General features: G+C 54.1%; 48 protein-coding genes and 7 pseudogenes (1 of these 55 running past the window's edge). 36 read left to right on the top strand and 19 right to left on the bottom strand.

All coding sequences use genetic code 11. From position 1 onward, the window contains the following. Positions 1–706, bottom strand: partial view of an IclR family transcriptional regulator gene (locus tag AACY52_RS20385; protein ID WP_339417709.1) — the 5' portion only. Its footprint begins 74 nt before the window's first position; 706 of the gene's 780 nt are visible here — the first part of the coding sequence; it begins with the start codon at positions 704–706; its stop codon lies beyond the left edge, outside the window. Positions 707–826: 120 nt separating this feature from the next. Here AACY52_RS20385 and hmgA point away from each other — a divergent pair, with 120 nt between their 5' ends. The 4 genes from hmgA to AACY52_RS20365 are packed head-to-tail and all read left to right on the top strand — an operon-like array spanning position 827 to position 5,477. Then, positions 827–2,110 carry a homogentisate 1,2-dioxygenase gene (gene hmgA, locus AACY52_RS20380; protein WP_339417711.1) on the top strand — a complete coding sequence of 428 codons (1,284 nt, stop codon included), beginning with the start codon at positions 827–829 and terminating at the stop codon, positions 2,108–2,110. A gap of 3 nt (positions 2,111–2,113) precedes the next feature. Beyond that, positions 2,114–3,400: a fumarylacetoacetase gene (gene fahA, locus AACY52_RS20375; RefSeq protein ID WP_339436088.1), complete on the top strand. Its 1,287-nt coding sequence runs from the start codon at positions 2,114–2,116 to the stop codon at positions 3,398–3,400. A gap of 12 nt (positions 3,401–3,412) precedes the next feature. Next, positions 3,413–4,054: a maleylacetoacetate isomerase gene (gene maiA / locus AACY52_RS20370; RefSeq protein ID WP_339417715.1), complete on the top strand. Its 642-nt coding sequence runs from the start codon at positions 3,413–3,415 to the stop codon at positions 4,052–4,054. Between the two features lie 55 nt (positions 4,055–4,109). After that, positions 4,110–5,477, top strand: coding sequence for an aromatic acid/H+ symport family MFS transporter (locus AACY52_RS20365; RefSeq protein ID WP_339417716.1), 1,368 nt, complete (start codon positions 4,110–4,112; stop codon positions 5,475–5,477). On the opposite strand, the gene AACY52_RS20360 is transcribed toward AACY52_RS20365, so the two are convergent. After that, positions 5,474–6,277 carry a transglutaminase family protein gene (locus AACY52_RS20360; protein WP_339417717.1) on the bottom strand — a complete coding sequence of 268 codons (804 nt, stop codon included), beginning with the start codon at positions 6,275–6,277 and terminating at the stop codon, positions 5,474–5,476. The two genes, AACY52_RS20365 and AACY52_RS20360, sit on opposite strands and share 4 nt — an antisense overlap. Positions 6,278–6,464: 187 nt before the next feature. Here AACY52_RS20360 and AACY52_RS20355 point away from each other — a divergent pair, with 187 nt between their 5' ends. Further along, a complete protein-coding gene (locus AACY52_RS20355; protein WP_339427131.1) occupies positions 6,465–7,484 on the top strand; it encodes a Glu/Leu/Phe/Val dehydrogenase dimerization domain-containing protein in 1,020 nt (339 codons plus the stop codon). Between the two features lie 54 nt (positions 7,485–7,538). Here the strand turns inward: AACY52_RS20355 and AACY52_RS20350 are convergent, their stop codons facing one another. After that, positions 7,539–7,748, bottom strand: a complete 210-nt coding sequence (locus AACY52_RS20350) for a YebG family protein (RefSeq protein WP_015371240.1) — start codon at positions 7,746–7,748, stop codon at positions 7,539–7,541. A gap of 224 nt (positions 7,749–7,972) precedes the next feature. On the opposite strand from AACY52_RS20350, the gene AACY52_RS20345 reads away from it, so the two are divergent. Genes AACY52_RS20345 through AACY52_RS20325 form a run of 5 tightly spaced genes read left to right on the top strand, consistent with a single transcriptional unit; the run spans position 7,973 to position 13,536 of the window. Continuing rightward, positions 7,973–8,197 carry a hypothetical protein gene (locus AACY52_RS20345; RefSeq protein ID WP_236529011.1) on the top strand — a complete coding sequence of 75 codons (225 nt, stop codon included), beginning with the start codon at positions 7,973–7,975 and terminating at the stop codon, positions 8,195–8,197. Continuing rightward, entirely contained in the window at positions 8,190–9,446 is a 1,257-nt protein-coding gene (locus AACY52_RS20340; RefSeq protein WP_236529012.1) for a site-specific integrase, read from the top strand. Before AACY52_RS20345 ends, AACY52_RS20340 begins: the two co-directional genes overlap by 8 nt. Beyond that, positions 9,436–10,908 (top strand): site-specific integrase, encoded by a 1,473-nt coding sequence (locus AACY52_RS20335; RefSeq protein WP_339560731.1) that lies wholly within the window; start codon positions 9,436–9,438, stop codon positions 10,906–10,908. Before AACY52_RS20340 ends, AACY52_RS20335 begins: the two co-directional genes overlap by 11 nt. Positions 10,909–10,914: 6 nt before the next feature. Next, positions 10,915–13,071 carry a hypothetical protein gene (locus tag AACY52_RS20330; RefSeq protein ID WP_236529014.1) on the top strand — a complete coding sequence of 719 codons (2,157 nt, stop codon included), beginning with the start codon at positions 10,915–10,917 and terminating at the stop codon, positions 13,069–13,071. A gap of 9 nt (positions 13,072–13,080) precedes the next feature. After that, a complete protein-coding gene (locus AACY52_RS20325; RefSeq protein WP_236529015.1) occupies positions 13,081–13,536 on the top strand; it encodes a hypothetical protein in 456 nt (151 codons plus the stop codon). Positions 13,537–14,032: 496 nt separating this feature from the next. Here AACY52_RS20325 and AACY52_RS20320 read toward each other — a convergent pair. Continuing rightward, positions 14,033–14,177: pseudogene (locus tag AACY52_RS20320) on the bottom strand (transcriptional regulator); the annotation flags it as partial. Positions 14,178–14,627: 450 nt separating this feature from the next. On the opposite strand from AACY52_RS20320, the gene AACY52_RS20315 reads away from it, so the two are divergent. From AACY52_RS20315 to AACY52_RS20240, 16 genes and pseudogenes are all read left to right on the top strand, one after another. Next, positions 14,628–15,626: an ATP-grasp domain-containing protein gene (locus tag AACY52_RS20315; protein WP_339560730.1), complete on the top strand. Its 999-nt coding sequence runs from the start codon at positions 14,628–14,630 to the stop codon at positions 15,624–15,626. A gap of 78 nt (positions 15,627–15,704) precedes the next feature. Next, positions 15,705–16,844 carry a trypsin-like peptidase domain-containing protein gene (locus AACY52_RS20310; protein WP_236529018.1) on the top strand — a complete coding sequence of 380 codons (1,140 nt, stop codon included), beginning with the start codon at positions 15,705–15,707 and terminating at the stop codon, positions 16,842–16,844. Positions 16,845–16,916: 72 nt separating this feature from the next. Further along, complete coding sequence (locus AACY52_RS20305) at positions 16,917–18,044, top strand: phosphoribosyltransferase domain-containing protein (RefSeq protein ID WP_236529019.1); 1,128 nt, start codon at positions 16,917–16,919, stop codon at positions 18,042–18,044. Continuing rightward, positions 18,034–18,792, top strand: coding sequence for a hypothetical protein (locus AACY52_RS20300; RefSeq protein ID WP_057710733.1), 759 nt, complete (start codon positions 18,034–18,036; stop codon positions 18,790–18,792). The genes AACY52_RS20305 and AACY52_RS20300 overlap by 11 nt, the downstream gene beginning before the upstream one ends. Continuing rightward, on the top strand, positions 18,785–19,879 hold the full coding sequence (locus AACY52_RS20295; protein ID WP_236529021.1) for a cysteine protease StiP domain-containing protein: 1,095 nt from the start codon (positions 18,785–18,787) through the stop codon (positions 19,877–19,879). Before AACY52_RS20300 ends, AACY52_RS20295 begins: the two co-directional genes overlap by 8 nt. Continuing rightward, positions 19,879–20,829 carry an HpcH/HpaI aldolase/citrate lyase family protein gene (locus AACY52_RS20290; protein ID WP_339560729.1) on the top strand — a complete coding sequence of 317 codons (951 nt, stop codon included), beginning with the start codon at positions 19,879–19,881 and terminating at the stop codon, positions 20,827–20,829. The genes AACY52_RS20295 and AACY52_RS20290 overlap by 1 nt, the downstream gene beginning before the upstream one ends. Further along, positions 20,826–21,480, top strand: a pseudogene (locus AACY52_RS20285) (HAD-IB family phosphatase). The gene AACY52_RS20290 and the pseudogene AACY52_RS20285 overlap by 4 nt, the downstream one beginning before the upstream one ends. A 101-nt stretch (positions 21,481–21,581) precedes the next feature. Further along, positions 21,582–22,169 (top strand): TerD family protein, encoded by a 588-nt coding sequence (locus AACY52_RS20280; protein WP_046071042.1) that lies wholly within the window; start codon positions 21,582–21,584, stop codon positions 22,167–22,169. Next, a complete protein-coding gene (locus AACY52_RS20275) occupies positions 22,169–23,350 on the top strand; it encodes a TerD family protein (protein ID WP_169865922.1) in 1,182 nt (393 codons plus the stop codon). The genes AACY52_RS20280 and AACY52_RS20275 overlap by 1 nt, the downstream gene beginning before the upstream one ends. A gap of 45 nt (positions 23,351–23,395) precedes the next feature. Then, on the top strand, positions 23,396–23,845 hold the full coding sequence (locus tag AACY52_RS20270) for a tellurite resistance TerB family protein (RefSeq protein WP_069553158.1): 450 nt from the start codon (positions 23,396–23,398) through the stop codon (positions 23,843–23,845). Positions 23,846–23,889: 44 nt separating this feature from the next. After that, on the top strand, positions 23,890–24,894 hold the full coding sequence (locus AACY52_RS20265) for a TerC/Alx family metal homeostasis membrane protein (protein WP_122562042.1): 1,005 nt from the start codon (positions 23,890–23,892) through the stop codon (positions 24,892–24,894). Between the two features lie 24 nt (positions 24,895–24,918). Beyond that, positions 24,919–25,494: a TerD family protein gene (locus AACY52_RS20260; protein ID WP_046071045.1), complete on the top strand. Its 576-nt coding sequence runs from the start codon at positions 24,919–24,921 to the stop codon at positions 25,492–25,494. Between the two features lie 81 nt (positions 25,495–25,575). Then, a complete protein-coding gene (locus AACY52_RS20255) occupies positions 25,576–26,154 on the top strand; it encodes a TerD family protein (RefSeq protein ID WP_046071046.1) in 579 nt (192 codons plus the stop codon). A gap of 164 nt (positions 26,155–26,318) precedes the next feature. Beyond that, on the top strand, positions 26,319–27,320 hold the full coding sequence (locus AACY52_RS20250; protein ID WP_339560728.1) for a hypothetical protein: 1,002 nt from the start codon (positions 26,319–26,321) through the stop codon (positions 27,318–27,320). A 100-nt stretch (positions 27,321–27,420) separates the two neighbouring features. Continuing rightward, on the top strand, positions 27,421–28,377 hold the full coding sequence (locus AACY52_RS20245) for a lysozyme inhibitor LprI family protein (protein ID WP_236529054.1): 957 nt from the start codon (positions 27,421–27,423) through the stop codon (positions 28,375–28,377). A gap of 136 nt (positions 28,378–28,513) precedes the next feature. Then, a complete protein-coding gene (locus AACY52_RS20240) occupies positions 28,514–29,707 on the top strand; it encodes a DUF4236 domain-containing protein (protein ID WP_268948144.1) in 1,194 nt (397 codons plus the stop codon). Positions 29,708–29,759: 52 nt separating this feature from the next. On the opposite strand, the gene AACY52_RS20235 is transcribed toward AACY52_RS20240, so the two are convergent. Together AACY52_RS20235 and AACY52_RS20230 are read right to left on the bottom strand one after the other, a co-directional pair. Then, positions 29,760–31,004 carry a VWA domain-containing protein gene (locus tag AACY52_RS20235; protein WP_339560727.1) on the bottom strand — a complete coding sequence of 415 codons (1,245 nt, stop codon included), beginning with the start codon at positions 31,002–31,004 and terminating at the stop codon, positions 29,760–29,762. Positions 31,005–31,333: 329 nt separating this feature from the next. Beyond that, positions 31,334–32,587, bottom strand: coding sequence for a TerD family protein (locus AACY52_RS20230; protein ID WP_339560726.1), 1,254 nt, complete (start codon positions 32,585–32,587; stop codon positions 31,334–31,336). 418 nt (positions 32,588–33,005) lie between these two features. Between AACY52_RS20230 and AACY52_RS20225 the strand changes: the two genes are divergently transcribed. From AACY52_RS20225 to AACY52_RS20200, 6 genes are all read left to right on the top strand, one after another. Beyond that, positions 33,006–34,265 carry a hypothetical protein gene (locus AACY52_RS20225; RefSeq protein ID WP_236529056.1) on the top strand — a complete coding sequence of 420 codons (1,260 nt, stop codon included), beginning with the start codon at positions 33,006–33,008 and terminating at the stop codon, positions 34,263–34,265. A gap of 22 nt (positions 34,266–34,287) precedes the next feature. Continuing rightward, positions 34,288–35,145, top strand: coding sequence for an SH3 domain-containing protein (locus AACY52_RS20220; RefSeq protein WP_046071053.1), 858 nt, complete (start codon positions 34,288–34,290; stop codon positions 35,143–35,145). Between the two features lie 9 nt (positions 35,146–35,154). Beyond that, complete coding sequence (locus AACY52_RS20215) at positions 35,155–37,119, top strand: hypothetical protein (protein WP_236529057.1); 1,965 nt, start codon at positions 35,155–35,157, stop codon at positions 37,117–37,119. Next, positions 37,116–38,327: a hypothetical protein gene (locus tag AACY52_RS20210; RefSeq protein WP_236529059.1), complete on the top strand. Its 1,212-nt coding sequence runs from the start codon at positions 37,116–37,118 to the stop codon at positions 38,325–38,327. Before AACY52_RS20215 ends, AACY52_RS20210 begins: the two co-directional genes overlap by 4 nt. A gap of 83 nt (positions 38,328–38,410) precedes the next feature. After that, complete coding sequence (locus AACY52_RS20205; RefSeq protein WP_236529060.1) at positions 38,411–38,887, top strand: hypothetical protein; 477 nt, start codon at positions 38,411–38,413, stop codon at positions 38,885–38,887. Between the two features lie 84 nt (positions 38,888–38,971). Then, on the top strand, positions 38,972–39,397 hold the full coding sequence (locus AACY52_RS20200; RefSeq protein WP_236529061.1) for a hypothetical protein: 426 nt from the start codon (positions 38,972–38,974) through the stop codon (positions 39,395–39,397). 128 nt (positions 39,398–39,525) lie between these two features. Here the strand turns inward: AACY52_RS20200 and AACY52_RS20195 are convergent, their stop codons facing one another. The 3 genes and pseudogenes from AACY52_RS20195 to AACY52_RS20185 form a co-directional block, all read right to left on the bottom strand. Continuing rightward, positions 39,526–40,068: a DUF1523 family protein gene (locus AACY52_RS20195; RefSeq protein ID WP_236529062.1), complete on the bottom strand. Its 543-nt coding sequence runs from the start codon at positions 40,066–40,068 to the stop codon at positions 39,526–39,528. 199 nt (positions 40,069–40,267) lie between these two features. Continuing rightward, positions 40,268–41,437, bottom strand: a complete 1,170-nt coding sequence (locus AACY52_RS20190) for a hypothetical protein (RefSeq protein WP_236529063.1) — start codon at positions 41,435–41,437, stop codon at positions 40,268–40,270. A gap of 170 nt (positions 41,438–41,607) precedes the next feature. Beyond that, positions 41,608–41,977, bottom strand: a pseudogene (locus tag AACY52_RS20185) (histone-like nucleoid-structuring protein, MvaT/MvaU family). 999 nt (positions 41,978–42,976) lie between these two features. Between AACY52_RS20185 and AACY52_RS20180 the strand changes: the two are divergent. Then, positions 42,977–43,159 (top strand): hypothetical protein, encoded by a 183-nt coding sequence (locus AACY52_RS20180; RefSeq protein WP_046071061.1) that lies wholly within the window; start codon positions 42,977–42,979, stop codon positions 43,157–43,159. Between the two features lie 247 nt (positions 43,160–43,406). Here AACY52_RS20180 and AACY52_RS20175 read toward each other — a convergent pair. From AACY52_RS20175 to istA, 4 genes and pseudogenes are all read right to left on the bottom strand, one after another. Further along, positions 43,407–43,826: pseudogene (locus AACY52_RS20175) on the bottom strand (transposase); the annotation flags it as partial. Positions 43,827–43,859: 33 nt separating this feature from the next. After that, positions 43,860–45,383: an SEC-C metal-binding domain-containing protein gene (locus tag AACY52_RS20170; RefSeq protein WP_236529064.1), complete on the bottom strand. Its 1,524-nt coding sequence runs from the start codon at positions 45,381–45,383 to the stop codon at positions 43,860–43,862. Positions 45,384–45,673: 290 nt separating this feature from the next. Beyond that, positions 45,674–46,477 carry an IS21-like element ISPsy20 family helper ATPase IstB gene (gene istB, locus AACY52_RS20165; protein ID WP_236529065.1) on the bottom strand — a complete coding sequence of 268 codons (804 nt, stop codon included), beginning with the start codon at positions 46,475–46,477 and terminating at the stop codon, positions 45,674–45,676. After that, positions 46,470–47,974 (bottom strand): annotated as a pseudogene (gene istA / locus AACY52_RS20160) (IS21 family transposase). The gene istB and the pseudogene istA overlap by 8 nt, the downstream one beginning before the upstream one ends. A 118-nt stretch (positions 47,975–48,092) precedes the next feature. Between istA and AACY52_RS20155 the strand changes: the two are divergent. Together AACY52_RS20155 and AACY52_RS32290 are read left to right on the top strand one after the other, a co-directional pair. After that, positions 48,093–48,257, top strand: a pseudogene (locus AACY52_RS20155) (single-stranded DNA-binding protein); the annotation flags it as partial. Positions 48,258–48,388: 131 nt separating this feature from the next. Further along, a complete protein-coding gene (locus AACY52_RS32290; protein WP_370468038.1) occupies positions 48,389–49,000 on the top strand; it encodes a lecithin retinol acyltransferase family protein in 612 nt (203 codons plus the stop codon). Between the two features lie 340 nt (positions 49,001–49,340). Here the strand turns inward: AACY52_RS32290 and AACY52_RS20145 are convergent, their stop codons facing one another. Beyond that, complete coding sequence (locus AACY52_RS20145; protein ID WP_186604949.1) at positions 49,341–49,706, bottom strand: histone-like nucleoid-structuring protein, MvaT/MvaU family; 366 nt, start codon at positions 49,704–49,706, stop codon at positions 49,341–49,343. A 659-nt stretch (positions 49,707–50,365) separates the two neighbouring features. Here AACY52_RS20145 and AACY52_RS20140 point away from each other — a divergent pair. After that, positions 50,366–52,276 carry a hypothetical protein gene (locus tag AACY52_RS20140; protein WP_236529066.1) on the top strand — a complete coding sequence of 637 codons (1,911 nt, stop codon included), beginning with the start codon at positions 50,366–50,368 and terminating at the stop codon, positions 52,274–52,276. An 818-nt stretch (positions 52,277–53,094) separates the two neighbouring features. Here AACY52_RS20140 and AACY52_RS32285 read toward each other — a convergent pair. The 5 genes and pseudogenes from AACY52_RS32285 to AACY52_RS20120 form a co-directional block, all read right to left on the bottom strand. Then, a complete protein-coding gene (locus AACY52_RS32285) occupies positions 53,095–53,811 on the bottom strand; it encodes a methyl-accepting chemotaxis protein (RefSeq protein ID WP_370445645.1) in 717 nt (238 codons plus the stop codon). Positions 53,812–53,970: 159 nt separating this feature from the next. Then, positions 53,971–54,225 (bottom strand): annotated as a pseudogene (locus tag AACY52_RS32280) (HAMP domain-containing protein); the annotation flags it as partial. A 1,192-nt stretch (positions 54,226–55,417) separates the two neighbouring features. Next, on the bottom strand, positions 55,418–56,944 hold the full coding sequence (locus tag AACY52_RS20130; protein ID WP_074848043.1) for an IS66 family transposase: 1,527 nt from the start codon (positions 56,942–56,944) through the stop codon (positions 55,418–55,420). An 81-nt stretch (positions 56,945–57,025) separates the two neighbouring features. Next, the gene (gene tnpB, locus AACY52_RS20125) at positions 57,026–57,361 is read right to left on the bottom strand and encodes an IS66 family insertion sequence element accessory protein TnpB (RefSeq protein WP_003177794.1); all 336 of its coding nucleotides are present in this window, start codon (positions 57,359–57,361) and stop codon (positions 57,026–57,028) included. Beyond that, the coding region (locus AACY52_RS20120) for a transposase (protein WP_339560725.1) at positions 57,358–57,671 on the bottom strand (314 nt) is incomplete at its 5' end. The genes AACY52_RS20120 and tnpB, both read right to left, overlap by 4 nt.

Raw genomic sequence — 57,671 nt, 5'->3', positions numbered from 1 at the left:
CATCGGCGTGGAACAATGAGGTGGGACCGACCACGGTCATCACCGCCGCCACTTGGCCGATGGCGTTGAACACAGGCGCCGACAAGGCATCCACCCCCGGCATCAGCAGACCATGCACAAAATGCAGGCCGCGGCTGCGGATCTGCTGGCAGACGGTGGCGTAAGCCTGGTCATCGGCCAGGGCATGGGCGATGCCAGCCTGGATCTCGCGTTCACGCAATTCCACGGTTTCCCGCGACGGCAGAAAGGCGCTGAACACCAGCCCGGTGGACGAGCTGAGCAGCGGCAACACGGAACCCAATTGCGTCACCACCGTGACGGCGCGCACGGCGGGTTCGATCTGCACCACGGTCGCCCCCTGGTTGCCCCACACCGCCAGAAAGCAGGTCTCATTCAACGCGTCGCGCAACTCCGCCAGCGGCATTGCGCCGACTTTCAGCACGTCCATGCTGCCCAGCGCCGCCAGGCCCACGCGCAAGGCTTCGCGGCCCAGCCCATAGTGGTTGGTGGCGGTGTTTTGTTCGGCAAATCCCGAGGCGATCAACGCCTGCAAATAACGATGCACCTTGCTCGCCGGCATCTGCACGTGCTCGGCCAGGCGCGACAGCGAGGTGGCCGGCGACAGTTCGGCCAGGGCCTTGAGGATGTCGGTGCCCACTTCGGCCGAGCGGACTTTCTGTTTACCGGTGTCGCGGGGCTTTTCCATGGAAGGGCGAGAATCCGAGAGATGAATGGGCGTCTTTATAGCTTGACGGTCGACAGTGATCAAATTACGTTATGCGTAACTGGATTACGATAAAAACAACTTCCGTGTAGAGGACGATCCATGAACCTCGAATACCTGTCGGGCTTCGGCAATGAATTCGCCAGCGAAGCCCTGCCCGGCGCATTGCCGGTCGGCCAGAACTCCCCGCAAAAAGCGCCTTATGGGCTGTACACCGAGTTGTTCTCCGGCACAGCGTTCACCATGGTGCGCAGCGAAGCCCGGCGTACCTGGCTTTACCGCATTCAGCCGTCGGCTAATCACCCTGCGTTCGTCAGGCTTGAGCGGCAATTGGTCGGTGGGCCGTTGGGCGCGGTGACGCCCAATCGCTTGCGTTGGAACCCGTTGGATGTTCCAAGTGAACCGACGGACTTCGTTGATGGGCTTGTAGGAATGGTCGCCAATTCGGCGCTGGAAAAACCCTCTGGCATCAGCATCTATCACTACTGTGCCAACCGTTCCATGGAGCGCGTGTTCTTCAACGCCGATGGCGAATTGTTGATCGTCCCCGAGCAAGGTCGGCTGCGTATCGCCACGGAATTGGGCGTGCTGGAGGTGGAACCGCTGGAGATCGTCGTGCTGCCGCGAGGCCTCAAGTTCCGCGTCGAACTGCTGGATGCCCAGGCGCGTGGCTACGTCGCCGAGAACCACGGCGCGCCGTTGCGCCTGCCGGACCTGGGCCCCATCGGCAGCAATGGCCTGGCCAATCCGCGCGATTTCCTCACGCCGGTTGCTCACTACGAAGACCTGAAAAAGCCTACGACGTTGGTACAAAAATTCCTCGGTGAACGCTGGGCCTGTGAACTGGACCATTCCCCGCTCAACGTCGTCGCCTGGCACGGCAATAACGTGCCGTACAAATACGATCTGCGCCGTTTCAACACCCTCGGCACCGTGAGTTTCGATCACCCGGACCCGTCGATTTTTACTGTCTTGACCTCGCCGACGAGCACCCACGGCTTGGCTAACCTCGACTTCGTGATTTTCCCGCCGCGCTGGATGGTGGCCGAAAACACCTTCCGCCCGCCGTGGTTCCACCGCAACCTGATGAATGAATACATGGGCCTGATCCAGGGCGCCTACGATGCCAAGGCCGAAGGCTTCCTGCCCGGCGGCGCGTCGCTGCACAGTTGCATGAGCGCCCACGGCCCGGACGGCGAGACCTGCACCAAGGCGATCAACGTCGATCTGGCGCCGCACAAGATCGATAACACCATGGCTTTCATGTTCGAGACCAGCCAAGTGCTACGTCCCACGCGGTTCGCCCTGGAATGCCCGCAACTGCAAAACACTTACGACGCGTGCTGGGCCTCGCTGCCCGCCACCTTCAACCCGAATCGGAGATAACCCATGACTCAGCCAACACTAACGCGCAGCTGGGTGGCCTCGGCCAATGGGCACGCGGATTTCCCCCTGCAAAACCTGCCGCTGGGGGTGTTCAGCCTCAACGGTTCGGCGCCGCGCAGTGGCGTGGCGATTGGTGATTCCATCCTTGATCTGCACGCAGCCTTGGATGAGTTCGAGGGTGAAGCGCGTCGCGCCGTTGAAGCGACCGCCGGCGGCCAACTGAACGCGTTTTTTGAACTCGGCCGTGGCCCGCGCGTGGCCTTGCGCGAGCGTCTGCTGGAACTGCTGGCTGAAGGCAGCACACTGCAAACCCGCGAGGCACAGGTGCTGCACCGCGCCGCTGATTGCCAGATGCACCTGCCGGCGAAAATCAATGACTACACCGACTTCTACGTCGGTATCGAACACGCGCAAAACGTCGGCAAACTGTTTCGCCCCGACAACCCGCTGCTGCCCAACTACAAGTACGTGCCGATTGGTTACCACGGCCGCGCATCGACCATCCGCGCCTCGGGCACCGAGGTGCGTCGTCCCAAAGGCCAAACCTTGCCAGCCGGCCAGACCGAGCCGACCTTCGGCCCGTGCGCGCGCCTGGACTACGAACTGGAGCTGGGCATCTGGATCGGCCAGGGCAATGCGATGGGCGATTCGATCGCCATTGGTGACGCGGCCGAGCACATTGCCGGTTTCTGCCTGCTCAATGATTGGTCGGCGAGGGATATCCAGGCCTGGGAATACCAGCCGCTGGGGCCGTTCCTGTCGAAAAGCTTCATCACCACCCTTTCACCGTGGGTGGTGACCGCCGAGGCCTTGGAGCCGTTCCGCAAGGCACAACCGGCGCGGTCTGAAGGCGACCCGCAACCGCTGCCGTACTTGCTGGATAAGCGTGACCAAGCTGCGGGTGCGCTGGATATCGAATTGGAAGTACTGCTCACCACCGCCGCCATGCGCGAGCAGAACCTGCCGGCTCATCGCCTGGCTCTGAGCAACAGCCTGCACATGTACTGGACCGTCGCGCAGTTGGTTGCGCACCACAGCGTCAACGGCTGCCAGTTGCAAGCGGGTGATCTGTTTGGGTCGGGCACCTTGTCGGGGCCGCAAGAAGGCCAGTTTGGCAGCCTGTTGGAAATGACCGAAGGCGGCAAAAAGGCTATCGAGTTGCCGTCCGGCGAAGTGCGCAAGTTCCTTGAAGACGGCGACGAAATCATCCTGCGCGCCCGTTGCAGCCGCGAAGGGTTTGCTTCGATCGGCTTCGGCGAGTGCCGCGGCACTGTGATCGCGGCGCGCTAGGAGGGCAGGGTGATGGAACTCTACACGTACTACCGTTCGACCGCGTCGTACCGGGTGCGTATTGCCCTGGCGCTCAAGGGCCTGGATTTCAGCGCCGTGCCGGTCAACCTGCTGGTGCCGTCGGGTGGTGCCAATCGCCAGCCGGAGTACCTGGCGATCAACCCACAAGGTCGCGTGCCGGCGCTGCGTACTGATGAGGGCGAGTTGCTGATTCAGTCACCGGCGATCATCGAATACCTGGAGGAACGTTATCCACAGGCGCCGTTGCTTTCCAAAGACTTGACGACCCGCGCGCATGAGCGTGCGGTGGCGTCGATTATCGGCTGTGATATCCACCCGCTGCACAATTCGAGCACCCAGAACCTGCTGCGGCAATGGGGGCATGACGAGGCGAAGGTGTTGGCGTGGATCGGTCATTGGATCAGCCTGGGGCTTGGCGCGGTGGAGCAATTGATTGGTGATCAAGGTTATTGCTTTGGCGAGCAGCCGGGGTTGGCGGATGCGTTTCTGATCCCTCAGCTGTATGCGGCAGAACGCTTCAAAGTGCCATTGGCGGCGTACCCGCGCATTGGCCGTGTGGCGGGGCTGGCGGCGCAGCATCCGGCATTTATACAGGCTCACCCTGCCAATCAACCTGACACACCCCAACCCTGAATGTGGGAGCGGGCTTGTTCGGCGTCATCTCTATAAAAATAATAGGTACCTTGCGATGCACAACCAAATTGCCAGCTTTCGCGCGGCACTCGACGCCCGTCCGGTGTCGCGCTATCAGTGGTTGATTCTCCTGTTGCTCGCGCTGCTGCTGGTCACCGATGGCTACGACGCCCAAGTGCTGGGTTATGTCGTGCCGGCGCTGGCCAAGGATTGGGGGCTGGAGAAAGCCGCATTTGGTCCGGTGTTCAGCGCCAACCTGCTGGGGCTGACGCTCGGGTCATTGCTGGTCACACCCTTGGCCGATCGCTTTGGCGTGCGCCGCATCCTGCTCGGCTGTGTGCTGATCTACGCCAGCCTCACCGTGCTGATGGTGTTTGCCAACTCGCTGAACACGCTGATGGCCGCGCGGTTTATCTGCGGTATCGGCATGGGGGGCGCGATGCCGAGCGCGATGGCGTTGATGTCGGACTACTCCCCACCGCGCTTGCGCACGTTGATGGTGACCTTGGCAGCCTGTGGCTTCTCGTTTGGCGGGGCCGCGGGTGGTTTTGTGGCGGCGGGGTTTATTGAAGGCTTCGGGTGGCAGGCTGTGTTTCTTGCAGGAGGCGTGACACCGTTGTTGCTGTTCCCGTTTCTGGTGTGGCTGCTGCCGGAATCTCTGCCGCGTTTGCTGCGTGATGCCCCGTCCTACGCAAGGTTGCGGAAGGTGACGGTGCGTATGCTTCCCGACTGGCAACCGCCGTTGGCGACCGAGGCTGAAAACCAACAGGCGCAAAGCAGCAAGCTGACGGTCGTGGAGTTGTTCCGTAACGGCTACGCGCGCCCGACCGTGCTGATCTGGGCGACCTTTTTTGTCAGCCTGATCCTGCTGTATTTCATGATCAGCTGGTTGCCGTCGCTGCTTCTGGAAAGTGGTTTGACGCTGAAAGACGCCAATCTGGTGACGTCGATGTTCCTGTTCGCCGGCACCTTGGGCGCCATCGGCATGGCTTGGTTCGCCGACCGCTTGAAAAGCAAAGTACGACTACTCTCAGGCGTGCTGGCGGCGGCTGCTGTGTGCACCGTTTTACTCGGCCTGAACCATGACAACCCTCGCTACTTGGTGGCCTGCGTATTTGCGGCCGGGTTTTGCATCATCGGTGGCCAGTTGACCCTCAATGCCTTTGCCAGCAACTTCTACCCGGCGCATGTGCGCGCTACCGGTACGGGCTGGGCGTTGGGGGTAGGGCGATTTGGCTCAATCCTGGGGCCGCTCTTTGGCAGCATGCTGCTCGCGATGCATATCCCGGTGGAGCAGATTTTCTTCTTCTGCGCGATACCGGCGGTGATTGCGGCATTGTTGATTATTCAGGTGCGTTCGCCCGGGGTTGATGTGCCGAAGAGCCGGATGACAGGGGATATTCTCAAGACGCCACAGGCTTAGTGCACCACTGAATTGGGTGGCAGGTGCCCCAGCCGCTCGGTCAGGCGCAGGCGTTGGATGGGATCTTCGCTGAGCATCAGTGCGTGCTCCAGGTCGAAGCGTTCGGCGTTAGGGCAATCCAGGCGCTGATACAGGCTGGCCCTCGCCAGGTAATCGGCGGCGCTGGCGTTGCCCAGCTCCAGCACGCGTTCGGCATCGACCAGCGCTTCAAGCGGGGCGTCATTGGAAAGGTGCAGTTGCCGCAAGTTGCGCGACAGCCGTTGCAGGATCGAACGCGGATCGGCGGTGTACAGGTGGTCGGCCTGCAACTTGAGGTTGGGGCCGTACTGGCGTTGCAGTAGGTCCCGACAATCATTGGGGTACAAACGCCGCCCGCCGCAGGGGTCCAGCAGGTGATCGGCACCGGGTACCCGCAGCAGGAAGTGGCCGGGGAAATTCACGCCGACCATGGGGATGTCCAGGCGCCGCGCCAGTTCCATAGCGATCAGCCCCATGGCCAAGGGTTGTCCACGTTTGCGTCGCAAGACCTTGTCCAGCAGGGCAGCGGCGGGGCGCAAGGGGGTGAATTCATCCTGGGCAAACCCCAGGTCATTCATGCGCCGCAGCAGCGGCTGGGCCTGCTCATCCGCTGGCAGCATGGGCATGCCCAGGCTCACCTGCTGTTGCAACAGGGTCAATTCCTGCAGGATCAGCAAAGGCTGCACCGCCGGGTCGTGCTCGGCGGCAATCCACAGCGCCGCTTCAAACAGCGCAGGTGGTGAGCGTTCCAGGCAGGCGAAAAAGGCTTTGCGGGGATTCATTGCATTCTCCGACATAGGCCCCCGTTTTAGCCTTGCTGGGGTTTTTCGTCCAGTGGCTTAGCAAATATCCAGCGCGCTTATGTCCCAAATCCTGCAAAAACGGGCGTCTTATTCCAGCGTGGTCCGGCATTTTTCTGCCGCAAGCCTATACTTGGCCCACTACCAGAAGTGATTCGGGAGCTTGACGATGTTTGCTCTCATGCATAGCACCCGCCTTGAATCGCTGCACTTGAGCGTCGACCCGGTCACCGGGCTGAAGGCGGTCATCGCCATCCATAACAGTCGCCTTGGGCCCGCCCTCGGTGGTTGCCGTTACCTCTCCTACCCCGACGACGAAAGTGCCGTGGCCGATGCCGCGCGCCTGGCCCAGGGCATGAGCTACAAGGCCGTACTGGCGGGGTTGCCGGTGGGCGGCGGCACCGCAGTGATACTGCGCCCAGGCCACGTGGAAAACCGCGCGGCACTGTTTGAAGCGTTTGGCCGTTGTATCGAACAACTCGACGGCCGCTACATCACCGCCACCGACAGCGGCACCTCGGTGGCGGACATGGATTGCATCGCCCAGTACACCCGTTACGTCACCAGCACCACCGCCGCGGGCGACCCTTCACCCCATGCCGCCATGGGCGTGTTTGCCGGCATCCGCACCACCGCCATGGCCCGCCTGGGCAGCGACAACCTCGAAGGGTTGCGCGTGGCCATCCAGGGCCTGGGCAATGTTGGCTACGCCCTGGCCGAACAGCTGCACGCCGCCGGTGCCGAGTTGCTGGTCAGCGACATCGACCATGGCAAGGTGCAACTGGCCATGGAGCAACTGGGCGCGCACCCAATCGCCAACGAGGCGCTGTTAAGCACGCCGTGCGACATCCTCTCGCCCTGCGGCCTCGGCGCCGTGCTCAACCGCCAGAGCGTCGGCCAGCTGCGCTGCGCCGCCGTGGCCGGTTCCGCGAGTGCGCAACTGACCAACCTGCAAGTGGCCGACCAACTGGAAGGGCGCGGCATCCTTTACGCCCCCGACTACGTGATCAACTCCGGTGGCCTGATCTACGTGGCTCTTAGGCACAGCGGCGCAGAGTTGCCGATCATTACCGCGCACCTGTCTAACATCGGCACGCGCCTTACCGAAATCTTCGCCCACGCCCAGGCCGAAAAGCGCTCCCCCGCACGGGTGGCGGATGAGCTGGCCGAACGGTTGCTGTACCAATAGCCAGCTATTAAAAAGGCCCTGAATCCATGATTCAGGGCCTGTTCAATTCTGGCTTTACTCCGCTGCAGCGTTGAGCAACTCGGACAACGCGTCCGGTTGGCTCTTGAACGCCTTGGCAAATACATCGCGGTTCTTCGCCATGTAGATCCCGGCTTCTTCCACCTGCTGCTCACTCAGGGACGGCACTGCTTTTTGCAACACTTCTGCCAGCAACTCAGCGAGTTCAAGCATCTTGTCATGACGGTCAGCTTCGGCTTTATCCATGATTTACCTTAATGCCGCGTGCCTAGATACGTGTAGTCTGAGTAACGTCCAGCGCCGTCGTCGCTAAGCCGTGATGCAGGGGTTGATTATTACGATAGGCAGGTCTACTTTGAAAAACAGTGCCAATGCAGCACCGCGGGTTTTTGGATAGCAGGTAGGCGTCGGAATTATCCGCGGCCCGGCATCTGTACCCCCATGACAGAGCTTTCGTCGGGGTATGAGCTATGCGTCTAACTATTTCCATCCCTATTCCTTCTTTTTGTGAGGCATCAACATTTAGCGCCTCACAGCCACCTCTTCGATCGCGTGAAAATTTCCTCTATCAAGAAAAGTCAAAAGCTGCGAATGATTATTCTTTCGGTAAATTTATTTTACGGGAAGTAGACGTTTATCAGGCTGTTGAACTTGCGAATTTAGCTGGCGTGGGCGAGAGGAACGCTCATGATTAACTTAGCGAATCGTAGTGCCTCTACGAAACGGGTATATCTAGAGTACAAAGTTATAAAGTTTGCTCGTGGTCAACTAGCAAGGTATATGTTGGTTGCTGAAAAAACATTCATACCTGTCGTGAGTGCAAGTGTGTACGAAGTGTCGTATTCATTAGGTAGTCGTAGATTTAAATCCAGCATAAGAACAATATTTTATCATTTGGCATTCCTTTTTACATGGGCGGGAAAGAATGGTGTTGATATTGAGGTAATGCTGCTAGAAGGGCGTGGTATTGATTTCAAGAATGTCAGGAACTTCGCGCGCTGGCTCGAAACCGTAATATTGCCATCCCAAGGTGGTGATCAAATAAGCCGATATGTTACCAAGGTGCTTCACAGCTGTAGTGCATTCGCGCTGTGGTTTGTGGAGAACTTCACTCCGTTAGTAAGTTATCAAGTGGACAGCAATGTTAATTACGTTAAGCTTATTGAGAGCCATAAACAGGTTTGGTCCGAAGTCATGGCTGGCGGTAACGCTGACGCTATCGCGCAGGATTTAACTGATGACGAACTGCAATTGATCGAGAAATTATTGAAAGCTAGGTTGGACAACGCCACACGAAAGCGTGGTCTGCAGTTGCGTAATTATATTTTATGGCGATTGATGCTGAGGTTTGGTCTTAGAATTGGTGAAGCGCTCGCCCTTCGATTGGAAGATATAAATCTTACAGGTGATTATCCTTCGCTTGAAATCGTTCGTATAGAAGAGAGAGGGGCAAACTACGTAGATCCACGGACGCCAAATAATCCTCTTGTTAAAACCTATGGACGATTGCTTTACTTTGGTCCGGGAGACGAAGATGTTATCGGGTACATTGAAGAGTATGTATCCACGTATAGAGTAAAGGCAAATGGAAAAAGACTTGGCTTCACAGTATTCTTGGATCATGACTTCCTGTTTGTGTCGCATGGATCGTCTAATATGGGCCGTCCCCTATCTTGCTCTTCAGCTAACAAGATTTCAAAAGATATACGTTTGGAATGTGTTGATAAGTTTCATTGGCACGTGGTTAGGCATGCGGTCTTTAATCGACTCTATGAGGCAGCAAGTTCGCTGGAGAATAATGCCACAGAAATTGATCACATAGTTTACATGGGTGGGTGGCGCAGCCCCAACTCACTGCGGTGTTATGCCAAACGAGCGATCAGGGATTTGACTAGGAATAGGCTAATTCAGATGAACACGGAAGGAATCATAGATGAATATTAAATTAAATCATCTCGAAGAGTTTCGTGATGAACAGGGTAGGCTTTATGTTGAATGTCGGGCTGATGCACTGAACCCTTTCTTTATCGATGTTACAACTTGCAGGGTTGAAACTGAGTGGCAGAGGCGGCGGTATTCAATATGTTTGGATGAATACAAGCTTCCTAAAATAGTCATTAATGCTGCGCATGAGTATTTAAAATTTAAGCTTAAAAAGGTTTGTCCTCGTATTCTGCCTAGCTTTCGTTCAGCATTATTGTGTCTTGAATCAAAATGGAATACTTCGTGGACTGATTTTTCCGATCTTTCGTTGGGGGATCTGTTTGATATCACATTGGCTGAGTCACAGGCAGGCGGGCAATTTCGAATGTTTTATAGATATTCAGCGCAGAACTGTTTGGCCGGCGCCGATGAAGTTTATGCGTTAGAGCTGGATGCAATAAAGTTTAAACCAGGTGAGTCAAAGAATATAATACTCCAATGGCATGAAACCAGAGGGGCATTGACCAGTTCGGAAATAGAAGTTGTAAGAAGAGCTATGGTGGCCAAGGCACCCGATGAATCAACCTGGGACACGTCTGTCCGGTTGTTCGCATGGATTGCGTTTGAAACGCTAAAACGCCCCATTCAGCTACATGAAATGTTAGACAGCGCACTATGGACGCCCGACCCCACAGCATCTGACCAGCAGTTTTTTTTGAGGATTCCTAAGGCGAAGAAACAAAGAGGTCAGGAGGCAGAGCTATGGCCCATAACCGGAGAGTTGGCGGTTGCTATACGAGATTATTCCGCACTACCCCATGTGAGAGTTTTGCAGAAATCGCGAAAAACCTTATTGGTTAGTATGTCGGGTGGGAAAAGACCAGACTTTGGTCGTGGATTAACACTTTGGAGCCAAAAAATAGGCCTCGTCAGCCCGAGGACGAAAGAGCTATTGGTGTTAACTCCGTATCGAATACGCCATAGTGGGGCTACACAAATGGCTGTTCAAGGGGCGTCAAGAGATGAAATTCAATATGTATTAGAACATAGTTCCATCACCGCAGCAGATTGGTACATAGATTGTTTGGCATCGGAGTTCTGCCCGCTGCTAGAACGAGCCAACGAGAGGCTTGGAGGTTTGTTTTCAGATCTTAATGGTCTCTTTTTTAACGGACGTGTTGGTCCTCGGGGTGCTGGTTCGCCGATACTGATTCCCGTCGTACAAACGCCCGCTCTTGTGGGAGAGTGCGGCAAAGAAGGAGTGTGCGGGCAGCATCCTTTCTTTAGTTGTTATAATGGGTGTAGGTATTTTATTGCTTGGCGCGACGCAGACCATAAAAAGTCTTTGCAGTACTTGGAGACCGAACTTTCGAGGTGGGATAAGGCTGAAGGTGGCAAAGAACGTAGTAAGGTTCTTAAGGATCTAGAAAGGGTCTACCAGTCCGTTAAAGATGTTGTAACGAGAATAGGAAATGGTGAGTAACTTTCTATGAGCGAGAGTTTATTAATGTTGGAAGTGCCTATCGCACTACACGAGCTTACGACTTCCGTCTCGAAAGTATTGAGCCCCGAAATTAATGTTTTTAGCGATGATTGGGATATTTTGGATTGGGTTAAAAGGCCCGGAAATTTAACTGTCTTAACTCTGCGTTTTGGCCGCCTTAAAAACAATGCTTTGAGGATGGTGGCGAAAATTTACATTGCAGCTAAGCGAGTTCAAGTGGGAATTGCTGATGGCGGAGCTTTCGCGATTATCGAGGCATTGGTAAGGCTTGATTCGGTGATTGGTGATAAAACGATTGCCCAGATTAACCTTCTCGATTTTATCGCAGTTGAGAATACTTATATCGAGCGCGGGGTAGTAGGAAAAGTATCAAGCCTATCCAATCTCCAAGCCTTCTCTAAATGGCTACAAATGAGGCTTGGATTAAGGATTTTATATACAGCACCAAAGAGCCGTCTTGAGTATGGCAGGCATGGGTCTGAAAGTGGAAGGCAGAAAAAATTGCTGCCGACGGAGGTTCTTCGAGATATTGTCGCATTGGTTAATCACCCGGAGTTGGAGCTTCGTGACAAGTTTTTCATTAATGCATTATTGATAAATATTGCATTGGGATGCAGAATTAATGAATTAGCGTGCCTTCCGTTGGAATGCTTGATAAAACTTCAAGGGAGATGGGCTTTTAAAGTTTTTCCTGAGAAGGGTGGTACGCTTTTGTATAGACCTTTCCCTCAGGAAATGTATCCTGCGATCAAAGCAGCAGTGACTTTCATCGCTAAGACGACAATGGAAGGGCGACATATAGTTAAACAGCTACGATCGGCTCCGCGCCTCGATTGGAAGAAAATACTGAGTTCGGACCAATCGCTAAGGTACTTTTCGAAAAAATTTGCATCCGAATGGACAAAAGAACATAGCCTGTTCACGCCAAAAGGAAGCTATTATTTTTCAACCGGACAATTCGTTGACGCTATAGGATTACTAGAGCGATTCAAGAAGCCATCGAAGGCAGCGGCGTACCTCTGCACTACAACTCGCGTTTTTAACCGTTTGTTAAATAACCAGATCGCGATGTCACAAAAGGTTTATCTGTATGAGAAAAGTTGGGATGAACTTGCTCCAGTGACCTGTGAAGTTGAAAACTGGCAGAGGAAACTGCGGATGCACCCTCATTCGATAACCGCGAAGTGTATGGAAAAAAAATGCGAGGTGACTGTCTCTGCGAGAAGTTGGATGCGGGAAGTAGTGAGAGGGGTATTTGATGATGCATTATTATGTCAGCTCCAAGATAAAGTATACCCGTTTGAACGCGACTTTAAATATGAGGAGGAGTTCTATTGCTCGATCTCGCCGACAATTCGTGCAAACTCGAAAACGTTATTGGAGCCTGAGGACTCGTTGTTCGTTATTTCGCGTAATCTTTTGACCTATTCAAAATCCGTAAGGTCGAACGAGTTTAGAAAAGTTAGTGACGGGATGTTCATAAGTTGGTTGGGCGGTACGTCAGCACAGGGTGGCTCACTATTTAGGAAATTTGATATCCTTGATCCGCGAACAGGCACTGTTGCAGAGTTTACTTGGCATGATATCCGTCATTGGCTCAATACTGTATATAAGCAGGGCGGGCTTTCGGACGCTCAGGTGAATATTATTTTAGGACGAGCGGATTATACGCAAGCTCAAATATACGACCACACCTCGGCATTAAGTAGATCACTTATACTTCAAGATATGATGCAGCGCGTTAGGGAGGACAAGGCGGTGGGATTGATACAGACTACGTTCAATAATCTTAAGATAGCAGATCGTAAGGCGGCCGAAGATTATCTTACGGCTGCTATTCGTGTTATCAACCCAATGCCTCATGGCGGGTGCGCTCATAATCTTGCACTCAAGCCTTGTCAAAATCATCTTTCCTGTTTGGCAAAGGGAGGTGATGGCAAGCCCTGCGAGGTGCTTATTGTCGACTCGCAAAATGAAAAGCAAAGGTCTGAAATTCAGCGAATAGCTCACGACGCGAGTTTGATCAGAGTTCATATAGTCAACGCCGGTGGTCAGTCAAGTCCTCAATATAAGCATTTTGAAAACGTAGAGCAGTCTGCTAATTTTTTGCTGACAGAGATTTTTAAAAAGAGTGATCATTGAGGAGGTTGTATGAATTATAGGGGTGAAAGACTCAAGGAGTATCTAAGAAGTAAGCTGTTGGAGTTGATTGTTTTTTATCGCGATCGCTCTGTGCAGTATACATACAGTCAAAAAGAATTCTCCATTTACGCAGGGGTCTCAAGGGAGACTATCAGAAAATATCAATTTGAGATTGATGTCGTATTGCAATCCTCACTTATCTCCAAATGGACACTTGATAAAGATGCCAAGTGTAGGAATTTGCAGGAGAGAATTTCAATACTTCAATGTGAGTTAAATAAGGTTGATAAAATGTATGTGGCGATGCGCACTCAGTATATTGGTATTTTAGAAGCGTTGTTAATGCATTCTATAGATATTCGTGCTTTAGTCGTCCGCTCTCCTGATGCGCTGAAGGTGGAACAAGCGTATAAAGAATGCGTTCTATGTAACTCCGTTGTCTGTGATGAATTGCCGCTCGGCTAGGGCCGTATCTCACACGTCACGACACTGACCTGTTGTGATCCAAGATGCTGATTCTTCTGAGCCCTATGTTGCCACCAATAGTATTCGCATGCAATTGAGTGTCGAAAACTTGTGGGTTTATTCAAAGATATAATTCGCTTCCGTATTGATAAAAATATATTCGCGCCATGATTGCCACAATATTCATCATCCTGGGTGTTTTGACTGAGTGTATTGGGCATCAGTCAAGAGGCGGACTTAGCTAGTAGGAAAATCTGAGAAATCATGTCAGCAACCGAATGAAAAAATTTCTATGCCCAGTGACCCCATTGCTCCACAAATCACCCCCGCAAGACCAGTGCATCGGATGGCGTAACAAATGTGCCCAGCACCCAGACTGACGTCCGGTCTCGGCGCACCGCCTATTTGATCTGAGCGGTGGTGATTGCACGAACTGCCTCCAAGTAGTCCAAGATTTCTTCCGCATCCACCGGGTCAGTTTTAATCAGCGCCAACAGTGCAGTTGTACAGCCGTTCCTGCCATGTGGTACATAATAAGTAAGCGCGAGCTGCAATCGGCTTGGGGTCGCGCAAACATATCGTGTGTCCGCGTTTTGGCTGATCACCATGAGGGCCTCAATAGCTTGGGCCACTTGCGCTTCTACTGGTTCAAAACTTGAGAACGGTACGGGGTGAGCTTCAGTTACCCTGCAGCTTCATACGCTGAAATAGAATGTCTGTGGACGACTTACTTGATATCGGTGCAAAATTGCCAAGGAAATGCTGTGGTCGGTGCCCATTCTGGACTGGACTCGACTCAAAAATGACAATGCTGTTTGTTCTTCTCCGGCGGACCCCCCTTAGTTTTGCCTCACCACTACCGTCCCTAATTACTTTACGAGCGCAGGAACCGCATGCAAGCGGTCCAGTTTAAAACCTGAAAACCAAATTGTGGATGGGAGCTTGTCTTGTGATGACGCTCTCCTGAAGGAGCGCGCTGAATTGCCTTGACGCTACCGCAGCACTCGTTATGTTTTGGTTGACCATCGGATGCTGTCAGTTCCCGTCATAGGGTTTGACTGTCAGTGCACATCTACAAGTGAGATTAAAACATGATTTGGTTTCTCGAAGGGCAGTCTAGCCAGCGCGACATTATTCAAGGCGCTCGTGATGCGTTGCCGCCTGACGTGAAGATATTTGCCTCGCATCGAGACGATCGCCCTGAAATCACGGCCGGTGCCGATATCAGCTTTACCGAGCCTCGTGGTGATGAAGAGCGGATATCGTGGGTGATTTCAACTGCACGCACCTATGGCATCAAAGTAATCCTGACAGGTCGACTCGGTGGCGTCTTTGAGCAGGCCCGACCACGCTTCGAGCAAGCTGGGTTGGTTCTGGTAACCGGCGGGATGTCGATGCGAACTTTCGATCTTGTCGACGACAAGAGCAAATTCACCGTTGAAGCTGAGCGCGCGGGTTTGGCCTGCGTGCCAGCGATTACTGCTACGAATGCTGATGAAATGTTTGCTGCATACAAAACCCTCGCCGCGTCGGGTGAGGTATGCGTGAAACCCGCAGTCGGCATTTATGGCCAAGGCTTTTGGCGTTTCAAGGAAGGCGCCGATCCCTTCCGTTGTTTTGCAGATCCCGATGCGCGAGTTGCGAATTTCGAAACCTACATGCATGCGTACTGTGATGGAGGGTCGCCGCCGGCGATGCTTGTCATGCCTTACATGGCTGGGAGCGAGTGTTCGGTCGACATGGTCTGCGAGGCTGGACGAGCGGTGTCGTTCGTAGCCAGAAGAAAGACTGGTTTTCATCAGATCTTTGAGAAGGAAGGTCGGGCGGTCGAGCTCGCACTCAAAGCGGCCGAGCATTTCCAATGTGACGGCATCGTGAATGTTCAGACGAAGGATGATGTGCACGGTCATCCCCACTTGTTGGAAATCAACCCGCGCTACTCTGGTGGCGTTGGTTATACCCGGGAGGCTGGCGTCAATTTGGCGGGTATATTTGCTACGCGCCGCCTGAATCTCCCTGAGCCAGCTACCGTTTGGCGGCCAGACGTACGTGTGAAAGGGGTCACCGTTGCAGCTGTAGTGCCAAAATGACATCCTGAGGCATTGAGAAACCTGAAGTTTGGTACCATTGCAGCGCGGTGGTTTTAGCACTTAAGGAGTAATCAAGGAATGATGGTGCTCGCGCCAGGCGCAAACACTGCGGTATCAGATGCACGGAGTGAATGGACTCTGGAATGCGGGAACTCCTCGGCTTTCGGGGAGTACGCTGCGATTGCCATTCTGCCGGTAAATGACAAACGCCAACCCACTGGTGAGGCTGCCCTATTTCAGACGTCACAGTCTTGGATGGAGTGGAGCGGCGACCAAGCAAAGGTTGGTTGTAAATTGAACTTGTCAGCCCTCCCGTCCGGTAGCGATCGGCTACTTCTCATCGCATACACTTTTTCTGCAGCAGGACCGGTAAGCGATCTTCGTTCGTTGCACCTACTTGTTGACGAACAGATTGAATATAGGTTGGACCTTCGCGATAACGGTGAAGCGGCGATCATTATCGGCGAATTCTACATCCGCAATCATCAATGGAAGTTTCGCGCACTGGCTGAGGGTTCGGCTTATGGTTTAGCCGCTCTAGGCCGCCGCATCGGGATCGATATTAATGACGCTCATCCAAAAGGGCGCAGTAGCTCTGCGGAGGCTGACCGCGCACGAACGGGCGCAACCGGCACTGGTTTCGCTGTTTCCCAGCACCATGTGCTCACCTGTGCTCATGTAATCGAGGACATGAGTGACATATTCATTTCCTCCTTTGAAGGTCGTTATCGTGCAGAGCCGGTCGTCGTTGATCAGCGTAATGACATCGCTCTCCTCAGGGTGATGGAGTCCCCTGTCCTCAGATCTGTCACTTTTAAGGAAGGCTCCGGCTGCGACTTGGGCGAATCTGTAGTCGCGCTGGGTTTCCCTATGTCGGGTTTCGCCGGCGGTGGTGTCCACGTGACCCAGGGCGGCGTGTCGGCGTTGTTTGGCCTGCATAACGATTCTAGCCTTCTACAATTTACTGCGGCTATTCAACCTGGCTCTAGCGGATCCCCCTTATTTGATTCGACAGGCGCTGTTATCGGTTTGGTAACTTCTACAATGCCTGATGCTCAAAATATGAACTTTGCCGTTAAAGCGTCTTTGCTCCTCTCCTTTCTGGATGCGTGCCGCGTTGATGCAGTTCAAACATCCAGCAGCAGGACGTTTACAACTGCTGAATTAGCACGTTCGGCCCAAGCATCTATGTGGCGCGTCGAAGCCAAGAATTTTTAGCCCCTATTTTGACTTGAAAACTGCGGAAGAGACGTTAGGTTATCGACCTCACGCAACCCTAGGAATTTTTTCATGGAATGCAACGCAGTTAAACAAGCTCTAAGCGCACAACTGATGCGCGGGCGTCTCGATGTCACTGTCGATGCCACACATATCGACCCGGACTCCTTGTTCGGTTTTGCCGAGCGCCGTAATCCAAAGCGTGCGTTTCTTTTCGTGTCCAAAGTACTTGGTCGCCACATACCTGTGCGGCCTTCGATCATGAATTCAAGCTTCAATAGCCTCGCAGCACAAATTCCTGACGACCTGCCTGGGCCCGTACTCGTTATCGGCATGGCTGAAACAGCAGTTGGCCTGGGTGCTGGTGTGCATCGCGCATACAGCGCGACGCGCCCGGATACGGTTTATATGGTCAGCACACGCCACCCTACTGGCAATGACCTGTTCGCCCGTTTTGAAGAAGAACATAGCCACGCCAGTGCGCACCTCATTCATTTGCCGATCGATGCCGACGTTCGGGAAATGATGTTGAATGCCCGTTCGCTAGTGCTGGTCGACGACGAAGCCTCGACGGGCAAAACCTTCATCAATCTTCACCGTGCGCTGGTCGATGCCGGCCTGACTCGGCTCGAGCGCGTGGTGACGTGCGTACTGACGGATTGGTCAGGCGATGCGGTGCGCAAAACCATCGGTGACTCTGCTCATCAGGTTTCGCTGTTGCAGGGGTCGTATACCTTCCACGAGGACGCTGATGCGCCGCTGCCGGAAATGCCGGCCGTGGGCAGCATCGAGCCCGGAGAGTGGCCTTTGTCGGCGGAAAGCGATTGGGGGCGCCATGGTATTCGCTGTGTAGAAGACACTTTGGCTCTCAATCTGAAAGTCAAAGCGGGTGAGCGCGTACTCGTGGTTGGTACCAGCGAATTCGTCTGGCGTCCGTTTTTGCTCGCCGAGCGCTTGGAGCGTGCTGGTGCTGATGTGCATTTCAGTTCGACCAGTCGCTCACCAATCGCACTGGGCCATGCCATCGGTCACGCGTTGTCGTTCGCGGACAACTACGGTCTCGGTATCCCCAACTTCCTCTACAATGTCAGCCCAGGGCAATTTGATCGTGTCCTTATTTGCTCGGAAACACCTGAGCAGGCTGTGTCCGTCGCGCTGATAGAATCCCTGAGCGCGGAGGTGATTGTCGATGGTCAATAATCGCCCCCTCGCCCTAGTCGATCTGGACGACACCCTGTTCCAGACTGCTCGCAAAATGCCAGAAGGTTCTCAGCGGATTACTGCGACTCTCGATATCGAGGGTCAGCCCAATGGCTACATGAGTACGGTACAACACTCACTCGCCCAGTGGCTCCTGTCCACGACCGACGTGGTCCCCGTCACAGCGCGCAGCGTTGAAGCATTCAGTCGTGTGCAACTGCCTTTTATGCACGGTGCCGTCTGCTCCCATGGCGGCGTGATCCTTGGTGCTGATGGAAAGCTTGACGAGGAATGGCAAGCACGCATGAGCGATGTTCTTGCTGACTATCAGGCTCGCTTGCCAGGCCTCAGTGAAGCAACCCTCGCCATTGGCAAGGAGCTTGGCATTTCCTTGCGCGGATGGGTTGTCGAGGAAGAAGGCCTGCGCCACTACGTAGTGACCAAGCACAACGAATCCAATGATGAAGTCCTGCAAACGGTTCTCGCTGAAGTACAGGCCCGCGGTTTATTGGAAGGCATGCACATCCACGGAAATTCCAACAACCTCGCGTTCTTGCCGCTGGGCCTGTCGAAGGTAGTGGCTGTTCAAGAATTGTTGCGCCGTGATCGTGAGGCCAATGGTGAGCGTCCGGTGCTGGGCTTTGGGGACAGCATCACTGACCTCGGTTTCATGCAGGAGTGCCATATGTGGGCGACCCCAGCGCGTAGCCAATTGGCCAAGCTCGTTGGAGGGAAAGTCCATGACTAAGGCCATTGCGGGTCTGGTTACCGTGGGGAGCGGCAGCTATGCAGCAGATGATGTTCAGTTCCTGCTGCAGGCCGTTCAGATGGAGACCACTGATGTCTTGGAGAAGGAGCGTCTGATTCAGTCGAAGCAGAAGCACTACTCCGAAATGATCAGCCTTGAGAGTGCGCCGACTGACGTGCACAAAGCCCTCTACGAGCGCGCACTCGAACAAAACGGTACCCGCATGGCCATGGACGTTCAGTCCCTGGCGCTGGCGTTGAGCGAGGCATGCACGGGCCCGTCTATTGTGCTTGTGTCGTTCGTTCGTGCTGGCTTGCCGCTCGGCGTATTATTGCGACGGGCCCTGCTCGATATGGGTCGAGATGCGCACCACTACGGAATCAGCATTGTCCGAGATCGAGGGATCGACAAAGTTGCCCTCGAGGCCATCATTCAGGAACATGGTTCCGAGAACATCGTCTTCGTCGATGGCTGGACAGGGAAGGGCGCAATCTCTGGCGAGATTCAGCGCAGCCTCAATGGCGACTCGCGCTTCCCTGAGGAACCCCGGCTTGTAGTGCTGGCAGATCCCTGCGGCCGGGCGTGGTTGTCCGCGTCGGCTGAAGACTGGGTTATCCCCTCCGGCATCCTTGGCGCGACGGTGTCTGGTCTGGTTTCGCGCTCCATATGGCCCGCAGATGGGGGCCTGCATGGTTGTGTGGTTTATGACCATCTGCGTGAGCACGATGTCACCCGCGAGTTCATCGAGCAGATCGAGGAGAAGCGAAAGGCGCTGGGGACGGTTCCTCAAGCCTCTCCATGGACCGATACCCAGCGCTTTGAACTGCAGGGTGCAGCTTCGCACGTAGTCAAATCGCTGGCCTCCCAGTTCGGCATTACCAATCACAATCGAGTAAAGCCTGGTATTGCCGAAGCAACCCGCGCGGTACTGCGTCGTGTACCGGATCACGTCTTGGTCCGCAGCCGTAGCGACAGTGATGTTCAGTTGCTCATGCACCTGACTGAGGGCGCTGGGGTCGCTGTGGAAGAAGTGGGTGCTGCATTGGGCCCTTACCGGGCGGTAACTATCATTCGGAGTGTGAGCTGATGAAAGTCCTTTCTCCTTATGCCCTGGGGGCAACGCTCTACATGCCGGCCACGCGTCCGGATCTGCTGGATGTGGTTTTCCGCACAAAACTGCCAGAACTGCGTTCTTTGGTCGTGTGCCTTGAGGATGCGGTCGCGGAGATTGACGTCGACACGGCTTTGAGAAATCTGCATGGTCTGCTGACCGCAATCAACGAGCGCGGTGGGCGTCCGTCCGATGGTCCACTGCTGTTTGTTCGTCCCCGAGACTCGGTGATGGCTGCTGTGCTGAATGATTGGTCGTTGATGGCCCACGTTGATGGGTTCGTTGTGCCGAAATTGACCCTGCGCAACCTCGGGGAATGGGAACAGGCCGTTACAAACCCGGCGCTGTACCTTATGCCGACGCTGGAAACCACAGACGTGTTCAACCCTGGTGCAATGGTCGAGTTGGGCCAGGCGCTGAAGGCGAACCTAAATCAGCGGATTATCGCCCTACGTATCGGTGGGAACGACCTGATGGGAAGTCTTGGACTTCGTCGGAATCCTGCAACAACGCTCTATAGCACCCCAATGGGCTACGTGATCCCAATGTTGGCAGGCGTCATGGGGTCCCAAGGTTTCGCACTGACGGCACCAGTGTTCGAGCAACTCGCGACACCGCATTTGCTGATGGAGGAGCTGGAACTCGACATCGCCCATGGCTTGGTAGGCAAGACGGCGATTCATCCATCGCAGATCAGCACGATCCAGGACACGTTGCGCGTAAGCCTCGAAGACCTCAACTGCGCGAAGATGATTGTCAGTGACGTTGCTCCTGCAGTGTTCAAGCACAACGATGCCATGTGCGAGCCTGCGACCCATTACAAGTGGGCGGTCAACATCCTTGAGCGAGCGGAATGGCACGGAGTTCGTCAGCCGGATGTAGGTCCTGTCGAGGCGCCTATCCGCTTGGCTGAGGCCCTGCGATGACATTGAAAGCTGACAAAGCAGCCACGCAGCGAACACAGGTGATGCCGGTCTTAGACTTCGACGGCACACTGACTCGGCGCGATAGCTTCGTTCCTTTCCTGAAGTTCGCTTTCGGAAGCATCGGATTTAAACGAGGCATTTTGCGGCTTGCGCTGCCAAGCGTCCGATTCCTGACTCGGGATTTGAAACGTGAAGAGTTGAAGGCACAGCTGATCAGTACGTTTCTTACTGGCGAGGATGTGAAGTGCTTTCAAAAGCGAACCGTGAAATTCTGAGGGTTGTATTGGGTACAGCTCATGCGGCCTTCAGGTTTAGAATCTGTCGCAGTTGAGCTAGAGGCTGGTGCTGTCGTTGCTCTCTGCATCCCCAGCGTTGATTGTCCAGCCTTTTGCAGATCGCCTTGGCATCAAGGTGATCGGTACCGGGCTTGAAGTGGAAGACGGTCTGTTGAACGGGCGTATGACTGGCAACAACTGTAGATGCGAGAACAAAGTGCTCAGACTTGACGCTGTGTATGGGTCACTTGGCAATTACCGGTTTAAAGCATGGGGCGACACCCGCGGCGATTTCGAGTTGTTGGCTGCGGCGCAAGAAGCATACTGGCGAAACTTTCATCCCGCATGGTGTCGACTATCGACTGCGGGCAGATAGCAGCGGGAATGGGGCGTGAGCAATGTCGCGCACGCCAACCTGCAAGTGACGGTCAACGCTGACCGGCACATGAACACAGACGACCAACAAGGAGCGTAACCATGGCACTCACCCTGCAAAAAAAACAATCCATCTCCCTGGCTAAAACGGCCGGCAGTTCGCTTACTAGCATTAGCCTAGGTTTGGGTTGGGACCCGGTAAAGCCGGCAGGCTTCCTTGGCAAGATGTTTGGTGGCAGTACAGAGATCGACCTCGACGCTTCCTGCATTCTGCTCAACAGCGACTTTCAGAAAATCGACCTGGTCTGGTTCCGCCAATTGAAGTCCCTGGACGGATCGATCCAGCACTCCGGTGACAACCGTACAGGCGATGGCGATGGGGATGATGAGACGATCCATGTTGACCTGCAACGTCTGCCTTCAACCGTTAAGTACCTTATCTTTACTGTGAATTCCTTCACCGGCCAGTCATTTGAGAAGGTCGAAAAGGCCTACTGCCGTATCGTGAATGGCAGCAACAACAATGAGCTAGCACGCTTCAACCTATCGGAAAAAGGTGGGCACACCGGAATCGTCATGGCGAGCCTGACCCGCGAGAATGGTGACTGGGAATTCAAGGCAATCGGTACGACCACGAATGGTCGAACTGCCGACGACCTGATCACTCTGGCCGTTCAGGCGCTGCGCTAATGGCGAATCTCGTACCTGGTGGTAATGCGCCGGTTGCCAGCGGCCAGCTTCGCGTTGATATCAATTACTCGCCAATCCCAGGGGCCGACATTGACGTCTCGGCCTTCGCACTGGGCGCCTCGGCCAAAGTCCGAGGCGATGGCGACATGTGTTTCTATGGCCAGCCTCAAATTCTGGGTGGCGCCGTTCAGCTGACCGAGTCCTCGGCCGGGCGCGCAGTGTTCTCCCTCGATACGAGTCGTCTTGAGTCTGCAGTTGAGAAAGTGGCCCTTACCGCCACTATCTACGAGAACAAGGCGAGCTTTGAGCGCGTGTCACAACTTTCGGTTGTGGTGACGGGTGGCATTGAAGCCCAAATCCCTACTGGCGGCATGAAGGAAACAGCACTCATCCTCGGCGAATTTTATCGCCGAAATGGTGACTGGAAATTCCGCTGTGTGGCCCAGGGCTTCAATGGCGGCCTTGAGCCGTTGGCCAAGCACTTTGGTGTAGAGGTCGCCGCACCAGCGCCGGCCCCAGCACCTGCCCCCGCTCCTGTGGTACAAACGCCACCGCCTGCTCCGGCCGCTGCACCTAAATCTACGATCAGTCTGAGCAAGGTCACCCTCGATAAAACACGATCGTCTATCAGTCTTGAAAAGACTGCAGCCGGTTTCGGCGAAATCAAGGTGAACTTGAACTGGAACAAAGGCAGCTCGGGCGGGTTCTTCAAGCGAAGCCAATCCGTCGACCTGGACGTTGGTTGCCTGTACGAACTGCAGGACGGCGAGAAGGGAGTTGTTCAAGCCCTCGGAAAATCGTTCGGTAGTCTTACACGTGAGCCTTTCATTCAGTTGATGGGTGACGACCGTACTGGCTCTGTCGCTGGTGGTGAGTGGATGCACATCAACGGGACCAAGTGGAGTGAAATCCGCCGGATCTTGGTCTTCGCCTTCATCTACGAGGGTGCTCCGAACTGGAGAGAAACCGATGGTGTTGTGACCATTTTCATCCCAGGCCAACCTGAAATTGAGGTGCGTCTCAATGAAGAAGGCGGCCGTGAACCAATGTGTGCCATTGCGATGCTTGAAAATGTGAACGGCGCCGTTAAGGTCTCTCGGCGTGTGGACTTCCATCGAGGTCACGCAGTTATGGACAAAGCTTACGGCTGGGGCATGAACTGGCGCGCAGGCTCCAAATAGAAAATCTGGCAGGGTCTGTCGACCCCGCCCTTGGAGGAAAGCAACATGTTTGCATGGCTTAAACAAAACGTAGTTGCAGCGCGTGAAGCACTGACTACTGAAGTTTCGAAGTTCAAGAACCAGAAATTTCTTGATGCGATGACTGCGAATTGCGCGCTCATCTCGGCGGCGTCAGGTGGTATATCTTCTGAAGAAAAACAGAAGATGACCGGCTTCATTCAAAACTCGCCTGAGTTGAAAGTGTTCGACATGGGCGATGTGATCAAGGCGTTCAACGCACACTGCGAAAAGTTCGAGTTCGATTTTCAGCTTGGCCAGGCCGAAGCACTGAAGGTTATCGGCAAGATCAAGAACGATGCTGGCGCTGCACGCCTCTTGGTTCGCGTCGGCTGCGCCATTGGTGCGTCTGACGGCGACTTCGATGACAAAGAAAAAGCAGCGTGCCGCTTGGTCTGCCTTGAGCTGGGCCTTAACCCAGCTGATTTTGAACTTTAAGGAGCGGTACTTTGGACACTCACATCGGTTTCCCTCCGCTTACCATGGCGGTATTCGTCGGGATCGCACTCAGCGCGCTTCTCCTCGACATGGTCACTCACCGCGGTGACAAGCCAATTTCCCTGGCTAAGGCTTCGATTTGGTCGATCTTCTGGATCGCTATCTCGTTAGCGTTCGCCGGCTTCCTATACGTACAGCACGGCCCGGAAGTCGCCAGCCTGTTTGTAACTGGCTACGCATTGGAAAAGGTTCTGAGCGTCGACAACCTGTTCGTGTTCATGGCGATTTTCGCCTGGTTCAAAGTGCCGGATGGCATGCGTCACCGAGTCCTGTATTGGGGCATCATCGGCGCCATCGTGTTCCGCGGCATCTTCGTAGCCATTGGTACCGGACTGTTGGCTTTCGGTCCGTGGGTCGAAATCGTCTTCGCAGTAATCGTGGCATGGACCGCAGTTATGATGCTGCGCGCCGGCGGTGATGATGACGAGGAAGAGGACTACTCCAAGCACATGGCTTACCGCTTCGCACAGAAGCTGTTCCCTGTGTGGCCGAAACTCTATGGCCATAACTTCTTCGTCAGCCGTAAACAGCTTCAGGTTGAGTTGAAGAAGCCTGAAAACAAAGGCATGACCCTGGCAGCAAAAGGAACAATTTTTGCTACCCCGCTATTCCTTTGCCTTGTTGTGGCTGAAGTGTCTGACGTCCTGTTCGCATTCGACTCTGTGCCGGCGGTAATCGCGGTTAGTCGTGAACCGCTGATCGTCTACTCAGCCATGCTGTTTGCGATCCTGGGTCTGCGTACCATGTACTTCGTGCTCGAAGCGCTGAAACGCTACCTGGTCCACCTGGAAAAATCTGTAGTCGCGCTGCTGTTCTTCATCGCCATTAAACTCGGCCTGAACGCAACCGACCACATGTTCCACCATGGCTACACAATCGATGCAAACACCAGCCTGCTGATCGTTATGGTTGTACTGGCGATCGGTGTGGTTGCAAGCCTTGTCTTCCCAGGCAAGGAAGAAGCTCAACCTGAAACCGCTGAAAAATAGCCCATACCACAAGGAGTAATACCCATGGCGTTGACCCTACAGAAAGGTGGCAATCTCTCGTTGACCAAAACTGACCCGAGCCTGACCAAAATATTGGTAGGCCTGGGCTGGGACCCGCGTGCTACTGATGGTGCTGAGTTCGATCTGGACGCCAGTGCGCTACTGCTGGGCGCAAATGGCAAAGTACGCGGGGAAGCCGACTTCATTTTCTACAACCAGCTGAAAAGCGTTGACGGTTCGGTTGAGCACACTGGCGACAACCGCACTGGTGCAGGCGACGGCGACGACGAAGTAATCAAGGTAGACCTGAGCCGCATCCCGGCCGACGTGGACAAAGTGGTCTTCATCGTTACCATCCACGATGCAGAAGTACGCAAGCAAAGCTTCGGTCAGGTCGGCGGCTCCTTCATTCGCATCGTTAACGATACGACCAATGCGGAAGTAGTTCGTTACGATCTGGCAGAAGACGCGTCGACTGAAACTGCGATGGTGTTTGCTGAGCTGTACCGCAACGGCGGCGAGTGGAAATTCCGCGCTGTTGGCCAGGGTTATGCCGGCGGCTTGAAAGCTCTGGCCAATAACTACGGCATGAATTTTTAAAATTTAGTCATTAATTAACTATTTTTTGTTTACTTGGCCTTGATTTCAAGGCCTTGTTTACCTCATGTAAAGGAATCGAAAATGGCCGTATCTCTGCAGAAAGGCGGGAACGTAAGTTTGTCTAAAGAGGCCCCAGGCTTGACCGAAGTCACTGTAGGTCTTGGTTGGGACGCACGAGTTACCGACGGCTCCAAGTTCGACCTCGACGCGTCGATCTTTATCTTGGGTGAAAGTGGCCAGGTTCTCGACGACGCCAGCTTCATTTTCTACAACAACAAGAAATCGGTGGATGGTTCTGTTGAACACATGGGCGACAACCAGTCCGGCGAAGGCGAAGGTGATGACGAGCAAGCCACCGTCAAGTTGAACGGTCTGGCTGCCGCTGTGAAGAAGCTGGTTTTCGCAGTGACCATTCACGACGCTGAAGCGCGCAAGCAGAGCTTCGGCCAGGTTGCCAATGCTTACATCCGTGTAGTGAACAAGGCTGACGGCAAAGAACTGGCGCGCTACGACCTGAGCGAAGACGCTTCGACCGAAACCGCCATGATCTTCGGCGAGCTGTACCGCAATGGCGACGAATTCAAGTTCAAGGCGATCGGCCAAGGGTTTGCTGGTGGCCTGGCGCCTCTGGCTAAATCGATGGGCGTGAACATCGGCTAACCCGCAAGGGTTGAGAAAGCCCCCGCGAAACGGGGGCTTTTTCTTGCCTACAGAAAGACCACGGAGTTGGTCCTGTAGGCGGTTTCGACTATTTCATCACTAGGAGCGACTGCTGGCGATCGCCACGGCAGTCTACCGGTTCTCGGGTTTAAAAGGATATTTGGATGGGCATGTTTCGTGGGGTTGTAGCTGCAGGTGTTTTGGTGTCTATGTCAGGCTGCGGAGCCTACAACGATTTCCAGGCAAACAATGCAGTTCAAGAATACAGGCAGGCATGCCTTGGAAATTATACGAACGAGTGCGAAAGCAAACTGGTCGACACGAACATTGTCATGCTCGAGCTCGCGCGAAGCAACATCGAGCGGGAGAAGGATTCGATCGTGCAAGTCGTCGGCAAAGATGGATTTGATCGTTTCTCAAAAGCTGCCAATGAGCTAATTGACCACTTGGTCGATCAACAGGAAAACAAGCGTCCAGGTTTTTTTGCACGATGGTTCCTGGGTGAAGGTCAACCGTTCGGCAACACACGCAACCAACTTTTTGACATTGCAGACATGCAAGAATTACGTGCTGCAGTGCTTCAAAAGATCAGCTCCGGTGTTCACGCGAGCAAAGCACCTGCTAAGCCTAATGAACCAATGACTGAGACTGAGGCAATCTTGTTAGGCAAGGTACCTCAGGCACCGATTCAGGCTCAGGTCACCCCGACTGCCCGGCCGGCGGAACCAGCAGCACAGGCCGTCGAATCGACTGTTCAGGCATTAGTGCCATCCGACCTTGCTGCATCTGCAGATCGGATGATCGCGAGTGAAATCGCCCGGGATGGCGGGGATGAATACAAAGAGGGCCGGCAGGTTAAGTTTGCTGACCTAAATAACGACGGCATCAAGGATGCCGTGGTGCTTTACACGATCGAAGGTCAAGGTGGCGGCAATGGCTACTTCCAAACCCTTGCCGCGTTCATTGGCGACTCGGCAGGATGGGACTTCCGTGGAAAAGCTGTAGTCGGCAATGGTGTCCAGGACCTTCAGGTAGTTGATCCCCAAACCGTCAGACTGACTGTTCTCTCCGTCGGTCCTGAAGATGCGGATTGTTGCCCGAGTGTTCAGAGCATCGAAAACTACAAGTGGGACGGTACAACATTTCTTCAAGCCCCAACGCCGTAAGTAAGAGCCAGGCTTCAGGCACCTAACCGTATGTATTCGAGCACGGTTAGGCAGGACTCTGGCGAAACGCTGGAGCAAACAAAATGAAGGGAAATCGGATATGTCGCGCTTCAACATCGGCCCCGGCCTTTTCGCCATGTTGCTCACATTGGTATCAGTCCACTCCAATGCCACCAGCTTTGATTGCACCAAAGCTGCAATCTTTGCTGAGAAATCGATTTGCACAGATTCTGCACTCAGTCGTCTGGATGAGCAGATGAACTCCGAATATGTCCGCGCTTTAGACGCAGCGCCGAACAAGGCTCAGGTCCGTCAAGATCAAAGAGACTGGTTGCGTCTGCGCGACAATTGCAAGACCGCCAGTTGCTTAACCGCTTCGATGACTGATCGGCTCAGTGTTCTATTAAGCACCAGGGTGGATCAGCCATCCAAAGCGCCAACCTCCGTTGCCGCAACCCGGGTTGATCAATCTGAAACGAAAGTGATTTCAAAGGCCGCTACTTCTCCAATGGTCCCCCCCGTGGTGAAGCCGGCAGCCCCGCGAAATGCAACGGATGATCATCAAGCGATCCTGAACTTGAAGATTGGCTTGTTCGTGATGGCAATGTTGCTGCTGGTCTGCATCTACCTACACCGTCGGGGGACCATTACGATCTATCAGGACTACACCGACGCGCTTTGGACAACCTTGACTCCGATCTTGGGGATTGGTGCGTATTTCGTCGCGAGTTCCTGGCTCGAGGTGCCACGCAACTACTCCATCATTGCTGGCTGTGTCCTTGGTGGTCTTATGTCATTGCAGGTGCTTATCCAAACGTACAGAAGCAACAGCATCTGGTTTTTCCTTTTATCCCTCTTCGCAAAGGTCATTCTGCTGACTTTCTACCTCCTGATGATGGCCCTCCTGCTGTGCGGCGGTGCGCGAACTAAAAGTGAGGCCCGGCGGCGGCGCGGCTGGGCAGTCCTTGCCACGACTGTATTCGTATTCCTCTCAGGCTGGATGTGCCGGCATCGGCAATTCAGTTCGATCGACGATTACATAGCCGGACGGGCATAAGTGACATATCGGAGGTCGCGCTATTGCCACATGCGCGGCCACCGATGTAAATGGACGTCGGGCCAGTCTAAGGGGCCCGACCGAAGCCGGCATTTCAAACAACAAAGAATCCAGGAAGAAGGATCAAGGAGTAGTCATGGGATTTCGTTTCAGCAAGCGAATCACGATTGTGCCTGGCGTACGCCTTAACATTAGCGGCAAAGGGGTTAGTACTTCGATAGGGCCTCGTGGTCTGAGTATGACGATGGGTCGCAATGGCACCTATCTCAATGCGGGATTACCTGGTACTGGTCTTTCATATCGTGAAAGGATCGACCGGCCCAGTAGATCGAGTAGCTCCCAACTAGGACCTGCCGGAAGCGAATACTCTGGCCAGGTAAAGGTGAAAGTAAACGACGATGGCACGTTGTTGATTACGAATATGGATGACATCGAGTTGCCGGCTGCTGTCATCAAACGCGTCAAATCCGAGATGGCCGATTCCATTCAGGACTTGCTGACGAAAGCAGCTGATAAGGTCAATCAGGATCTCGAATCCTGCCTTGGTGTGCACCTACTGACGCCGCGGCCGGGGGCCATGCCGTTGATCCCAGCTCCATTCGCCATTGAAGAACCCACGAGGCCCACTCAGCAGACGCCAGGTTTGATGGATCGAATGCTGCTGCGCAGCGCTAAGATTGAGCGTGAGGCTGAGTCGGCGGAAGAGCAGTATCGACAAGACCTCGCGAACTGGCATGCAACCCGGGACGCCCATGAATTTGAACGCACCGAAATCGAGAAAGCATTCCGGCTGGCGGCAAAGGGCTTCAGTGCTCAGATGGAGCGTGCCCTGGACTATGTGTTGAGCGGCATTGCCTGGCCAAAAGAAACCCAAGTGGACTATGAGTTCTCACAAGACGTTACCGGCGTCGCGCTCGATGTTGATTTACCTGATGAGGGCGATATCCCGCAGCGCAGCGCTGAAGCCCGTGGCAACGGCAAACTAACCTTCAAAAATCGTTCGGATGCCCAGGTACGTAGAGACTTTGTCGCGCTGTGCTATGGATCTCTGTTTCGAGTTGTAGGGGAGGTGTTCGCTCTACTGCCAGCGATCCAGAAGATTCTGGTGTCGGGTTATATCCAGCGTGACAACCCCGCTACCGGGACAGTGGAGGATCAATACGTGCTCTCGGTCTTGGTAACGCGAGATCAGTGGGATGCGATTGATTTCAATCGTCTGGATGCGATCGATCCTGCAGCGACCCTGAACGCGTGTGGCGCAGTGGTAAAGCTGGACCGCTCTGCGCGTTTTGTTGAGGTGACACCGATGGATATGTCGGTGATGAACTGAAGACAACCGCGGCGGCTTGAGCCGCCGCGTTGTTGGGCAGGGCACGAGAGGATTAGCGAATGATTCCTTCGCGCTTCGCCTCCAAGATCCACATCGGGAATTCCTGCATCAGCCGGTCGTACAATTGCTCTTCCGTCATGTCGTGCAGGTCATCCAGGGCAAAGAATCCGCAGTTGTCCACAACTCTTCCGGGCATGGTGTCCAGTTTCTCAAGAATGCCGTAATTCCGGCCTGCTAAACCTACGTATTGCCAGAAGATTCCCAGCTTCGCTGCATCCACCATTAGTTGCGTGATCTTGCGGTTTTCAGACACTCCACCGTCGCTAATGAAAACGACAAACATTGGGGTTTTGTCTTTAGACGCTTCGAAGGACTCGATCACTTTTTGGATCGCTCTCGGCTCATCATTGTAGCGTCGACCCACGTCCCACTTGGTCCAGCCATTGTTGTCGGCCGCGACAAAGTTCTGGTAGTTGTTCAGTGTCACAGGTGAGAGTCGCAACGGCCGTTCGGCAAATGTCCAACACTCAAGTTCGGCGTCTGTATCTAGGGCGACGGCGATTGGCACAAGTCGATTGAGTACTTCCTGCACCCGGCCGGTTTTGTATTGATTTCTCATCGAGTCGGTGACGTCGAGCACGAGCAAAACGCGAGCTTTCATTCCAACCAGGCAGGTTTTCTCGAGGCTAACCTGTGCCTTCTTGGCCAGACTGACCAGTTCCGGCGCGACAGCAGCTACACGCTTCTCCAGAGAGATTGTGGGGGGAGATGGGGCCGGTGCAGCCTCTTGAGCAACTTCGCCGCCAAAATGCCTCACGAGAGCGTCCAGGCCCTCGGCAAACCCCTGAAGGTTTGAGGCCAACCGCCACTCCCCATTCTTACGGTAAAGCTCAACGATCATTACCGCTTTCTCGGTTGTGAATGTGAGCCCTGAGAATGCGCAGGTCGCTCCTATCTCACCAGATGGGCTGATTACTTTGAAGTTGCCATTCTGGATGTCACTCATAGCCCCGGCACCATCAATGGAGGCTGTAAAGACCAAGCGATCGATAGAGGCGGGCAGGGTGGTTAGATTAATTTCAAACTGGCCACCGGGGGCGATAACCAAACTGCGGCAAGGCGTGAAAGGCTGATTGAAGAAGACCATGTAGCGATCATCAGAAAGTTTGCCATGTTCGTCGACACCGAAACAGACGAAGTCGATTGCGCTGGGGCTTTCGATGTTGACCGAGAGAGTGAGTGAGAGACCGGGAAGAATATTTGCCAGAGGCATACGCTGGCCTTGGGTGATCTGCATGCATGGTTCCTTGTGACGATTAGAGCGCCTGATTATGAAACGGCCAAGGTGATACAGCCGTTTTCACACGAGTGGCTGGTATATCCGTAGGCTTAACCTTAACGGCGCTCGACGTTTCTGCAAGTCTTATACGGCCAATGAGGTCGCAGCGGGAAATTCCTATGGGAAGAACTGTTCATTCTCTCGAGGACACGGGGCAATTCATAATGGGTTGACGAGGCCGATCATGCTTGCATACAACCAAAATAGAAATCCCACGGCGGCCGTGTGCCGTCGCGGGAGTACTTGTCAAGCATGAGTCTGCTGAAAGCGACTGCTAGCACGAAAGCTTAGACATACTGTTTTTTGCCGCTCCTTTCGATTGGGTGGCCTTTGAATACGTGTGGGCCGTCCATGGTCAGCTCAATTTTGTCTCCCTTTCGAGTCAGCCACGGGGTGGCTTCGCTGCCGGCTTTGGAGGTGACTCCAGACGGGCTAAGCAGGACAAAGTCCTGGGAAATTTCGATCTGCCCGATTACATAGGTGTACACCATTGAGCTAAAAAAACCGGACTTGAACTCAAATGCGCATTCCACGACCTGATCGCCATACTCCATCCGCATCTTAGGTTTCAGCGATGCCACCGAAACCGCACCGTTATCTACTGCTGAATAAACGCTGCAGACCAGCGCTACTTTGCCGCCCATGAGCTGCGAGATTGCTGGGTTAATTTCGACGGTTTCTATACCAGGAGCGGAGGCGCTGGCGCTGACTACGTCACCGGTATGGAAAACGAAGGGATCGATGTCAAAAGCCCCACGCTTGTCAGGTGCCTGGATGATGGACATTCGTCCATCAGGACGAAGGATGCCGATTCGCAGATCGAGGTCGTCGTTGTCAGATCCGTCGCCGTTATCAACCCACGTAGCGCTGACGCGAATTACCTTTGGAGCTGACGGCCCTTTTTTGAGGGACACCTTGTGGCTGCTGCCAGGTTTGTCCAGTTTTACCACGGTCTTAGCGATGTTGACGGGCTTCGGAGGCGGTTCAGGTGTTACCGCCCGCCCGGAGGATGCATCGCCTTCAACTTCGATGCCATAAAACCCGCAAAGTCCGGCAAGACCTGAGGCGAAACCTTGCCATACAGAGCGCGCTTTGAGCTGGCCGTTCCGGACGTACAACTCAAGCACGATGATGCCCGTCTCTTGTGAGAAGGGCTCAGGTGCCAGTTCCAGGGTTTGGTCCCCGGCAATGACGATAGCGCGTAGGTCTTTGACTGCTTCGAAGCCGCCGGCGCTGCCGTCTTGCGTCAAAGTAATAGCGATCTTCGTTATGTTGGTTGGGAGTCGAGACGAGTTGAAGCTGATGCTGTGACTCACCGTGTCGCCACGAGCGACCGGGGGCGCGAATGTCGCCGCGCCTGAAGAGTGCTCGGGTGCATTGAAGAAAACCATGCCGCTGTCATCTACTACCTTGCCAGTGTCGGTGACCAAAAACGCAGTAAGGTTTACGTCCAGGTTGTTACCTGCCGCATGGGTAACTTCCACCCGCCCTTGGGAGGAAGAGATCGTTGTGTTCTCGCCGGGTTTGAGTGACTGATTCAATTCATGCCGCCTATTCCATGGGGTTTCGTGACGCATTGTTCATGCGCTGCGCTTTTGTTGTTTGAGCGCGAAGGCCGGCCAATGGGAAAAATCCCCTCATTGGTACTGATCGCATTGATGCAGTTTAACGGCTTGGCTGCCGGCGACCGCCGAGACATCCATTCACCATTTACACACCGTCTGAAACCCAAGATTGGAACGTACGAGAGGGAATGTTGTGCGCGACATTGAAAGTCCTCTCAGTCCCGTTAAGTTCTGATCGTAGGAAACAAAAACATCTGCCCGGCGTGCTGCACCGGAATTCGACAAGGCATTTTGAGTGGTGCGGTCTCCTGCTAGATGGCAATATGCTACATCTATTTGCGCTCCCCCTCATCATCCAGGGTCTGGCGTTTAATTTCTGACAAGGACACGTTGGATGCTAATCGCACTTGTGGTTTTGAACACCCTTTATTTGATCTGCAGTCTGCTGTTCAACGCCGAGCTGCTCAACATGGCTGGCGCTGATATCCCCCTCCGAAAACTCGAAGTCCTTGAGACCTATAGCCAGATCCTGGCGGCGACGAGTATGTGCTTGCTGGTATGGCGAATCTGTTATCGACGATACCAAGGCAAGGGGAGGGTGCTGTGGGTTTGGCTCGGAGCATCGACACTTGTCGTTACGCCGTTGACGTGGTGGTTTCAGGGTGCGGCACCGGATTGGGTCGCAGAGCAGTTCCCCGGCTCGCTACGGGTCAGTAGCCTCTACGCATACGTCACCAAAAAGGGATTGCTCTATGACTCCCTGACTATTCCGCAGATCCCCTATAAGGCTTACAAGGATCAGGGAGAGGGGAAGGCTTTTATAGCAAACCTCGGCGTTCTGATGAGTGTTCAAGGCTCCTACGTCGAGCGCATCGACAGGAACTTCCAAGGCTTTTCAGCTGCAGTTTTTCGTGGCTACACCGTCCGTAATGGAGACGCGTTATACGAGCGCTTGCAAGAAACTGTCGTGCCCTCCATCAGTGACATCAGCAGGGCGTATGCACAGATTGAAGGTTTTCGTGCGGGAGGCATCTCGGGGAGTGAGTGGCGACCGATCAAATGGCCGAATGCAGGGGACGATCTGGGATACCAGCCGACCATTGACGAGTACGCCCGGTCAATCAATCCCGGTGTGCGGACACGGGATGCTCTGGCCAACACCACCGAGGTTCGCCACATGGCGAAGACCAAGCTCGGTCCTCTCTATGTGAAGGGCATGAACCTTCTAGCTACGCGAGAGCAGTACCAGGCTTATCTGCCTGGCATTGCCGACAACATGGCCTATGACGTCGCTCACACCGACATCCACGGCGCTGAAGGTTTGAACGTTCTCAAGAATATGTGGTTTATCCCCTTCTCCCTTCTTAGCGGGTTGTTCTTCGGCGGCATCAGTCTTGTGGTCTTGATCATCTCGGGTGTTGAGGCGCTTCGAAGCCTCCCCGGGCGAATTCGCTTCGTTCGACCGGTCGCCGTGATTTCGATCGTTATGGTGCCTCTCGTTGTTGGCAACGCAATTGTCGATAGCCCCGGTTATAGAGATGCGTTCAGGAGCTTGGGCAAACAGCCAGTTGTGCTTGCCACCGTTTTCCATTGGGCCATGTCCTCAGAAGCAATGCTTTACAACATTACAAGGCCTCTGCTGAAAGCAGAGTGACTTACACAAAGGGAGAGTCACCGTGCGTAAAAAGTTTCTCGTTTCAGTACTGGCATTGACCATCGCAGCATCAACCTCTGGCTGCGCTGAGTTGGGTATCAACAAGCAACAGGCTGGTACCGCAGTGGGTGTCGTCGCTGGCGCTGTCATCGGGCAGTTCATCGGGAAAGGCAACGGACGGATCGTGGCAACCCTGGTCGGCGGTGCACTGGGCGGTTACATCGGTAACAAAATCGGTGCAAAACTCGATGAGCAGGATCAGCAGGCCCTAGCACAACGCACGCAAGATGCATTGAACGCCTCGCCGAGCGGGTCCAGTCTGCCCGTGTCCTGGACATCGGCCCATTCTGGCGCGTCGGCGGAGATCGTTCAGGGCAAAGAGTTCACCCAAACCAAAACGGTTGAAGTGAAACGTGCTCCGAAGATCGTCGCCGTCCCTTCGATGAAGCTCATCAACGAACAGTACGTCACCAAAAGTAGTTCGAATGTGCGCGCCGCGCCTGAAAAAGGCGCAGACAAAGTGGGTGGTTTGAAACCTGGCACCGAGTTCACTGCCGTTGGTTCGACAGGCGACTGGATTCTTGTCGGCCGCAAAGGTGTAACTGTCGGCTACGTCCACAAAGATTTGGTTGAACCAAAATCAGTAGCCGTTGCGAAGCGTGTGAAGTCCGCGGCCAACCTGGACGAGATGAACGTCGCTGCCGACAAGGAAACAAGGGCCTTCGATCTGGATTCGATCCCGACGTTGCCAACTCAGCAGGTCGCTGCTGAAACGTCTTGCCGGCCGGTGACCGTGAGCCTCAAAGCGGCCGACGGAAACACTGTGCAGGAGAAGAACACCTTCTGCAAACAAGCCAACGGCACCTGGGAACTCATCTAAGGGATCTTCATGAAAAACCGCGCACTCGCTCTCGTTGTAGTGGGTGCTTGCGGCATCGCGCCGCAAGCCTGGGCTCACCAGCTCGCCTACTCGAAGACAGAACAGATCCAAGTGAACGTTGATGGTGAGGCGACCACCTGGTGCAAACCTGAAGTGGCCATCACCATGCAGCGCCCAACGTGGGATGACCAGAAGCCGCTGAACACGCTTCTATCGAAGCTCCCGTATATTCTCGGCCAGGAATGCCCGACGGCCAAGGTCACCTGGAAAGCAGTCGACGCAAAGGGGGCGGTTTACGCCACCGGCGCGGGGTATGCGACCAATCTGGGCCTGGCCACGCTGACTTCACCGCCTGCCGCTCCGGCCGCTGCCGCGCCCGCTGTTTCGGTAGCCCCCGTGGCTTCTCCTCCTACGCCACCAGCAGCTGTGGCGGCTGCATCTGTACTACCAGCCGCCGCTGCGCCTGTGGTTGCTGCACCGGCCCCAGCGCCTGTAACGGCACCTGTGATACCACAACCAGCACCAGAGGCTTCACCCGCGCCAGTGCAACCGGTGCCGGTGGCTCAAGTACCTGTGACGGTTGCCCCTGTTGCACCTGTAGCTGCCGTGGCCACAGTACCTGTGGAGGCAGCTCCAGCCGCCACCCCTAACCCTGCCGCTCCAGCTGAAGCGCCGGCCGCTGTTGCCGCAGTTCCTACCGGTGACTTCGGCCGCTCATTGGTGCTGGCCAACCAGAACCTGATTGGGATTACCGACGGAAGCGGATGCAAATGGGTTATCAGCAAGTCGGTAACTGATGAGTCCGATCCAAGTCTGTCCTTTCAGTCGACACCCGCCATGCCTTGCTCTGCATCAGGCTATGCCGAGGGGTCCTATGACAAATTGCGTTGGGCGGTACCCAACACCTATCGCGGTGATACCTGGTCAAAAACAACCGTGCACCCGAGCGGTCTGATGTTCAACCAGGCACTGGTCCCAGCGGTGAAAGGCAAGGCGCTTTCTTTCCTGAATAGCCGGGCAGACCAAGCACTCTTTCAGGTGGGTGAACTGCCTGCGCGTAACATGAAGGTGTATTTGGCCTTTGAGCGCCCCAACTACCGTGTTCTGTCGCCGTTCTCCAGTGATCCGTATTATGTAGTGATCACTGCAGATGAGGCATTTGCGCTTGATGCGGTCGAGTTGAAGCGCGCTGTGGTTGAGGTCTACCAACTGGTGAAGGCAACGTCGCCAACGACCGTCGGCCTGTCGAACCTCTTCTTCGCCAAGAACTTCGAAGCCCTTTACCCCGAGGGATACGCGTCGGAAACCAAAGACAGCATTCTCAAAACGCGTATGGGCGAGAACCGTGGTGAGTTTTACTTCGATGCTCGCCAAGGCAATAACTTCGCCCTGCGTCGCGAGGAGATCCGCCTGAGAGAAGTACTTCGTCTGCAGCAGCAAATGGCTGAGCTGCACACACGCGTCTTGGCGCGTTACGAACAACTCAAATCTGGGATGAAGGAATTCGAAGGTCGGGAGGCTGAAGCGCTGGCGCAGATGGCCGGCATCAAAGTCACCTTCCCATCGCCGATCGCAATGCAGGACCCGAACTCTTCAAAGTCCGCTGTGCCGATGATGATTCACGTCACTGGAAAGAGCGGCGACTACTACGAGGTCGATTTCCCACGTAAGGGGCGTGTACAGACTGATGCTGAACTGGAGAGCCAGTGGTACGTGCTGCCGGCGGCAAACATGACACCCTTCCTGCCGCTCGAAGACGGTCGCGCCGTTCCTACGTATCGCGTGTATACCGCTGGCGCGGCTGAGGCCTGCAAGCAAGACCACTGTGCTGACAGAGTGTCATTTGGTGCCGTACTGGCCAAGGAATTTCCTGGCGCCGGGATCGACTTCAACTGGACGCCTGCAGTCTCTCAGCAGCACGTGATTGATTGGCAGCAAGCATCCGCTCAAATTCAGTTAGGCAACCGACTATGAAAACGATGAACAAGAAGCACATCCTCATCGCCGCTGCGGTCGCCGGTATTGCGATTCTTGCAGTTGGTGTGGGGTTATCGAGCTCCGGCAAGAAGCAAGCGCTGCGTCAGTACGATGAGATGAAGGAACAGTACTTCCTAGAAAACGTCCTGAGCGAGGGAGATATTTCCTATTCCTTCTGGTCGGGAAACGTCACCGTTGAAACACCAGAAATCCGCCTGGTTGCAGCAGAGACCAACGGCGCAGATAAATTCCTGAAAGGGATTATGGGGCTGCTCGGTGGAATGGACTCCGGGGCAAAAGAGTCTGCCCTGGTCGAATGGTCACGGTATCTGCTTTCGTCCAGTACTGGTGGCGGTCGTGCCGGTGGCGTTTACTTGAAGGCCGACGCCCTCAAGGTTAGCCGCGAAGGTGATAACAAGAAGGGCGAGATTCATCTCCAATTGTTGGGCATGGACATGAGTTCTCCTTACCTGTCGCACAAAGGCGCGGATGTGGTCCTGCCCTCGGAAGTAGCGGATGAGATCCAGCCGCGCGCGGAAATGGATCAGTACGGAGGCGTGGTCAAGTCGCCCTACTCGTGGGGTAGCAATATCGTCCAACGTCTGCCGTTCACTGGTGCATTTATCACCGGCGCTACAGGGGCGTTCGGCACCAAAGTTGACTTGGACTTCAAGCTCACGCGCTCCAGCGACGGTGAAGGCTCGGTCGAGTTTGTAGTGGTGCATCGTAATGACGGCAGTGAAGTTGGCCGGATTGTGCGCGAGGCTAAATTTGCGTCCATCCCAGAGCTTGACGATGTCCAGGCGCAACTCAAGAGCGCGCTAAGTGGCTTCATCATGGGGGCTTACAGTACATCCATGGGCCAGGCCGTAATTGCCGAAGCCGCAGGTGACTTTGCTCGTAAGACCAAGGTGGCCAGCTACTCGCTTACCTACAAGGGTTTCGACCAGTTAAAGGAATCGTTCGACGAATTCAAGGCCGCTACCAAGCGTGAGGAGTTCACCGGCTTTTGCAATGAAACAGGCCTATCAGGTTATCAGAGTGACTTTGGAGTCAGGGCCAAGGATCACAGCGATTCGGAGTGCGCGATCGCTCAAAAGCTGGCCACCGATGCCAAGTTTCAAGAGTCCTACATTTTCAAGGAGGACAAGTCGTTATTTTCCGGCCTTTTCGTGAGCAAAAGCTTCACGCTTGAGACGAACTGATCACCAAATTTCCTAGAACCTGGAGTACGGTCCGCCGTACTCCACGGTCACTAAAAAAATCTCAAGACAAAGGTAGGAATTTCATGACGAATGTTTCCAAATGGGCAATCATGGCGTTCTGCTCGATGCTGCTGGCTGGTTGCGGTTCAAGCCAGGACAAAGCTGAAGAATTGGTCAAGTTGATGGGCATGGACGTCCAATACAAGATGGTAGTGCAAGTCGCAACGTCGGGTTATGCATCCAAATATCGCGAAGTCGCGCCAGAAAAAATCAAGGCCGTGATCGAGGACAACATTTCCCAGGACCTCTTGAAAGATACCTTGGTCCAGGTATATGCAAATCACTTTGATGCCGACGAGCTGGAACTGATGATCGAGGCCAACAAGCATCCTGATCAGGCGATGAAAATTATTATGGGCTCTAAGGACGGCATGAAGCTGGCAAAAAAATCCATGGACGTCCAGGTGGATCTGCAGCGTGATATGGCCAAGGCGTTCGAGGATCGCGATGAGGACATTGTCGACGAACTGGACGACCTCCGAAAGGATGCCCGCGGCTGATCCTTCATTTGCTCCGAACCACGGTAATCGACGCGGTTACTACGAACAGTTCGAGGTAGCGTTTGGCAATTCATGGAGGGTGGGATGAGGTTTATTTTGGTAATGCTGCTGGTGCTCAGCGGCTTCGCTCACGCCGGTTGCGGCAGCATCAACAACGACGATCAACGCGCCTACTGCTACGTCAAAGAGGGGAATGGGAGCTGCGCGAGCATTAAGGACGACGATCTGCGCGCTACCTGCTATGTGGAGGCCGGCAATGGCAGTTGTGCGAGTATCCGTGATGATGACAAACGCAAATACTGCTACGTGAAAGAGGGCAACGGAAGCTGTGCAAGCATCAACAATGACGACTTACGTAACTCCTGCTACGTCGAAACAGGCAACGGGAGTTGCGCGAGTATCCGTGACGACGATCAGCGATACTTGTGCTACGCCAAGACTGGCAATGGCAGTTGCGGGAGCATCAAAAACGATGACTTGCGACGTCAGTGTGAAATGGTAAAGCGCTGACTGGCTTGCTTTAACCAAGCCGGATAAAGGAATCTCACCTACAAAAAATGCCAGTCAGGTAACTGACTGGCATTTTTCATTCTGCGGCTAACGATCTTCCAAGCTGAAAAGGCGAGTGGTTCAACCGCTCAACCCAGTACTTCGCCCCTGGTCTTGCGCTTGAATCGCCGGCGCAGGAAAAACACCACAAACAAAATAAGCAGCGTGCCTACGGTTAGGAAAATCGTGTTGAACCAAGGAAACGGCTCTTCGCGACTATTCGTGGCTTCGATGTCTGTGATGTTTGGGAATACGGACAAGATTTGAATGCGCCAGCCGTAATAACGGATGAGAGCCAGCTGCTGGGCATCTCGTGAGTAACCCTGGGCCTTTGCCTGAACGTCGGCCGAGTCAAACTTGAAGTACCACGGAAAACTCCACCCGGTATCTTCATTGCGATAGACCATTACCTTTTTAGATGTTGGGTGTTCAGTGTTAATGAAATACACATCCCGGGTTGGGCCGTCCGCTGGGTTTTCAGCATTGATGACGCCGTCATCGTCCACACGTTTTACCTCAACGCCGGTGATGGCCACCACGTCGTACTGCGGCAAAACATAAAACAGACCCAATCCCGCGCCAGTGATTACGAGCAAGATTGCGCCGATAACCACTCCTTTGATCCACATCATATTTGTGCTCCATTTTGATCGTCGAATTCTGCCCCAAATCGATCTTGGGTTTTCACCTTTGACCGCTGGGGGGCTACTAAACTTGGTTAGCAAATGTGTAGGTGCTGCAGTGATAGTAACGACGGCTCAAAAAAAGCCTAGGAAATCTCCCAGGCTACTTGTTTGCTGAAGCACGCGATCGCGTTCCGATCGCCCTGGCTTATGCAGGTGCTGTGTCAAATTCCAGGCATTCGGAAAGTGAGGTGAACTCAGGTCGCCGGCAGACCCAGGCAGTAAAAGCGGTGTAAGCCACCGACAAGCCTGTGATCAGAGCCATTGTTTGCTTCTTCTCTCGACTGTTTCTCGCAGCAGCACGCGCTTGAGATTCACCTTTGCGTCGAGCACTGTTCGAAAAGAGAGACGCGATCAGCATTCCAATCACCGCATAGAACACTGTGATGAGAGTGAGCTTGGCAACAATAACTAGGGTGATACTCAGAACTCCCTGGTTAGTCCGGAAGGTCGCGAATACGGCGTATGCAATGGCCAAGATAATCCCGGTACCCAACGCTATCCCTGAGACCAAGCCAGGCATTTCAAGCCAGCGAAGGATCAGAGCCAAAACGGCACCGATCGCGGGCAGCGCATTCGTGATCGCAGCATCGGTGTAGTCGGTGTAGATCGTGGCAGCCTCTGTGTGGTGTCTCCAGATCGCCAGACAGGTGATCAAAGCACCTATCAAAAGCGTGTATTTCCATGCCGGGCCTGCCCAGAAGGCCTGCCACATGTGTAGCACTGCTGGTTTCTCAGCTACAGGCTGAGCAGGGCGCACTTGCTGTGCCGAAACCACATAGGCTGGGCTCTGAGAGGAGGGCGCCGGTTGCACACTTTGAGACGGTGTCTGAGCCACCTGATGCTGCTGAGGAGATTGTTGTCTTTGTTGACGGGATTGTTCCTGAGCGATCCGGTACTGCTCATCTCTTTGGGATCTGGCAAGTTCCTCTGCCTGGCGCTGAGCTTCATACTCATCCTTGCGCAGCTTCTCTTCTGCCGCGTATGCCTTACTTTTTTCAACGCGGGAGTAACTATCCAGAAAGGTGACACGAGCTCCCATGGTTTGATCGAGACACTTCTGGGTGGTGCACTGATCTCGTACGGACAGCCATTCGCGTTGTGACTGGCGCAGATCATCCGGGTGCTCTGTTTCAGCGAGGGCTTTTTGATAGGCTCGACCGAGAATGCTGTCGACGCCACTCAGATAGCCGTCCTTACAGATGCTGGATTCCGCAAAATTTGCGGCCTTGGAACAATCAAAGCTTGCTGCCATTGAGTTACAGGCCACTAATGCCAGCGTAAATGCGAGAGCGTTGCGAAACATCATCCGGTTCATCCCTAATTCCGTTATCCAGTACCCAGAAGGGTATAGTAGTTATCGGCCGGGTATGTGAATACGTGAGGAGGTTCTGCATGCTCGTGTGGACGCGTCAGTTGTCGTGGATTAGACGGGCCATTCATAAAAAACCTGGGATACCTCCCTAGCTTTTGGTGTTATGGTAAAACTTATTGAACAGTAGCCCAACCTTCGACTACGTCACCGCCCCCCTTGGCTTTCCACTCTTTCAAAATCTTGTAGTTTCCACCTTTTGTTTCGATGACTTCGCCTTTGTGCGGGTTGTTGTATTGTTTGACTTTGCGAGCGGCACGTTCAGTGCTTTTTTCGTTTGAGCGCTGACTGGCCGACCAGCGCGTTTAGGGTCGAGGAGTGCGATCACATCACGCAGGCTCTTGCTGTACTCGCCCATCAGATTTTTCAGCTTTGTTTCGAACTCAAGTTTTTTTGCAAGCCGTCATTGGACTTCGAAGAGTTCAAACGAGCTTTAAGCTCTTTGATAGCTTCTTCGGTGGAGCGGGATTCGTTGATCAAACTCATTTCAGCAAATTTCCTTTAGGTGGTCTCCCATCTTGGGAATTCAACCTCAGTGCCGTTTGGCGATTGCCTCGTTCATGTGGTTACAGTTCTCTTTTATGTGATTGTGAAACTAAGCCTGATGCTCAGGAAGCAGTCGTCGGTCTTATTGTTGATCAGATGACGCGGGATTAAGTAGCGACCATTGCAAGAGAATACCATGGTTCAAGTATGCCGCCGTAAGAAAGTGAGACGAACTTTTCCTTTGTTGGCGACTGGTAACTCAGACTCCCGTACGCTGATTAGATCAGCGGTCTTGCGTACGGTAGAAAAGCTAAGTTGTGGAGGAATTCTAGACGCGGTTCGAGTTGTGAGCGACTTATCTCACTCGGGGGGCGAGACTCCCTCGATACTTTCCATCTCGGAGTCAGAAGGGGTACTTAGAATGTAAGTGCGCATGCACCAGATTTTTGCGTCGGGCCAAGACTTGAGGGCCGCGTCTTCATCCATGGCGTATTTTGTTTTATCATCTTGGCGTGGGATTCGTTCAGCTGGAACTTGACTTCGACCTCCGAGTCGGTTGGGCTTATGGGGAGGCTCATACGGAAACGCTCAATATCGGTCATAATGATCTCCAATCTTGCTGCGCGCCAGACCTCCGCCAGTCCTCGACGAAAATGCTATTGAGCAAGCAGTCGCCCGCTGATTGATCATTCAGAATATAAACTATGCGCGTTGGGCAGCAAATCAGTCCCGATAGAGGGCGTATGAATTTTGGTGTATATCCGAATATATCCTGCTGACTATAATTTATAATCAGCAGGATATATTCGGATATTTTACGCCGGTAGATATGCATCACCACGGCAGCGCTACCCTTGTGTTCATTGCCGACACAAGAGCGGTTGAGATGATGTTGATTCAAGTGGCTGAACCGTTTGCCTTGTGAACCACCATGCTGCAGCGTTTGGTGATACTTTCACCCCAAAGCGCTCCAAACGATTAGACCTAATGAGATTGATCATGAAAGGCAAACGTAAGGCCAAAACAATCAAGTGGCTCATGAAAGATCAATTCGAGAGGGAGGCTAGGCTGATGCTGCGAAAACGATCCCGTGATGCTTCGAACCATTTTCTTGATGCTGCAGCTATTTTTGGAGTCGAGCATGAACCGGTAGGCTTGCTAAGCGGAAATTGCGGTGAGTGATATTCTCAAAGTTCGCCTCCTAATGTTGTAAACCCCATGGATAATTGATTACCGCGGTTTTTTTAGGGGTATAGGTTGACTGCTACTGGCCCAGCGTGTGTAAAAACGCTGATTGCTCATCGGTCTTGGAGTATCAACGTTTGTCGGCTGAGTTATCGCATAGTCAGCGTCAAGGCTTGCATCAGTAACGACCTGGAGCACGCCAACGCTGTTTTACAGCCTCTGGCCGGGTCAAAACCGGCCTTTTTTAGGCTGACAGCGCTTTCATCAAACCATTGGCACCAATGATTTTCATGACCCGTTTCAAGTTGTAGGCGAGCACATTCAAGCTCATCTCCGTATTCACCCCAACCAGCTTTCGCGTCAGTAAGTGCGTCGCCCCCATCCGTTGTTTGAGCGTCCCGAAGGGATGCTAAACCGTCCGTTTTCGGACTCGCATCATCTCTGGAGCTTTGCTCAGCCGAAGCTGCATCTCCTCCAATACGTCCTCATGCTCCCAGCGTCGAACTCGTCGTTCCGTGCTCGGTGTGCACTGCAATTTCAACGCGCAGCCCTGGCATTTCGAACTCCAGTAACGGTGCAACGTCAGGCCTTTTTCAACGTTGGTATAGCGCCAGATTAGCGCCTCTCCAACCGGGCAAACGTATTCGTTTTTGGCCGCGTCAAATTGGGAGATACCGTTCAATAGCCAATGCTGCCGTCAACGGCAGCAGTGCTTGTATTTTTTTTCAGAGCCGCAGGGACATGGTTCGTTCCGGCCTACCGGCGAGCCAAGGTAGGCCCGTGGGGACGGTTCGGTTGTGACTGCGGCCGGTGGGTTGTTTATTTGAAAAGCAAATTGAGGAAATGCGTTAGCCATGGCTGTCTGCATCTTGTCCCAGATATATACGGCAAGCCTTCGGCACGCTGGAAGCAGATCCTTATGTTGTGACGTTGCAGTGATCTCATCCTGGCAGTTAGTAATGTGCGCCAACGCTGATTGCAATGCGTCCAGATCGTCTAGTTGCTTTACCAGGCTGTGAGCCAGTGCATACCGGGCTTTTATTCGAGTTTTTTCGCTGTTGATGCATTGTTCATAAAGCGCTTGTGCATCAATTTCGCTTCGGCCCGGAATGCGCTTCTGGCTGATCAGTTTGCCGAGCTCAAGCATCGCTTCCGGGTACTTTTGTTCTGCCGCTTCGACTAACCAGGCAATAGCTTTGAGGCGGTCACTGGCGAAGGCATGACCCTGTTTATGCAGCGTGTACAAGTGAAATTGTGCCTGCGGAAATCCAGCCTCAGCAGACTGTAAAGAGCATTCGAATGAAGCGTTGAAATCTATCGGACCGCCGAGCCCCCGCTCATGCATCTCCCCCAACTGAGCAAGTGCTCCTGGGTGAGACTGGGCGGCAGCCTGCTGATACAAATCTCTTGCATACTCGAGATCTTGCTCGTATCGAGCCGACCCCCAAAAATGGCAGTCACCAATAAAAGCCATTGCATTGGCATAGCCTCCAGCACTTGCCCGCCAAACCCAATGCTCACCTTTTTGGCGTTGTTCTTTAAACTCATCGCCCTGGAGATGCGCATGGTAAATCCCGTACTCGTACATTGCCTCGACATGCGAACTGTCAGCAGCGAGCTGGAACCACATATTGGCTTGATCAATAGATTTACGGGATTCAAAACCGTAGCCGTCATCAGTTCTGAACACAACCTCCGCGGTTTTTAGAGCATCAGCTTTTTCTTTGAAATGGATTCCGAGCGTATAGCGTGCTTCAGAGTCTTCCTCGAAAACAGCGCTGTAGCTCAATGCTTGAAGGTTATGCTGTGTGAGCGGCGTGACCGTGTATTCAGGAGACTCACCGAGCACTGAACTTCGGGTATGTAGATACTCAAGCAATTCGAGGGCAGCGGGTAGCGCCTCGTTAAGCATTTCAGTTGCGTCGTGGGAGGTATAGCTAAACGCCTTGGGGTGAGCGCTAACATTTCCGTTTTTTTGCAGGGTGCGTAACGGGCTCAGCACCCTGTGGTCTACCAAACGTCTATCTCGCAGGTACGCGATCTTGCGATCCAGATTCAGATCCCGATCCATATTCGGAACCAGAGTTTCGCAGAACGCCTCGGCGAAGCTTCGCAAGAAAGTAACGGCGTAACCCGGCGTCGAAGCACCCAGGTTCTTTGCCTGTTCATACAAGTTGCCCAACTGAGGGCTGACGCTGTGCGCAAACTCAATATCGTTCATCGTATGGCCTTAAATGCAGGCTGGATTTACCGGCAATATTGCGTATCCAGATCGAGGGCACAAGAAAGTGACTTTGAAGATACCCCGTGCCGCATCGGTGGTCACACAATGTGGATCGGCCTGTTGGCGCTGATTGAAAACTGACCCACCCTGCCGATTGAAAATTGACCCAGGACGGATTGCTGATTTCTGTCCCAGCAATTGTGGATAAGCTTAGCAGCAGTGTGCCGATTGAAGACGCATCAAGCCCCACCGCATGTATGCATGCAGCAGGGTATTTATGGTGCGGATCAAAATGGCTCATCGTCCTCGATATCATCTCCGTCCTTGCGCTTTCGTTCCCGTGACTTGATCTTTGTCTGGGCCGCCAAGGTGCTGTGTTGCAAGCGGTAAGACTCGTTGCCCGTTTCGACGATGTGGCAGTGATGTGTCAGCCGATCCAACAACGCTGTGGTCATCTTTGCGTCGCCAAACACACTCGACCATTCCGAGAAGCTCAGGTTGGTGGTGATGACCACGCTGGTGTGTTCGTACAGTTTGGACAGCAGGTGAAATAACAGGGCGCCACCGCTTTGACTGAAGGGCAAATATCCGAGTTCATCCAGTATCACCAAGTCTGTGCGAAGCAGTGCCTGGGCGATTCGCCCTGCCTTGCCATCGTACTTCTCACGTTCCAGCAGATTCACCAGATCCACCGTGGAAAAGAAGCGCACGCGTTTGTTGTGGGCCGTGATTCCGGATACAGCCAAGGCACTGGCCAGGTGTGTTTTCCCGGTTCCAGGGCCGCCGATGAACACGACATTCTGCGCGGTTTCAGTGAACGACAAGCTTGATAGATCGCTGACCAGCCGGGCATCAGCGCTGGAAGCGCTGAAGTCAAAGCCAGCTAAGTCACGGTGCATGGGGAGTTTTGCCATGTTCATCTGATGATTCAACGAGCGCACCGCGCGATCCGCATGTTCCTGCTGAAGCAGATGTTCCAGCAGCCACTTCGATGAAGCCGTCGACGCTGTTCCTTGAGAGACCAGTTCTTCCCAAGCACTGGCCATGCCGTGCAGACGCAGTTCTTTGAGTTCAGTCATCAGGTCACGCATTGCGATTCTCCTCATCGGTCGTACGGAGCCGGTCGTAGCGTGCTGTATTGGCAACAGGCGCCACTTTGAGTTGCAGGCTGGTTTCTACAGAGGGAGGTGGTGCGGTGGAGGTCAGGCGGGCAACGACATTGAGGATGTGATCGGCGCTCAGACTTCCCGATCCAAGTACCAGCTCCACCGCCACCAGCACTGGTTCGAGACCCGCAATTGGCACAGCAGCCAGTACCTGCATCATGATTCGATCACCGTTGGTGTGACGCCTCAGTCCGCGTTTGAGAAGCTGTAAAGGTTTTGGCAGATCAGCATATGGAGCGCCATTGCGCAGTGCACCAGGCTTGCGTTCGATGAGTGGGATGTAGTGCTGCCAGTCAAAACCGACCTGATTTCGATCAAAGAGGCGCTCGTGACTGGCGATCACCGCTTCGTCGGCAATGACCACGATCCGCGAAGGGTACAAACGGCTGCTGACCCATTGACCAACACGCTCGCAAGGCACCGAATAACGATTGCGCGCCACGCTGATCAGGCAGGTGCTAGAGACACGGACGGTGCGTTCCACGTAGCCATCAAAGTCCGTCGGCATCGGCATCGGCATCATTTCAGCCTGCTCCAGCTCCAGGACTTCTCCCACCGTCAAACCGTTGTACTGTGGATGTACAGTTCAGCCCAGAGCGTACGACAGCGTTGGCCGAGCCAGACGTTCAGCTCCTCGAAGGTATGGAACATGCAGTTTTGAGCATCGAGCCAGATTCGTCTCCGGCTGTCCTGCACGTTCTTTTCGACGATGCCTTTCTCCCAGCCAGAGGCCACGTTGCAGAAGTCCGGATCGAACAGATAGTGCGCGCACATCACGGAAAACCGGGCGTTGACCGTGCGGCCTTTCCCTTTTTTGACCTTGTCGACAGCCGTTTTCATGTTGTCGTAGATGCCGCGACGTGGCACGCCACCCAGCGCTCCAAACGAACGGGTATGGGCATCAAAAAGCATCTCGTGGGCTTGGCTGGGGTACGCAACCAACCAGAATGCGCGACTGGCGCACAGCTTCATGTGGGAGACCTGGATACGTCGAAACAGGCCACCGATCAGCGGGCCTTCTTCGCTCCAGTCAAACTAAAAGGCCTCACCGAGGGCAAAAGTCAGCGGTACAAAAGCGCGTACAGACTTGCCTTGCTCGCACCGCCAAGAGCGGACAAACGCCGTGAGCTGGCTGTAACCGCCGTCATAACCCTCGGCCTTGATCTGCTCGAAAAGTGCTTTGGCGCTCCTGCGGTTGTGTTTTGGCCGGAACGAATCGGCCTTGAGCGCCTGTTCCAGCGTCTCGTGGAAATGGCTGAGTTTGTTGAGGGTTGCGCACCGTTGGTACGCTGGTTGAGTGGCTTCGGGCGCTCTGACCCATTTACGGATGGTGTTTCTAGAAAGCCCGGTACGCTTGGCTATCTGATGCAGCGAGAGCTTGTCGCGGAAATACATCCGCCGGATTTTTCCCAACATTTCCATGCTGATCACCCTGTGTTCTCCTGCTCAAAAAGTGAGCAGAAGCAGTTGAACACCTGGGTCAGTTTTCAGTCGGCAGAACAGCCTCTACTGGGTCAGTTTTCGGTCAGCGACAACATACCTGGAGGGGCGCACGGTGAGGGATACATGGGAGGATCAGGATGAGAATGAGCAGGTGACATTTAAGCTTGAGGCACGGCGAGTGGGGATTTTGCCATATCGGGTGGAGTCGGTTGTTTTAGGGGCGAAGGCTGCGCCGCATGAAGGCATGAGCGGAGAACCTTGAGACATAGAAACGCTCTGGCAGGCGACCTCTCGGAAAATGTCCTGAGATATGGACACCGCCTCAATTTCACCGTAAAACCATTTAAAACCCGTTGAAAAGCGCACTCCATCAAACAATCGGTTTGACGAGCTATGAGTAAGGACTGGATCCCTCTTGGTGCACATCTTCACTCGCCTAGGTTTGGCTACGAACACCATGGCATTTATGTCGGACTTGACCGTGTGATTCACCACGCCGGGTACAGTGAGGCCTTCAAAAAGGGATCTATCGAAGAGACCTCGCTGAAGGAGTTTTCTGCAGGCAACGGTTACTCAATCAGGCGTTACGAAGCCCCCCACTACTCGCAACCTCGTATCGGGCAACGCGCTCGCCAGCGACTCAAAGACGGCAACGTCAAATATCATTTAATTTTCAGCAACTGCGAACACTTTGCTACCTGGTGCGTGACGGGGTGCGCGACGAGCGAGCAGGTGCAAGACTCGGCCAGTAAGGCATTGGCGGCCGGGGGCGCTCACTATGCTGCGCGACAGGCTATGCAGAAACCAGCCGAGGCTGTAGTGAAACATGCCCTATCTCGAGCCGTTGCTGGTGGATTCGTAGGGGCGAAGACGGGGACCTTCGCAGGGGGGGCAACCGTCGGGATAGCAACTGCTGCGGGGCTGAGTGCAGCACCGATTGTGCTACCCGTAGTTGCGGCATGTGCAGTGGTTGGCGGTATCATCGGCTGGTTATGGGAGGACTAATACAACACAGCGTCACGGCTTTCAATGTTCGCTCACGATCTTGGCCCCGTTTGCATCAGCTCATCCGCAACCGTCCGAATGTGCTCACGCATCAACACCTTGCCCAACTAGTCCTCTGGAATCCCCTGCACACCGTAATACGCCCCCGCCACCTGGCCGACAATTGCTGCTGTGGTACCCGAGGCAAGAGCCGTATGCGGTAGTTCCGCACGTACGGATCTGAGCGGGGGTGTCAGGTAACTGTCATCCCTATCCCGACCCCATCCGCTTACAATTGAACATTTATATATCTCATGAAAAAGGGCCCCGCAGGGCCCTGATTGTTTTTACTCAAACAGTCTTACTGAGTGCGCCATGACTCAACAACGTCAGCGCCGAACTCGTTTTTCCATTCTTTCAACTGACGATGGTTACCGCCCTTGGTTTCGATCAGCTCACCCGAATTAGGATTCTTGTAGATCTTGACGTCACGTGCCTTGCGCACAGCCTTTGGAGCGGCTGCGGTAGCAACGCGTGTGGATGCCTGAGGATCGAGAATAGCGATCACGTTGCGCAGGCTGTAGCTGTACTCAGCGAGCAGTGCGCGAAGTTTGGTTTCGAACTCGACCTCTTTCTTTAGACCTTCGTCGCTTTTCATAGCCTCAAGAGCGGCCAGTTGCTCAGACAGGTGTTTTTCAAGCTGACGGAATTCTGCGAGACGAGACATTTTACGCTCCTGTATGTTGATAGCCATTATCCGGTGATGGCTACGGTCAAGTCTAGCAATCGGCAAACTGAAAGGGAGCTTCAATGCATTTAGTAATGCTCGACACCTGCGTCTGGCTTGATAAGTCGTCCCAAAACGTTGTGCTTCCTATGGCTACCGCCTTGAAGCACCTAGTCCAGGATGGCCCTAGAGTTTGAAAAGCGTTAGGCAATGAGCTTGCAAGGTGTCTAGAGAATCCGGGGGGACTCACGGATCTACAGCCCATAACGCCATAGAGGCGGCCGAGTTCAGTCAACTTGCTCAGGCCACCAGATCCAATCGGACGCCCACCGATAGTGTCGTGGATTGGATATTTGGCTCTGAAGACGTATATCAGGAGGGCGCGCGAGGTGTCGGTTATTGGCAGGTTTCCCCTGGTGAAGTGGACCTAGAACATCTCGAGGCTTGGTGTCGTGAGAAGATGAAGGAGACAAAAGTCCCGTTCGACAAGGTCGACTGGCAAGATGTTTTTATCGCGCTTTATCTATGAAGCGTACGTAAAGAAAGGGGGACAGATTTATTATGCGAGGAAAAAATCATCTCCTTTTTGGGACGTTTTTAGGTCCATAAACAAACGCCGCTGTTTTTTAATTGCTGCATTGTCAGGGAAGGGGCTATTAATGATGCACATCGCTTCGGCAGCGGATTTGTGGAAGAGCCTGTGCGAGAGCGCCGGGCTGGAACTTCGACTAAAGGGTGGAGGGCCCGGTAGGGACACTGATGTCGAGGATGCGGTGAGACAGGCGCTGAAAGTGCCTGCCAATTCGCCTTCGTTGGCCGCATGGTTGGTAGCCGACGCTGCTTCATCTAGCCCACAGGTAAGTACAGAGCAGTTGCTAGTCGTAGTGTTGAAGAGTCAGGTCGGATTCGCCTCGATGATGCAGGATATTCTTAATGTCCTGATTCTGGCCGAGACCCGAGAGGCAACACATCAACTCAGCGTTGAGTTCAAGTTCGACAAAGTGAACGATCCGATCAAGGCTACGCTGGAACAGTTTGGGGAAACCATACAGCGCACGGAACGTATCCTGGAGAGACGTCCAAAACTTCCGAATAGCAACGTAATGTGGTCGCTTTCGTCTACCTTGAGGGAGTCGCTGATCGGCTTCCCCGAGCACCTATCAGCCGATTTTCCTCCGATACCTGCGATCACTGCGACCGGTCACGTCGAAATCGATGCGCGATTGGAACTCTTGACTCGGCTGGTATCCGCCTTCAGAGAGCTTTGGCTGCGACACGGTCAAACACGGGATCAGGTGGAGGCCGTTGCTCAGATCTTGAGTGACTCCAGTATTGTTGCCGAGCGGGAACTATCCGGACAGTTGTACCCGACAAGCGATTTTTGGGACATCGGCATGATCGCTGGAATGCAGGATCTGGCAAGTCAGGTGGCGTCAGGGCCAATGGCCGAAGGAGCGGTACTTCAGACTCTGGATGACGCGCTCAGGAACATCGAGTGGGGAGATGTCTGGGTAGAGCACACTTTCCAGGAGTTGCTGGATCTGCTGAACCTTCCAGTCTGGCGTCGGCGTCATGAGCTTTACTCCGTCTGGGTGGGGACACGCATGCTCAGTGTGATAAAACATGCGGTTCCGGATATGCGTTTCCATACCGTCGATGGCACTCTATCATTCGAGTTTGGTGGCAGCCGCCTAGCCTCGTTCAACTGGGACAACAAGCAGTTCGACGTATGGGCAGAGTTGCGTTCTGCTCTGGTCGGAAAGAGCTCGAAACGCAAGAAGGGTATACAGCCCGATTTTCGTGTCCTGAAGGTGAACTTGTTGCAGTCAGCCGGCGCGCAGACGGTCTACGTGCTCGAGTGCAAGCACTACCTCAACGCCAGTAAATCAAACTTCACCCAGGCAGCCACTGACTACGCTCGCAGTTGCCCGAACGCTGTTGTGCATATCGTCAATCATGGGCCCGCAGATGATTCGATACTGACGGCCGCACTGGCCAACGAACTGCAACCCCGGGCGAAGTTCCTCGGCGGCACAACACCCAAACAGGAGACCGAGACGGGAGCTCTGAGCGCCGAGATCCGGAAGACGTTGTTTCCTGGTCTGCCGAAAACTGTCGTGAGCACAGTGGCGCTGATGTCCGACAATACGGCGATGGCTTTGGGCATAGTGTGCAGCGTACAGCTTGTGTGGGATGCCAGCCTGAAAGACATGGATCTCGCGCTGCGAGTTATTAGTCCTGACGGGAGCGTAATCAAGTCCATCGATTTTCGGAATCATGGAGCTCTCGATGCGCTACCTTACGCTCGTTTTGAGGAGGACGTTCGCGAAGGGCCAGGATCCGAGTGCATTGACATAAGTCGCTGGTATTTCAGTCGATACGAATTGCTCGCGACTAACTACTCCGGATCCGGGCAGATGACGCCGCAGGCGCTGCACTGCAGTATCAATACAGCTAAGGAAACGACTGTGTTGCATTACCCGGCAACTCTGCCAGCGACGGGCGACGAATGGAAAATCGCCGAGTTACACGTGAACGACGGGGTAGCCACCGTCGTTCCGTATTACTGATCAAGAAGGGAAGACCAAAAAAGGGGACGGATTTATATTCAGGTAAATAAATCCGTCCCCTTTTTCATTGTAATGGCTAGGTGATAGAGACGGAGTTTTCTAGACGAGCTGTTGTTTAGCAGAACGTGCCAGACTGTTGGCGCCGATGCCGAGTTTGCGAAATTGCACTCCACTTGACCATCTGATTGCATCGGTACTGACCACTCGTTTGCATTGCACTCGACCAAGCGTTTGCATTCGATTAGACCACCGATTGCATCGGATTTGACCAGCACGCTTAGTAAACATGATCGGTAGAGAGCTGCCCATTGCTGCCGCTGGCGACAGGCAGTCTTCGGCTAAAAGCGGTCATTCATCCAAGTACCGTTTTCGGCCAAAAGCTGACGTCACCCAAGCCGCTTCCGCTAACGTCGGACGGTCAGCCTGGGTGGCCGCGCTAACAAATGGATATATGATCTGCCTACTAAATGAGAGCCGATTCAGGCCTATGCTTCTTCAACAACCACCTGTATGAAAAGAGCACGGCACGATGATAAATGATTCAGATTTGGCCGAAATGATTCCTTCCGCGCTAACAGGTGTAACTGTCGGGATCGGTTCGCAGATCCTGCTTTTTGGCGATATGGCTAGCGTGTTAATTCAGTGTAACCGTCCGGGCAAGTCATCTAGCGTAGCTGGCTCTATTGTTTTACGAGATTGCGCAACGATGAAGCTCAGCCCTCAATGTCGATCAGGGACTGCCGGGCATCATCACCCCAGTCAGACCCTGTCAAAGCACTTTCTCGTGCTATCAACAATTGAAACGCTTGAGATTCCTTTCAAGCGTTGCTGGATAACTTAAACTTGCCGACTACGCTGCGAAGTTCATTAGCGAGCAATGAAAGCTCGTCAGCCGTTACGGCGTTGTCCTCTACGCCTTCCATGACGATTAAGCTGCTGTTTCGAATGCCGATGACGTTGCGATTGATATCCTCTGAGACCGAATGTTGCTGCACCGCCGCACTTGCAATCTGAGTGTTCATGCCCACAATTCCGTCTACTGCTTCATTGATCTGGTTCAGGCTGCCAGACGCTTGGCTCGCTGCCTGAATGCATTCCCTAGCTCGGGTTTGCCCAGCCTTCATCTGTTGAACAGCGGCATCAGTAGCGCCTTGCAACTGTTGGATGATCCGTCGAATTTCTTCTGTGGAGTTTTGTGTGCGCGAGGCCAGAGTCCGCACTTCGTCAGCCACGACCGCGAAACCACGGCCTTGCTCGCCAGCTCGCGCCGCCTCGATGGCCGCGTTAAGGGCCAGCAGGTTAGTCTGATCCGCGATGGTACTGATGACCTCGATGACACCACCGATTTCTTTGCTGTGTGTCGCTAACGCTTCGACTTTGCTTGCACTGAGCTCCACTTCGTTAGCCAACGCCTCAATAGCGGCACTTGTTTCAATCATAACTTTCAAGCCGTCGTTAGACGCACTGCTTGCAGATTCAGCAGCACGTGCTGCGCCCTCGGTATTCTGGGCCACGTCGGCAACGCTCGCGGTCATTTCGTTGATGGCAGTAGCAACCTGCTCGGTTTCAGCCTGTTGTGAGTTCATTGAGGCTTTGGCTTGGCCTATGGAGATCTCTAGTCGCTTTGCCGCATCTGAGACTGAATGCGAGCTACGCTCCACCTGGCTCAGTGAGCCCGAGAAGGCCGTTACCATGCGGTTAAGTCCCTCGCCTACATCACCGATTTCATCGTGGCTGTTGATTCGGACGCGCGCGCTCAGATCGCCTTGAGCAATACGTGCCGTCACAGCTAGGAGCTCATCAACCCCAATCCGCAGAGCCTTGTAGATGCCGACGAACGCATAGAGCAGCAGTATCGCAATGGCGATAAATAGCTCAGTGCCGAAAGTACGCTCATTACTCAGTGTATTCAGACGCTCATCAACTCGAATTCGCAGCGATTCCTGCATCTGATCCTGAGCTTTGTAAAACTGAGCAACGACGGCGTTTCCACGCTCGCCCAAGGTGTTGGCATTCACGGTTGAGCGCTTGCTCGGATCAAGGTAGTCCACCAGGTCTTTACGCAGATTTTCCAGGTCGGTAATGGCTGTTGTTACAGACGGCTGAACTACACCAGATAATTTCGGCTCTTCTCGGCGAAGCAGGGAAAGGCTCTGCTGCAACTCTTGACGCATTAGCAGCTCCTGTTTCAACAAAGTCTGGGCAAAAATACGAGTGGTGTCGTCCAGAGGACGGTCAGCGCTAAAACCGCTGGCCAGACCGCGAATCTGTCCGACCAGATTTATTTGCCGAGGTAGACGTATAGAGCTTAGATCGATGAGGTACAACGAACCTGCTTCTTCGTCCAAAATCATGCCGGAAGTGGCCGTAATGTAGTAAACGAAATTCATTAGGTCGGTTAACTGGTCGTTCCACGCGGAAAAGATCACCAAAGGTGCTTCGCCTGCTTTGGCGCGTTCAACCAGCTGCACACTAGCGGTACGCAACGTCTGAACTCGGTCTGTCGTTGCCAGTTGGGTGCTAAATTTTGCGTCCTGCGCAGCAAGAGTCGCATAGGCATCGTTAAGCTTTTCAGCATTGCGTGCTGCATTGGCTACTGCGTTGGTATCACCGCTGAGCATGCCGTGTGTCAGCGCCCTCTGAATCATGGTTAGACGCAGGATAGGGGTGACGTCCAACAAGTATTGTTGACCCACCTGTTCATGCTTGATGCCCGTGATGCTCGTGTTCAGTGAAAGCATCACCCGGGTGCCTAGCAGGAGCAGAGGAATCAGGACAATAAATCCCAAAATTACGAATTTCATGGGGAATCGAACACGGTTGGTAACGAACAGGGCAGGCGCTAATAAATTCATCGGGTTCTCTATCACTCAAGGTCTGTGAGTGCTTTCTTAGGCGTTAAAAAGTGCCCATCTCTCATTTATGGTTATGAGGTAATGAAAGCATTCCAAGAGATCTTCCTCAAAAGCCGCTTACCCTCCTTTGTTACAGGATCGAATTGCCGCGTTTCTCTTGGTACGAAAACTATCGGCTGAACCGGGCGAAGCTGTAGGGAGGAATGCATGGATAACCAGCATAAAGGCTAAGTAGACCGGTAATGGCACCAGTTGGAGGTGCGTCCGGGCATCCCGTCTTGCGCAACTAAACCGGTCGCCACCTATGCGGTAGTAGCTCCGCAATCTCACTTGCCCGCTGCGTCGGCAGGCGCGTGAGGACGTCCTTCAAATAAGCATACGGATCATGGCCGTTGAGTCGCGCCGATTGGATCAAACTCATGATCGCCGCTGCACGTTTACCGCTGCGTAACGATCCCGCGAACAGCCAGTTCGAGCGACCAAGAGCCCACGGACGAATTTGATTCTCGCACCAGTTATTATCTATGGGCACAGCACCGTCATCGAGATAGCGCGTCAGCGCTATCCAGCGTTTGAGGCTGTAATCCAGGGTCTTGGCGATGGCCGAACCCTCAGGCACAAGCTGTCTTTGGGAGGTCATCCAAGTATGAAGTGCGTCGGCGATTGGCGCTGCTTTTTCCTGCCGTATTCGCTGTCGATCACCCGGTTCCAGCTCGCGGACTTCTCGTTCAACTTCGTACAATGCCGCGATGTAGCGCAGCGCTTTTTCGGCGATCTGGCTCTTGTTGGTCGCATGCAAGTCGAAGAACTTTCGGCGGGCATGGGCCATGCAGCCGATCTCCGTAACGCCCAGTTCAAAGCCTGCCTTGTAGCCTGCAAAGTCATCGCAGACCAGCTTGCCGTTCCAACGACCTAGGAAGGCTCGGGCATGTTCGCCAGCGCGGCTCGGACTGAAGTCGTAAACGACCGCCGCCAAGTTGGAGAACTGGCTGGTGGCATAGGCCCAGACATAAGCGCGATGAGTTTTTTTAGCGTCAGGCGTCAGCATTTGTACCGGCGTCTCGTCGGCGTGGACGACGCCGTGCGTCAGCACGGCTTCGCGCAGCGCATCGACTAGCGGCTGAAGTTGCACGCCGCAGTTGCCTACCCATTGCGCCAAGGTCGAACGGGCGATGGGCAGCCCGGCGCGGCCGAAGATTTTTTCCTGACGATACAACGGCAAATGATCAGCGAACTTGGCCACCATGACATGGGCCAGCAGACCTGCGGTCGGTATGCCTTTGTCGATGACGTGCGCCGGTACCGGCGCCTGGATTAGCGTTTCGCACTGCTCGCAGGCCCATTTCCCACGGATATGACGCTCGACGGTGAACACACCGGGCGTGTAGTCGAGCTTTTCGCTGGCATCTTCGCCGATGCGCTTGAGGGCGCAACCGCACTGGCAATGGCTGTTGTCCGGTTCGTGATGGATCAGCGTGCGAGGAAATTGCGGCGGCAGCGCTGCGCGCTTGGGTTGCTGGCGCACTTTGGCTTCGACTGGTGTCGGTTGCAGCGCCTCAAGCTCGGCTTCGATAGCGGCAATATCAGTATCGATCAAGTCGTCGAGCAAGCTGGCCTGATTTGGACTTAGTTGCTCGCTGCGTTTGGCAAACTTGAAGCGCTTGAGCAGCGCGATCTCGTGGGCCAGCTTCTCGTTGACCGACTTGTGATGGGTGATTTGCTTGTCCATTGTCTCGACGCGCTGGATCAACTGCGCCGCCAGGGCACGCAGTTGTTCAGGGTTTAATTGATCGAGATTTGGATGCAAGCTCATGCCGCCTATTTTGCCAGAGAGGGCTGGTTGCGACGATAGACTGATGGGCCAATTGCGCTGGCAAGCACGCCATGGCAGGTGTTAAAGCATCGAGATGATTCCGCCTGCACCGACGCGCTGCCAAGGTAAACCGAGCACCAGGGCCTGAAGTTGCTCGGCATCCAACTCAACTTCGGAGCCGTGTCGCACACCCGGCCAGAAGAAGCGTCCTTGATTCAAACGCCGGGCGGCAAGCCAAATACCCACGCCGTCATGCACCAGCACTTTCATTCGATTGGCGCGGCGGTTGGCGAACAGATAGGCACAGTGCGGCTTCGCCGCACCGAACACCGCCACGACCCGTGCGAGCGCGGTTTCAGTTCCGGCGCGCATGTCCATGGGCTCGGTGGCGAGCCAGATGGAATCGACGCGGATCATCGCAGCAGGTCTCGAAGGAAAGCAGAACACGCCGCTGCATTTTCTGCTGGCCAACTCACCACGACGACACCTTTTGGATGCGGCACTTCGATTCGGATCGTGGCAGGAAGGGCCTGATGCATCGGCACCGGCGGCGAAGTCTTGACCGGGATGAAGGCAGTTTGCAGTGCCAGGTTTTTCTGTGCATGCACCCGAATCCATTTATGGACGAGGTTTGCATTGAGGTTGTGGGTCAAGGCGACATTGGCAATTGAAGTGTCAGGTTGGGCGCACTCAGCAATGACCTGGGCCTTGAAGGACTTGGAATAGG

The organism is Pseudomonas sp. EA_65y_Pfl1_P113, from assembly GCF_963970525.1.
In the GTDB taxonomy this organism is placed as follows: domain Bacteria; phylum Pseudomonadota; class Gammaproteobacteria; order Pseudomonadales; family Pseudomonadaceae; genus Aquipseudomonas; species Aquipseudomonas tritici.
This window is presented reverse-complemented; position numbering and strand designations above follow the sequence as displayed.

What these genes read in the sequence shown, in the direction of transcription:
- AACY52_RS20250 (WP_339560728.1), top strand. Translation starts at nt 26,319, where the DNA reads ATGGGCATGTTTCGTGGGGTTGTAGCTGCAGGTGTTTTGGTGTCTATG.
- AACY52_RS20205 (WP_236529060.1), top strand. Translation starts at nt 38,411, where the DNA reads ATGACGAATGTTTCCAAATGGGCAATCATGGCGTTCTGCTCGATGCTG.
- AACY52_RS20235 (WP_339560727.1), bottom strand. Translation starts at nt 31,004, where the DNA reads ATGCAGATCACCCAAGGCCAGCGTATGCCTCTGGCAAATATTCTTCCC.
- AACY52_RS20255 (WP_046071046.1), top strand. Translation starts at nt 25,576, where the DNA reads ATGGCCGTATCTCTGCAGAAAGGCGGGAACGTAAGTTTGTCTAAAGAG.
- AACY52_RS20275 (WP_169865922.1), top strand. Translation starts at nt 22,169, where the DNA reads ATGGCGAATCTCGTACCTGGTGGTAATGCGCCGGTTGCCAGCGGCCAG.
- AACY52_RS32290 (WP_370468038.1), top strand. Translation starts at nt 48,389, where the DNA reads ATGAGTAAGGACTGGATCCCTCTTGGTGCACATCTTCACTCGCCTAGG.
- AACY52_RS20365 (WP_339417716.1), top strand. Translation starts at nt 4,110, where the DNA reads ATGCACAACCAAATTGCCAGCTTTCGCGCGGCACTCGACGCCCGTCCG.
- AACY52_RS20280 (WP_046071042.1), top strand. Translation starts at nt 21,582, where the DNA reads ATGGCACTCACCCTGCAAAAAAAACAATCCATCTCCCTGGCTAAAACG.
- maiA (WP_339417715.1), top strand. Translation starts at nt 3,413, where the DNA reads ATGGAACTCTACACGTACTACCGTTCGACCGCGTCGTACCGGGTGCGT.
- AACY52_RS20130 (WP_074848043.1), bottom strand. Translation starts at nt 56,944, where the DNA reads ATGAGCTTGCATCCAAATCTCGATCAATTAAACCCTGAACAACTGCGT.
- AACY52_RS20305 (WP_236529019.1), top strand. Translation starts at nt 16,917, where the DNA reads ATGGAATGCAACGCAGTTAAACAAGCTCTAAGCGCACAACTGATGCGC.
- AACY52_RS20240 (WP_268948144.1), top strand. Translation starts at nt 28,514, where the DNA reads ATGGGATTTCGTTTCAGCAAGCGAATCACGATTGTGCCTGGCGTACGC.
- AACY52_RS20180 (WP_046071061.1), top strand. Translation starts at nt 42,977, where the DNA reads ATGAAAGGCAAACGTAAGGCCAAAACAATCAAGTGGCTCATGAAAGAT.
- fahA (WP_339436088.1), top strand. Translation starts at nt 2,114, where the DNA reads ATGACTCAGCCAACACTAACGCGCAGCTGGGTGGCCTCGGCCAATGGG.
- hmgA (WP_339417711.1), top strand. Translation starts at nt 827, where the DNA reads ATGAACCTCGAATACCTGTCGGGCTTCGGCAATGAATTCGCCAGCGAA.
- AACY52_RS20265 (WP_122562042.1), top strand. Translation starts at nt 23,890, where the DNA reads ATGGCGGTATTCGTCGGGATCGCACTCAGCGCGCTTCTCCTCGACATG.
- tnpB (WP_003177794.1), bottom strand. Translation starts at nt 57,361, where the DNA reads ATGATCCGCGTCGATTCCATCTGGCTCGCCACCGAGCCCATGGACATG.
- AACY52_RS20345 (WP_236529011.1), top strand. Translation starts at nt 7,973, where the DNA reads ATGCGTCTAACTATTTCCATCCCTATTCCTTCTTTTTGTGAGGCATCA.
- AACY52_RS20200 (WP_236529061.1), top strand. Translation starts at nt 38,972, where the DNA reads ATGAGGTTTATTTTGGTAATGCTGCTGGTGCTCAGCGGCTTCGCTCAC.
- AACY52_RS20210 (WP_236529059.1), top strand. Translation starts at nt 37,116, where the DNA reads ATGAAAACGATGAACAAGAAGCACATCCTCATCGCCGCTGCGGTCGCC.
- AACY52_RS20290 (WP_339560729.1), top strand. Translation starts at nt 19,879, where the DNA reads ATGAAAGTCCTTTCTCCTTATGCCCTGGGGGCAACGCTCTACATGCCG.
- AACY52_RS20245 (WP_236529054.1), top strand. Translation starts at nt 27,421, where the DNA reads ATGTCGCGCTTCAACATCGGCCCCGGCCTTTTCGCCATGTTGCTCACA.
- AACY52_RS20325 (WP_236529015.1), top strand. Translation starts at nt 13,081, where the DNA reads ATGAATTATAGGGGTGAAAGACTCAAGGAGTATCTAAGAAGTAAGCTG.
- istB (WP_236529065.1), bottom strand. Translation starts at nt 46,477, where the DNA reads ATGCGTGACCTGATGACTGAACTCAAAGAACTGCGTCTGCACGGCATG.
- AACY52_RS20260 (WP_046071045.1), top strand. Translation starts at nt 24,919, where the DNA reads ATGGCGTTGACCCTACAGAAAGGTGGCAATCTCTCGTTGACCAAAACT.
- AACY52_RS20355 (WP_339427131.1), top strand. Translation starts at nt 6,465, where the DNA reads ATGTTTGCTCTCATGCATAGCACCCGCCTTGAATCGCTGCACTTGAGC.
- AACY52_RS20190 (WP_236529063.1), bottom strand. Translation starts at nt 41,437, where the DNA reads ATGAACCGGATGATGTTTCGCAACGCTCTCGCATTTACGCTGGCATTA.
- AACY52_RS20335 (WP_339560731.1), top strand. Translation starts at nt 9,436, where the DNA reads ATGAATATTAAATTAAATCATCTCGAAGAGTTTCGTGATGAACAGGGT.
- AACY52_RS20350 (WP_015371240.1), bottom strand. Translation starts at nt 7,748, where the DNA reads ATGGATAAAGCCGAAGCTGACCGTCATGACAAGATGCTTGAACTCGCT.
- AACY52_RS20300 (WP_057710733.1), top strand. Translation starts at nt 18,034, where the DNA reads ATGGTCAATAATCGCCCCCTCGCCCTAGTCGATCTGGACGACACCCTG.
- AACY52_RS20195 (WP_236529062.1), bottom strand. Translation starts at nt 40,068, where the DNA reads ATGATGTGGATCAAAGGAGTGGTTATCGGCGCAATCTTGCTCGTAATC.
- AACY52_RS20310 (WP_236529018.1), top strand. Translation starts at nt 15,705, where the DNA reads ATGATGGTGCTCGCGCCAGGCGCAAACACTGCGGTATCAGATGCACGG.
- AACY52_RS20225 (WP_236529056.1), top strand. Translation starts at nt 33,006, where the DNA reads ATGCTAATCGCACTTGTGGTTTTGAACACCCTTTATTTGATCTGCAGT.
- AACY52_RS20340 (WP_236529012.1), top strand. Translation starts at nt 8,190, where the DNA reads ATGATTAACTTAGCGAATCGTAGTGCCTCTACGAAACGGGTATATCTA.
- AACY52_RS32285 (WP_370445645.1), bottom strand. Translation starts at nt 53,811, where the DNA reads ATGACCGCGAGCGTTGCCGACGTGGCCCAGAATACCGAGGGCGCAGCA.
- AACY52_RS20315 (WP_339560730.1), top strand. Translation starts at nt 14,628, where the DNA reads ATGATTTGGTTTCTCGAAGGGCAGTCTAGCCAGCGCGACATTATTCAA.
- AACY52_RS20145 (WP_186604949.1), bottom strand. Translation starts at nt 49,706, where the DNA reads ATGTCTCGTCTCGCAGAATTCCGTCAGCTTGAAAAACACCTGTCTGAG.
- AACY52_RS20170 (WP_236529064.1), bottom strand. Translation starts at nt 45,383, where the DNA reads ATGAACGATATTGAGTTTGCGCACAGCGTCAGCCCTCAGTTGGGCAAC.
- AACY52_RS20330 (WP_236529014.1), top strand. Translation starts at nt 10,915, where the DNA reads ATGAGCGAGAGTTTATTAATGTTGGAAGTGCCTATCGCACTACACGAG.
- AACY52_RS20360 (WP_339417717.1), bottom strand. Translation starts at nt 6,277, where the DNA reads ATGAATCCCCGCAAAGCCTTTTTCGCCTGCCTGGAACGCTCACCACCT.
- AACY52_RS20140 (WP_236529066.1), top strand. Translation starts at nt 50,366, where the DNA reads ATGATGCACATCGCTTCGGCAGCGGATTTGTGGAAGAGCCTGTGCGAG.
- AACY52_RS20295 (WP_236529021.1), top strand. Translation starts at nt 18,785, where the DNA reads ATGACTAAGGCCATTGCGGGTCTGGTTACCGTGGGGAGCGGCAGCTAT.
- AACY52_RS20215 (WP_236529057.1), top strand. Translation starts at nt 35,155, where the DNA reads ATGAAAAACCGCGCACTCGCTCTCGTTGTAGTGGGTGCTTGCGGCATC.
- AACY52_RS20270 (WP_069553158.1), top strand. Translation starts at nt 23,396, where the DNA reads ATGTTTGCATGGCTTAAACAAAACGTAGTTGCAGCGCGTGAAGCACTG.